Annotated in this window: 45 protein-coding genes (2 of these 45 running past the window's edge); 35 read left to right on the top strand and 10 right to left on the bottom strand. The window is 47.9% G+C overall.

What is annotated here, in order from left to right:
* The 12 genes from ACW9SV_RS13585 to recQ all read left to right on the top strand — a co-directional run.
* On the top strand, window positions 1–144 hold the 3' portion of the coding sequence (locus tag ACW9SV_RS13585) for a SixA phosphatase family protein (RefSeq protein WP_479557310.1). It extends 333 nt beyond the left edge of the window; the window shows 144 of its 477 coding nt (coding positions 334–477); the start codon falls outside the window, past its left edge; it ends in the stop codon at window positions 142–144.
* Window positions 145–264: 120 nt separating this feature from the next.
* On the top strand, window positions 265–1,014 hold the full coding sequence (locus tag ACW9SV_RS13580; RefSeq protein WP_479557309.1) for a ParA family protein: 750 nt from the start codon (window positions 265–267) through the stop codon (window positions 1,012–1,014).
* A 149-nt stretch (window positions 1,015–1,163) separates the two neighbouring features.
* A complete protein-coding gene (locus ACW9SV_RS13575; protein WP_479557308.1) occupies window positions 1,164–6,611 on the top strand; it encodes a HAMP domain-containing protein in 5,448 nt (1,815 codons plus the stop codon).
* Window positions 6,611–7,114 (top strand): chemotaxis protein CheW, encoded by a 504-nt coding sequence (locus ACW9SV_RS13570; protein ID WP_479557307.1) that lies wholly within the window; start codon window positions 6,611–6,613, stop codon window positions 7,112–7,114. Before ACW9SV_RS13575 ends, ACW9SV_RS13570 begins: the two co-directional genes overlap by 1 nt.
* A 25-nt stretch (window positions 7,115–7,139) precedes the next feature.
* Window positions 7,140–7,520: a response regulator gene (locus ACW9SV_RS13565; protein ID WP_479557306.1), complete on the top strand. Its 381-nt coding sequence runs from the start codon at window positions 7,140–7,142 to the stop codon at window positions 7,518–7,520.
* Window positions 7,521–7,626: 106 nt separating this feature from the next.
* Window positions 7,627–8,679 (top strand): CheB methylesterase domain-containing protein, encoded by a 1,053-nt coding sequence (locus tag ACW9SV_RS13560; RefSeq protein ID WP_479557305.1) that lies wholly within the window; start codon window positions 7,627–7,629, stop codon window positions 8,677–8,679.
* The gene (locus ACW9SV_RS13555) at window positions 8,676–10,307 is read left to right on the top strand and encodes a chemotaxis protein CheA (RefSeq protein WP_479557304.1); all 1,632 of its coding nucleotides are present in this window, start codon (window positions 8,676–8,678) and stop codon (window positions 10,305–10,307) included. The genes ACW9SV_RS13560 and ACW9SV_RS13555 overlap by 4 nt, the downstream gene beginning before the upstream one ends.
* Before the next feature lie 36 nt (window positions 10,308–10,343).
* The gene (locus tag ACW9SV_RS13550; RefSeq protein WP_479557303.1) at window positions 10,344–10,967 is read left to right on the top strand and encodes a chemotaxis protein CheC; all 624 of its coding nucleotides are present in this window, start codon (window positions 10,344–10,346) and stop codon (window positions 10,965–10,967) included.
* A gap of 195 nt (window positions 10,968–11,162) precedes the next feature.
* Window positions 11,163–12,446 (top strand): polyamine aminopropyltransferase, encoded by a 1,284-nt coding sequence (gene speE / locus ACW9SV_RS13545; RefSeq protein ID WP_479557302.1) that lies wholly within the window; start codon window positions 11,163–11,165, stop codon window positions 12,444–12,446.
* A gap of 4 nt (window positions 12,447–12,450) precedes the next feature.
* The gene (locus ACW9SV_RS13540; protein WP_479557301.1) at window positions 12,451–13,542 is read left to right on the top strand and encodes an agmatinase family protein; all 1,092 of its coding nucleotides are present in this window, start codon (window positions 12,451–12,453) and stop codon (window positions 13,540–13,542) included.
* Window positions 13,543–13,559: 17 nt separating this feature from the next.
* Entirely contained in the window at window positions 13,560–13,892 is a 333-nt protein-coding gene (locus ACW9SV_RS13535) for a phage holin family protein (RefSeq protein ID WP_479557300.1), read from the top strand.
* Between the two features lie 126 nt (window positions 13,893–14,018).
* The gene (gene recQ, locus ACW9SV_RS13530; protein WP_479557299.1) at window positions 14,019–16,151 is read left to right on the top strand and encodes a DNA helicase RecQ; all 2,133 of its coding nucleotides are present in this window, start codon (window positions 14,019–14,021) and stop codon (window positions 16,149–16,151) included.
* A gap of 173 nt (window positions 16,152–16,324) precedes the next feature.
* On the opposite strand, the gene ACW9SV_RS13525 is transcribed toward recQ, so the two are convergent.
* The gene (locus ACW9SV_RS13525; protein WP_479557298.1) at window positions 16,325–17,524 is read right to left on the bottom strand and encodes a S8 family serine peptidase; all 1,200 of its coding nucleotides are present in this window, start codon (window positions 17,522–17,524) and stop codon (window positions 16,325–16,327) included.
* A 339-nt stretch (window positions 17,525–17,863) separates the two neighbouring features.
* On the opposite strand from ACW9SV_RS13525, the gene ACW9SV_RS13520 reads away from it, so the two are divergent.
* The 4 genes from ACW9SV_RS13520 to ACW9SV_RS13505 all read left to right on the top strand — a co-directional run bounded on the left by ACW9SV_RS13520 (window position 17,864) and on the right by ACW9SV_RS13505 (window position 22,242).
* A complete protein-coding gene (locus tag ACW9SV_RS13520; RefSeq protein ID WP_479557297.1) occupies window positions 17,864–18,625 on the top strand; it encodes a helix-turn-helix domain-containing protein in 762 nt (253 codons plus the stop codon).
* 144 nt (window positions 18,626–18,769) lie between these two features.
* Window positions 18,770–19,486 carry a pirin family protein gene (locus tag ACW9SV_RS13515; protein WP_479557296.1) on the top strand — a complete coding sequence of 239 codons (717 nt, stop codon included), beginning with the start codon at window positions 18,770–18,772 and terminating at the stop codon, window positions 19,484–19,486.
* Between the two features lie 280 nt (window positions 19,487–19,766).
* Window positions 19,767–21,023 carry a zinc dependent phospholipase C family protein gene (locus ACW9SV_RS13510; protein WP_479557295.1) on the top strand — a complete coding sequence of 419 codons (1,257 nt, stop codon included), beginning with the start codon at window positions 19,767–19,769 and terminating at the stop codon, window positions 21,021–21,023.
* Window positions 21,024–21,504: 481 nt separating this feature from the next.
* Window positions 21,505–22,242 (top strand): hypothetical protein, encoded by a 738-nt coding sequence (locus ACW9SV_RS13505; RefSeq protein WP_479557294.1) that lies wholly within the window; start codon window positions 21,505–21,507, stop codon window positions 22,240–22,242.
* A gap of 117 nt (window positions 22,243–22,359) precedes the next feature.
* On the opposite strand, the gene ACW9SV_RS13500 is transcribed toward ACW9SV_RS13505, so the two are convergent.
* A complete protein-coding gene (locus ACW9SV_RS13500; protein ID WP_479557293.1) occupies window positions 22,360–23,727 on the bottom strand; it encodes a DNA recombination protein RmuC in 1,368 nt (455 codons plus the stop codon).
* Window positions 23,728–24,102: 375 nt separating this feature from the next.
* On the opposite strand from ACW9SV_RS13500, the gene ACW9SV_RS13495 reads away from it, so the two are divergent.
* From ACW9SV_RS13495 to ACW9SV_RS13480, 4 genes are all read left to right on the top strand, one after another.
* Window positions 24,103–24,597, top strand: a complete 495-nt coding sequence (locus ACW9SV_RS13495) for a DUF2062 domain-containing protein (protein WP_479557292.1) — start codon at window positions 24,103–24,105, stop codon at window positions 24,595–24,597.
* Window positions 24,598–24,836: 239 nt separating this feature from the next.
* Complete coding sequence (locus ACW9SV_RS13490) at window positions 24,837–26,141, top strand: cytochrome P450 (protein WP_479557291.1); 1,305 nt, start codon at window positions 24,837–24,839, stop codon at window positions 26,139–26,141.
* 396 nt (window positions 26,142–26,537) lie between these two features.
* Window positions 26,538–27,011 (top strand): DUF4920 domain-containing protein, encoded by a 474-nt coding sequence (locus tag ACW9SV_RS13485; RefSeq protein WP_479557290.1) that lies wholly within the window; start codon window positions 26,538–26,540, stop codon window positions 27,009–27,011.
* A 39-nt stretch (window positions 27,012–27,050) separates the two neighbouring features.
* Window positions 27,051–27,701 carry a hypothetical protein gene (locus tag ACW9SV_RS13480; RefSeq protein WP_479557289.1) on the top strand — a complete coding sequence of 217 codons (651 nt, stop codon included), beginning with the start codon at window positions 27,051–27,053 and terminating at the stop codon, window positions 27,699–27,701.
* A 12-nt stretch (window positions 27,702–27,713) separates the two neighbouring features.
* Here the strand turns inward: ACW9SV_RS13480 and ACW9SV_RS13475 are convergent, their stop codons facing one another.
* The gene (locus ACW9SV_RS13475; protein WP_479557288.1) at window positions 27,714–30,629 is read right to left on the bottom strand and encodes a PD-(D/E)XK nuclease family protein; all 2,916 of its coding nucleotides are present in this window, start codon (window positions 30,627–30,629) and stop codon (window positions 27,714–27,716) included.
* Window positions 30,630–30,806: 177 nt separating this feature from the next.
* Here ACW9SV_RS13475 and ACW9SV_RS13470 point away from each other — a divergent pair, with 177 nt between their 5' ends.
* The 3 genes from ACW9SV_RS13470 to ACW9SV_RS13460 all read left to right on the top strand — a co-directional run bounded on the left by ACW9SV_RS13470 (window position 30,807) and on the right by ACW9SV_RS13460 (window position 33,231).
* Entirely contained in the window at window positions 30,807–31,478 is a 672-nt protein-coding gene (locus ACW9SV_RS13470) for a metallophosphoesterase (RefSeq protein WP_479557287.1), read from the top strand.
* A 174-nt stretch (window positions 31,479–31,652) separates the two neighbouring features.
* Entirely contained in the window at window positions 31,653–32,324 is a 672-nt protein-coding gene (locus ACW9SV_RS13465; RefSeq protein WP_479557286.1) for a metallophosphoesterase family protein, read from the top strand.
* A 223-nt stretch (window positions 32,325–32,547) separates the two neighbouring features.
* Window positions 32,548–33,231, top strand: coding sequence for a metallophosphoesterase family protein (locus ACW9SV_RS13460; protein WP_479557285.1), 684 nt, complete (start codon window positions 32,548–32,550; stop codon window positions 33,229–33,231).
* A gap of 525 nt (window positions 33,232–33,756) precedes the next feature.
* Here ACW9SV_RS13460 and ACW9SV_RS13455 read toward each other — a convergent pair.
* Complete coding sequence (locus ACW9SV_RS13455; protein ID WP_479557284.1) at window positions 33,757–35,550, bottom strand: DUF885 domain-containing protein; 1,794 nt, start codon at window positions 35,548–35,550, stop codon at window positions 33,757–33,759.
* Window positions 35,551–36,012: 462 nt separating this feature from the next.
* Between ACW9SV_RS13455 and ACW9SV_RS13450 the strand changes: the two genes are divergently transcribed.
* The 8 genes from ACW9SV_RS13450 to ACW9SV_RS13415 all read left to right on the top strand — a co-directional run bounded on the left by ACW9SV_RS13450 (window position 36,013) and on the right by ACW9SV_RS13415 (window position 43,104).
* Window positions 36,013–36,807 carry a thymidylate synthase gene (locus ACW9SV_RS13450; RefSeq protein ID WP_479557283.1) on the top strand — a complete coding sequence of 265 codons (795 nt, stop codon included), beginning with the start codon at window positions 36,013–36,015 and terminating at the stop codon, window positions 36,805–36,807.
* A gap of 78 nt (window positions 36,808–36,885) precedes the next feature.
* Window positions 36,886–37,320, top strand: coding sequence for a DUF4304 domain-containing protein (locus ACW9SV_RS13445; protein ID WP_479557282.1), 435 nt, complete (start codon window positions 36,886–36,888; stop codon window positions 37,318–37,320).
* Window positions 37,321–37,412: 92 nt separating this feature from the next.
* The gene (locus ACW9SV_RS13440) at window positions 37,413–37,868 is read left to right on the top strand and encodes a hypothetical protein (protein WP_479557281.1); all 456 of its coding nucleotides are present in this window, start codon (window positions 37,413–37,415) and stop codon (window positions 37,866–37,868) included.
* Window positions 37,869–37,946: 78 nt separating this feature from the next.
* On the top strand, window positions 37,947–38,666 hold the full coding sequence (locus ACW9SV_RS13435) for a hypothetical protein (protein WP_479557280.1): 720 nt from the start codon (window positions 37,947–37,949) through the stop codon (window positions 38,664–38,666).
* Window positions 38,667–38,897: 231 nt separating this feature from the next.
* Window positions 38,898–39,185: a hypothetical protein gene (locus ACW9SV_RS13430; RefSeq protein WP_479557279.1), complete on the top strand. Its 288-nt coding sequence runs from the start codon at window positions 38,898–38,900 to the stop codon at window positions 39,183–39,185.
* Between the two features lie 241 nt (window positions 39,186–39,426).
* Window positions 39,427–39,816 (top strand): hypothetical protein, encoded by a 390-nt coding sequence (locus tag ACW9SV_RS13425; protein ID WP_479557278.1) that lies wholly within the window; start codon window positions 39,427–39,429, stop codon window positions 39,814–39,816.
* A gap of 176 nt (window positions 39,817–39,992) precedes the next feature.
* Window positions 39,993–41,195 (top strand): MFS transporter, encoded by a 1,203-nt coding sequence (locus ACW9SV_RS13420; RefSeq protein WP_479557277.1) that lies wholly within the window; start codon window positions 39,993–39,995, stop codon window positions 41,193–41,195.
* 496 nt (window positions 41,196–41,691) lie between these two features.
* Complete coding sequence (locus tag ACW9SV_RS13415; protein ID WP_479557276.1) at window positions 41,692–43,104, top strand: Gfo/Idh/MocA family protein; 1,413 nt, start codon at window positions 41,692–41,694, stop codon at window positions 43,102–43,104.
* 71 nt (window positions 43,105–43,175) lie between these two features.
* On the opposite strand, the gene ACW9SV_RS13410 is transcribed toward ACW9SV_RS13415, so the two are convergent.
* Both ACW9SV_RS13410 and ACW9SV_RS13405 read right to left on the bottom strand, forming a co-directional pair.
* Complete coding sequence (locus tag ACW9SV_RS13410) at window positions 43,176–44,528, bottom strand: sensor histidine kinase (protein WP_479557275.1); 1,353 nt, start codon at window positions 44,526–44,528, stop codon at window positions 43,176–43,178.
* Window positions 44,518–45,876 carry a sigma-54-dependent transcriptional regulator gene (locus ACW9SV_RS13405; protein WP_479557274.1) on the bottom strand — a complete coding sequence of 453 codons (1,359 nt, stop codon included), beginning with the start codon at window positions 45,874–45,876 and terminating at the stop codon, window positions 44,518–44,520. The genes ACW9SV_RS13410 and ACW9SV_RS13405 overlap by 11 nt, the downstream gene beginning before the upstream one ends.
* A 408-nt stretch (window positions 45,877–46,284) precedes the next feature.
* On the opposite strand from ACW9SV_RS13405, the gene ACW9SV_RS13400 reads away from it, so the two are divergent.
* From ACW9SV_RS13400 to ACW9SV_RS13390, 3 genes are all read left to right on the top strand, one after another.
* A complete protein-coding gene (locus ACW9SV_RS13400) occupies window positions 46,285–46,974 on the top strand; it encodes an ABC transporter ATP-binding protein (RefSeq protein ID WP_479557273.1) in 690 nt (229 codons plus the stop codon).
* 35 nt (window positions 46,975–47,009) lie between these two features.
* Window positions 47,010–49,436, top strand: a complete 2,427-nt coding sequence (locus ACW9SV_RS13395) for an ABC transporter permease (protein WP_479557272.1) — start codon at window positions 47,010–47,012, stop codon at window positions 49,434–49,436.
* A gap of 252 nt (window positions 49,437–49,688) precedes the next feature.
* Window positions 49,689–49,943 carry a hypothetical protein gene (locus ACW9SV_RS13390; protein ID WP_479557271.1) on the top strand — a complete coding sequence of 85 codons (255 nt, stop codon included), beginning with the start codon at window positions 49,689–49,691 and terminating at the stop codon, window positions 49,941–49,943.
* Window positions 49,944–50,031: 88 nt separating this feature from the next.
* Here the strand turns inward: ACW9SV_RS13390 and ACW9SV_RS13385 are convergent, their stop codons facing one another.
* From ACW9SV_RS13385 to ACW9SV_RS13370, 4 genes are all read right to left on the bottom strand, one after another.
* Entirely contained in the window at window positions 50,032–50,379 is a 348-nt protein-coding gene (locus ACW9SV_RS13385; RefSeq protein ID WP_479557270.1) for a hypothetical protein, read from the bottom strand.
* Window positions 50,380–50,720: 341 nt separating this feature from the next.
* Window positions 50,721–53,198, bottom strand: coding sequence for a TonB-dependent receptor domain-containing protein (locus ACW9SV_RS13380; protein WP_479557269.1), 2,478 nt, complete (start codon window positions 53,196–53,198; stop codon window positions 50,721–50,723).
* A 587-nt stretch (window positions 53,199–53,785) separates the two neighbouring features.
* Window positions 53,786–56,155, bottom strand: a complete 2,370-nt coding sequence (locus ACW9SV_RS13375; RefSeq protein ID WP_479557268.1) for a M56 family metallopeptidase — start codon at window positions 56,153–56,155, stop codon at window positions 53,786–53,788.
* A 12-nt stretch (window positions 56,156–56,167) separates the two neighbouring features.
* Complete coding sequence (locus tag ACW9SV_RS13370) at window positions 56,168–56,533, bottom strand: BlaI/MecI/CopY family transcriptional regulator (protein WP_479557267.1); 366 nt, start codon at window positions 56,531–56,533, stop codon at window positions 56,168–56,170.
* 422 nt (window positions 56,534–56,955) lie between these two features.
* On the opposite strand from ACW9SV_RS13370, the gene corA reads away from it, so the two are divergent.
* Window positions 56,956–57,671, top strand: the 5' portion of a protein-coding gene (corA, locus tag ACW9SV_RS13365) for a magnesium/cobalt transporter CorA (protein ID WP_479557266.1). The gene runs 235 nt beyond the window's last position; the window shows 716 of its 951 coding nt (coding positions 1–716); it begins with the start codon at window positions 56,956–56,958; the stop codon falls past the right edge of the window.

Below are 57,671 nucleotides of genomic sequence, written 5' to 3'. Positions count from 1 at the left end.
ACCATCGCCTTCTTTGCCTCGGCTTTAACGCATGAGGAGGTTTCCTTCAGCCCGGCTTCCATTGCCCACCTGCACTTTAACGGCTATTCCTGGGAAAACTTGCGGGCGGGCACCTGTAAGTTGCATTTCCTGTACCGCGAGTAATATCCGTATTAAGTCTGTTTTTCTTAAAAGGAGCCCAAAACAGGGGAGCAGGTTTATAATAATTTGTAGTTTAGCGGCTCGTTCCACCCTGAAAAATAATTTTCGTTTTTTCTGTAACCTATGGCAGCAACTATCGTATCGGTCATCAACCAAAAGGGAGGTACTGGTAAAACCACCACTACCATTAACTTAGGAAGCGCCCTCCAGAAACTGGGCAAACGCGTGTTGTTAATCGATCTAGATCCTCAAGCCAACCTTTCTTATTCATTAGGCATCACAGAGCCTGCCTGCACCTTGGCCGACGTTTTTTCTGGCAAGGATAAACTGGCCGACTGCCTCCAGGAACGGAACGAGTTGTTTGTGGCACCCGGTTCAAACGAATTGGTGGATGTGGAGATTTCGCTGGTGAACCATGAGGAGCGGGAGCGTTTCTTGCAGCATATGCTGGCTGAGGTGCCCGACTTTGACTACATTCTGATTGACTGTCCTCCTTCTTTGTCGTTGCTGACGGTGAACGCCCTGGCAGCCTCTGACGAAGTACTGATTCCCCTGCAGATGGAGGTGCTCACGTTACAAGGTTTAGGACAAATCCTGAACACAGTGCAGCAGATCAAAAAAAACCTGAATTCTAAACTCAAAGTGAAGGGCATTGTGGTGGTCATGTATGACAAGCGCCGCAAGCTGAGCACCGAGATAGAAGATTACCTCAAAGAGAACGTGGACGAGTATATCTTCCAGCAGCGCATCAGATTGAATGTGAAGCTGGCAGAGGCACCTTCCTTCGGGCAAAGCGTGATAGACTACGATGCGTCTTCCTATGGGGCCAAAGATTATTTGGGATTGGCTAAAGAATTTATCACTATTCCTTAGCAGAGGTATTTCCAGAAGTCTTGTAATATTAGTAAATTGCGAGGATGTCTGTATAAGTAGACATCAGAAATAGATATTTCGGCGAACTTTTTGCCGCAGAGGATAAAAACGCTCTTCAATACATAGATAAGATGGCTTTAGGTAAAAACTTGAAACTCAACAAGGATAAACTGATTGGGAAGACGGAGGCCAGTACGCCCGCTGAGACGCCTGCAGATGCCGTAGCGTCAACGCCGGCAGACGTGACGGAGACAGCCCCCCCAGCAGTGGAACAGCCCGAGGAAGCGCCGATTCAGGAAACAACCACCCCGGAGCCAAGCCCGGTGGCTGATATTCCGTTGGCAGAGTCAAATGGAAGGTCTACAGTTGCCAAAGCACGTGCAGGAGGAAAAACATTGGAGAAAAAAGACGACAAAGTAGAAATACTAATGTCTGAACCAGGGAGTGATCAGGCGCGGAAAAGCAACTCGCCCCGCCAGTCTGCCCAAACCCAAGATTCAGACTATATAAATGAGCAGCTGAACCGCGTGCTCTACGCCCTGGACGCTTTTAAAAAAGGAGACGTTTCTGTGCGCTTGACCAAGCAGAACAACGACATCTTCTCTGAAATCGCTGAAGCCTACAACTCCATGGTGGAGATGATTGGGGGCGTAGGAGGCGAGGTGTCGCGTATCTCTAAAGTTGCCGGGGTAGAGGGTAACCTGAAAGCCCGTGCCTCTGCTGAGAGCGCTTCAGGTTTCTGGAAAGACATGATCAACAATATCAACGGCTTGGTAGACTCCATCGCCGTTCCGGTATTGGAAGTAGGCAAGGTATTGAAGAACATCTCCCGGGGTAACTTGGATGAGACGTTCCAGATTCCGGTGTCTGGTGACTTCAAGGTCATGGCCGAAACCATCAACCGTACCATTGACAACCTGAACCTGTTTGCTGGTGAGGTAACCCGGGTAGCCTTGGAAGTAGGTACCGAAGGTAAACTAGGTGGTCAGGCTTCCGTGCCAAACGTAGCTGGTATCTGGAAAGAACTAACCGATAATGTAAATGCGATGGCGTCTAACCTGACTTCTCAGGTACGGGACATTGCGAAAGTAACAACCGCTGTTGCCCAGGGGAACCTGGACCAGAAAGTAACGGTGGACCTGAAAGGGGAAATGCTCCAGTTGAAAGAGAACATCAACCAAATGGTGGACTCTTTGAACATCTTCGGGGACGAGGTAACCCGAGTGGCCCGTGAAGTGGGTACTGAGGGTAAACTGGGTGGTCAGGCAAAAGTGCCGAACGTAGGAGGGGTTTGGAAAGACCTCACCGACAACGTGAACACCATGGCCTCTAACTTGACTAGCCAGCTCCGTGACATCGCTAATGTGGCCACCGCGGTAGCAAAAGGCGACTTGACTCAGAAGATCACGGTAAACGTGAAAGGTGAGTTAGCCGAGCTGAAGGACAACCTGAACCAGATGGTGGACTCCCTGAACATCTTCGCGGATGAGGTAACCCGGGTTGCTAGAGAGGTAGGAACCGAAGGTATCCTGGGTGGTCAAGCAAACGTGCCTAAAGTTGCGGGAGTTTGGAAAGAACTAACCGATAACGTGAATTCCATGGCGTCCAACCTGACGCTGCAAGTGCGCGACATTGCCAACGTGGCTACTGCGGTAGCGCGTGGCGAGCTGAGCCAGAAGATCACTGTAAATGTAAACGGAGAGCTTCTTCAACTGAAGGATTCATTAAACCAAATGGTGGACTCCTTGAACATCTTTGCGGGTGAAGTAACCCGCGTGGCGTTGGAGGTAGGTACCGAAGGGAAACTGGGTGGCCAAGCCACTGTACCAAATGTAGGTGGTGTTTGGAAGGACCTCACCGACAACGTGAACTACATGGCCTCCAACCTGACGCTGCAAGTGCGGGACATCGCCAATGTGGCGACTGCCGTAGCAAAAGGCGATTTGACTCAGAAAATCACTGTTGGGGTAAAAGGCGAGTTGGCAGAGTTGAAGGATAACCTTAACCAGATGGTGGACTCCCTCAATATCTTCGCGGGTGAGGTAACCCGGGTAGCCCGTGAAGTGGGTACTGAGGGTAAACTGGGAGGACAGGCCACTGTACCGAACGTAGGTGGTGTTTGGAAAGACCTTACCGACAATGTGAATTTCATGGCCGGTAACCTTACCTCTCAGGTACGGGACATCGCCAACGTAGCCACCGCAGTAGCAAGAGGCGATTTGAGCCAAAAAGTAACCGTTGGTGTAAAAGGGGAGTTGGCTGAGCTGAAGGACAACTTGAACCAAATGGTGGACTCGCTGAACATCTTCGCCGGTGAGGTAACTCGTGTTGCGTTGGAAGTGGGTACCGAAGGTAAACTTGGTGGCCAAGCAGCCGTGCCAAACGTGGCAGGTACCTGGAAAGCGTTGACCGACAACGTAAACTCCATGGCCTCTAACCTGACTTTGCAAGTACGCGATATCGCTAATGTGGCGACTGCCGTAGCACGCGGCGACCTAAGCCAGAAAATTACCGTGAACGTGAAAGGCGAACTCCTCCAACTGAAGGACAACCTAAACCAGATGGTGGACTCTCTGAACATCTTCGCCGGTGAGGTAACCCGGGTAGCGCGTGAAGTGGGTACTGAAGGAAAGCTGGGCGGACAGGCAGCTGTACCAAACGTGGCAGGCACTTGGAAAGCCTTAACCGATAATGTAAACTCCATGGCGTCTAATTTGACGCTGCAAGTAAGAGATATTGCGAACGTAGCTACTGCGGTTGCTCGTGGAGATTTAAGCCAAAAGATCACCGTTGACGTGAAAGGCGAACTCCTTCAGCTGAAGGACAACCTAAACCAAATGGTGGACTCCCTGAACATATTCGCCGGTGAGGTAACTCGCGTGGCGCGTGAAGTGGGTACCGAGGGTATCTTGGGTGGACAGGCAAATGTTCCAAATGTAGGTGGGGTATGGAAAGACCTGACCGAGAACGTGAACTTCATGGCCGGAAACCTGACCTCACAGGTACGGGACATTGCTAACGTAGCCACCGCGGTTGCAAGAGGTGACCTAAGCCAGAAAATCACAGTTGATGTGAAAGGTGAGCTCTTAGAGCTGAAAAACAACCTGAACCAGATGGTGGATTCCCTCAACATCTTTGCTGACGAGGTAACTCGGGTAGCAAGAGAAGTGGGAACTGAAGGGAAACTGGGTGGCCAGGCGAACGTGCCTAAAGTACGTGGTACCTGGAAGGAGTTGACCGACAATGTAAACTCCATGGCCTCCAACCTGACTTTGCAAGTACGTGACATCGCCAATGTGGCGACTGCAGTAGCAAAAGGTGACCTGACTCAGAAGATCTCGGTGAATGTAAACGGTGAACTCTTAGAGTTGAAGAACATCTTAAACCAGATGGTGGACTCCCTTAACGTTTTTGCCGGTGAGGTAACCCGCGTGGCGTTGGAGGTAGGTACCGAGGGTAAACTGGGCGGACAGGCTTCTGTGCCAAATGTGGCCGGCACCTGGAAGATGCTTACCGACAACGTGAACTCTATGGCGTCTAACCTGACCTCTCAGGTACGGGATATTGCCAACGTAGCGACCGCGGTAGCGAAGGGTGACCTGAGCCAGAAAATGACCGTGAATGTGAAGGGTGAAATCCTTCAACTGAAAGATATCCTGAACCAGATGGTGGACTCCCTCAACATCTTCGCGGGTGAAGTAACCCGGGTGGCGTTGGAGGTAGGTACCGAAGGAAGACTGGGCGGACAAGCTAAAGTGCCGAACGTTGCAGGGGTTTGGAAAGACCTTACCGACAATGTTAACACAATGGCCTCTAACCTGACGCTGCAAGTACGTGACATCGCAAATGTAGCGACTGCGGTAGCGAAAGGAGACTTGACCCAGAAGATCACCGTGAATGTGCGGGGTGAGTTAGCCGAGCTGAAGGACAACCTAAACCAGATGGTGGACTCGCTGAACATCTTTGCCGGTGAGGTAACCAGAGTGGCCTTGGAAGTGGGTACAGAAGGGCGCCTTGGTGGCCAAGCGTCTGTACCAAATGTGGCCGGTGTTTGGAAAGACTTGACGGACAACGTGAACATCATGGCTTCCAACCTGACGACTCAGGTACGCGGAATTGTGAAAGTAGTAACGGCGGTATCTAAGGGTGACTTAACTCAGAAACTGACCTTGCAAGCCAAAGGTGAATTAGCTGACCTGGCAGACACCATCAACAGCATGGTGGAAGACCTGAACCGCTTAGCGGGTGAGGTGAGCCGGGTGGCCAGAGTAGCCGGTGTGGAAGGCAAACTGACTGAGCGTGCCACGGTGCATGGTGTGTCTGGAAGCTGGAAAGAACTGGTAGATACCTTGAATGACCTGTTAGAGTCTATTGTAACGCCGGTTCTGGAAGTGTCCCGCGTAGTACGTTCTATCTCTGAGGGTGATTTAACCCAGAAAGTAGAAATCCATACTGCTGGTGATATTCTGGCCATGTCTAACGCCCTGAACCTGGCGGTAGATAACCTGAATGCCCTGTTAGGTGAAATCAACGATTCTTCTTTGATTGTAGGTTCGTCTTCTGAGGAGATGGCGGAAAAAGGATTGGAGATGAACCGGGTAACGGTAGACGTAGCCTTAGCCATGCAACAAATGGCAGAGGGTGCGCAGAACCAAGCTTTGAAAACAGACCAAGCCTTTAAACTGATTGAAGAAATCATGAAGGCCACCAAAGAAACCGCGAACAAAGCCGATGTGGTGAACCGTTCTGCGGTGATGGGAGAGGAAACTTCTCAGTTAGGTCTGAAAACAGTGGCCGAGGTGGTGCGCAACATGGAGGAAATTTCTTCTTCTGCGGCCTTGACAGCCAAAACCATTGAAGTACTAAGCACCCGCAGCCAGGAAATCTCAAAATCACTGGGTGTGATCACCGACATTGCAGCGCAAACGAACTTGCTGGCCTTGAACGCAGCCATTGAGGCGGCGAGAGCAGGTGAGGCGGGACGCGGTTTCGCGGTAGTAGCCGAGGAAATCCGGAAGCTGGCAGAAGGATCCCGCAAATCTGCGAGTGAAATCAGCACGCTTGTAGACGACGTGAAGAAAGATACTTCTTCTGCCGCCGCGGCGATTGCTACCATGGAAGGTCGGGTACTTAAAGGAAAGAATGCAACATTTGAAGCATCCGGTGCCTTTAAGAACATTGCTACCTCCAGTGGTGAAACGCTCCGCAGTGCCCAGGACATCCTGGTGTCTACCGAGGTGCAGAAAACCTCTATTGGAGACGTAGTGAAGTACGTGGAGGAAGTGGTAGCCATTGCCGAGCAAACTGCTTCTGGTACCCAACAAGTGGCAGGTACAGCTAAGCAATTATCTGGTTCCATGCAAGAGCTAACCACTTCCAGCCAACGTCTGAACGACATCGCTGATGACCTGCAGATAAGTATTTCAGCCTTCAAACTGGTAAATGGCAACCTAGTTTTCCCTAACCGGAATGGACGTAAGTTGTCAGCGGTACCTTCGGCCCGCAAGCGCACCTTCACCGGTGATGAGGTGAATGATGCAGACTTAAATAATCGATTTACCGGAAAAAAGACGCTTAAAAACAGAGGTCAGGAATAATGGAATCTCAGAACGTCCGGGATAAGAAGGATAAAGTAGTAGAGGAGAAGGTGCACCTGATTGTCTTCAAATTAGGCAGTGAGGAATATGGCGTCCGGATTGATCAGGTAAAGGAAGTAACCATTACCCCTGAGATCACCAGAATGCCTAAAACCCCTTCCTTTATCAAAGGAGTTTCTAATATTAGGGGAGACATCATAGCGATTATGAATCTGGAAGAGCGCTTCAGAATTGAGCGCCCTTCCGGAGTTGCCCCTTCTCAGCATACCTATACCCTGGTGATGGAAGCCAAGGATTATACCATGGGCTTTATTGTGTACGAGGTGCCCCAGTCTTTGACTTTGCCCGTATCCAGTATTGATAAAGCACCTTCCTTCATTCAGGATATTAACATAAATGAAAACTTCATTGAGGGAATAGGCAAGTATGAAGACCGGCTCATCATTGTGCTGGATATCTTCAAGATCCTTACCGCAGATGAAGTATCGCAATTGAAATCATAGTGCTCATTTTTTGACCTAATTACTTATGGAGATCACGGATAAAAAAAGAATCTTAATTGTAGATGATTCCTTCTACATGCGCACTATGTTGAAAAACATGCTGCTTGACGCCGGATATGATGTGGTAGGAGAAGCCCCGGATGGTAAAACTGCCCTTCAAATGGCCAAGGAGAAAATTCCGGATCTGGTAACCTTAGATGTGATCTTGCCAGACAACACTGGTTTAGATGTGCTGAAAGGCATTAAGCAGGATAACCCAGACATTAAAGTAGTAATTGTAAGTGCCGTGGGGCAGGAAGTGATTATGAACGAAGCTGCCGAGTATGGGGCTCTGCATTATATTATAAAACCCTTCTCTGAAGACAAAGTATTAGAGGCTTTGAACAACGCCTTCAAAGAAGAATAGAAATTAAACCAATAGACGAACGCCACTCCTTCACCCTGTGCAGAGATCTAAAATCAGAGTTTTAATTGGGGATACATCCGTACGCTCAAGGCTCGTGCTTTCTGGTATGATAGAAGCCGAACCTCAATTAGAGGTGGTAGATACTGCCCAGACGCAGGAAGAATTGCTGCATAAAGCGTTTTCTTCCAAGCCTGACCTGATCGTGACTCATTACGGCCTGACCATGAGCGGCAGAGTGCCTATGTTTAAACGCATCTATGGTGAGAAGTCTTCACTTCTGCTCATGGTTTCAAATGGGTTAGCAGAGAATGCGTCCGTCAGCAATACCTTAGATAGAGTTGGCTCTTTCCATCACTTATCTTACACGGTAAAAGCTTCCACAAAGGAGGCTAATAAAGCCGGCTTAATGGCCAAGCTTAGGGAATTGGTGACTTACTCCACGGATGGGCCTGTTCATGTATCCCCTAAAGTAAACGAAAAGTCCAAAGAGCGTTGGCTTAGGTATACCAGCACTTTAGTAGAAAAAAAACCTATGGCAAAAGCACCTCTTAACGTCATCGTTATAGGGGCTTCTACTGGGGGATCTGCGGCCATAGAGTACCTGATAAAGGACCTAAGCATTCAGCAGCCTACCGTTGTGTTAGTGGCCGTGCACATGCCAGAGAAATTCACCAAACGCTTCGCTAAAAGGTTACAGAAACTAACAGACTGGCGGGTAGAGGAAGGATATGAGGGCATGAATCTGACCGCCGGAACGGTCGTGATTGCGCCGGGTGGCCAGAACATGCGCGTCAAAGAAAAATCTTTGAGACCTAACCAACTCATCATCGAGTTGGAGCCCTCAACAGCAATGGATTCGCCCTCAGTAGATGCTTTAATGCATTCTGCCGCACAGTGTGCCCAAGAGCAGGTTTTAGGGATCATTCTGACAGGAATGGGCCATGATGGTACTGCCGGTGCCCAGGAGATTGTGAAAAGAGGTGGGATGGTGATTGCGCAGAACGAAGAAACATCAACCATTTTCGGGATGGCCAAATCGGCTATCGATAGTGGCGTAATAAGTGGAGTTTTCCCCTTAGGGCAGCTAAACTCCATCATGAACCGGTTTGTGGCGAACCGTTATATGGGCAAAGCGCTCCAACAGAAACTGGTAGGATGAAGTCGAGAGATCAGGAATATAAAGAGATTTTTATAGCCGAGGCTCTCGAGTACTATGATGCGCTAAACCGGCACATCAGTGATCTGGAGAAGAGCCCGGAAGATGAACAACTATTAGCGGAGGTTTTCAGGTTACTCCATAACCTGAAGGCTAACGCAAAAGCGATCGGGTACGAAAACATTGCTGATATTTCCCACAAGCTGGAAACTGCTTTTGGGTTGATCAGAAACAAAGAACTGAGCTTCAGTAATGAGGTGGTGACGGTTCTCTTTGATGGGATTGACCTGTTAGGGGAAATGATCACCGGTGTTGATGGGTCAAAGGAAGTGGAGCCAAGCCCAGACTTGCTCCGGAACCTGGACATCATCATCAATTCGCAGGCCGAGAATACTTCTGAGCTGTCAAGGGTTCAAAAATACTATACCTCTAAAAACCTTTCGCTTTCTGACCTGATTTATATTCAGATCAAGAAGCTGGACCATTTGCTGAACCTGGTAGGGGAGTTGATCATTGACCGTGACCGAATTTTCTCCATTAGTAAGGAGCTGGACCATGATGACCTGAAGAACGTAAGCGCGCACTTGTACCGCATCACTGAAGAGCTGCAGTACAGCGTCATGGATGCTCGCCTAGTAAATGTAGGTTCCTTGTTCAACAAGTTTCCGCGCATTGTGCGCGACATTGCCGTAGCTGAGAAAAAAGAAATAAACCTGGAGATATATGGGTCAGACATTCAGATTGACCGTAACATTCTGCAGATTATCACCGACTCGCTTTTGCACCTCATGCGGAATGCCATTTCGCACGGGATAGAAAAGGCCGATGTACGGAAAAAGGCAAAGAAAACGCCACAAGGCAACGTGACTCTTTCGGCTCAGAACGACCGCGACACGGTAATTCTAAAGCTGATAGATGACGGAAAAGGCATTGACCAACAGGAGGTAAGACGAGCCATTGTACAACGAGGCTTTCTTTCGGCCGATGCTGCGGGAGATTTACGGGATACCGAAGTACTGTCCTATTTGTTTGAGCCGGGTTTCTCCCTGGCTAAAGAAGTCACGGAAGTATCTGGTAGGGGAGTTGGACTGGATGTGGTGAAAAACGCCATTGATTCTATTGGCGGAAGAATACGCGTTGACTCTAAGAAAGGCGAAGGCACTACATTCACGCTTTTCCTGCCTACTTCCATTGCGGTAAAAGGAGCGTTGCTGTGCCAGGTGGAAGAGAATTTTTATGCCATTCCATTGATGCACACAGATTCGGTAGTGGCCCTGCCAACCGCTGAACTTCATGAAGTAGGAGAGTTGCTGGTAGCGGACATCAACGGCGAGACCATTACCATTGTTTCTCTGCGCGAACTGTTCAATACCGACATCAGCCAGTACAGCGTTAAGAAAAGCGATTTTCTGGACGATGTGCAAAACATCATCATTGTGACCTACAACAACCGGAAACTTGGTTTGATCGTGGACAAGCTGCTGCGTCAGCAAGACATCGTGATCAAAGCCTTGAGCAAGCCGGTCAATACTATTGAGATTTACGCGGGGGTAACCCTTTTAGGATCAGGCAAAGTGTGCCTGGTGCTGGATGTGGCCGCCATCACCCGTTACTTTATTGCCAGAAGATAAGAGCTGATGGATAATCACATTTTTATAGCCTGATTCATGGAGCTTCAAGTAAATGAACTAGAGCGGGATATTATTAAAGAAATCCTGAACATAGGACTGGCCAGGGCGGCTGACTCCTTTGCAGTCATCGCCAAGGATCGAGTATTGTTGAAAGTGCCAGACCTACAGCTGATGGAGGCCGAGGAGCTTCTGAAGATTGTGCGGGCCTATGAAAATTCGCATACCATCATTCAGTCAGACATCAAAGGCGAGTTGAATGGCTCTACCCTGATGCTTTTCTCTGAACTGCATGTAGAGCAGCTTTCAAAGGTGTGCCTGGGCATGACGGTGAAGGGAAGTGACCCGTTAACTGAAATGCAGGAATCCTTGTTGCTGGAGGTGAGTAACATCATAACCGGTGCCTTGGTGACGCAGCTGGCTAATATTCTCAAGTCTAACATTTACGGATCGCCGCCTGTGGCCCCTAAACACGACATTGCGGAATCACTGAAAGGTATTTTTACTGACCATCCTTTGTTTCAGCCGTTAGTGTTCACAGTTATTACCCAGTTCACGAACAACACCCAAATGGTGGAGTTGCCCCTGCTTCTTTTCTTTGACACCAACACCTTTATTAAAATACTGGAAATTATCCGTTCCTATAATTTCTTGACCAAATAACCTGGAACCAGATTTCTTTACAGCATAAGAGCCGCCCTGCGCGGCTCTTATGCTGTAAAAGGAAGGGGTAAGAGGAAATTTTGGGGCTGTTTTTTCAAAAACCGCTGCAAACCCCAATTCTTTCTAACTTTCCAATCCAGTATCTTTTTTGTTGTTTTGCGCGTCTCAACAAATAATTGAACTAGATAACCGCTTATGGACGCTTTAGGAAGACATATTCTGGTAGAGTTTTACAACTGCTCTCCAGAGTTGATGAACGATGTGGTACACATTGAAAACAGCATGGTCGCCGCCGCCGAAACGGCCGGTGCTACCGTCATCAACAGTACCTTTCACCACTTTTCTCCTTATGGCGTTTCAGGCGTGGTAGTAATTCAGGAAAGTCACCTGGCTATCCATACCTGGCCAGAGTTTGGCTATGCTGCCGTAGATTTATTTACCTGCGGCGACTCGGTGGACCCTTGGGTTTCCTATAATTACCTGATTGAGGCGTTCGAGGCCAGCCACGGCTCTTCCATGGAATGCCTCCGGGGTCAGCAGAGTCTCCTTAAGCGGACCGATTTTACCGTTGAGGCCCGCGATTCTGGTCAGCCCGTGGCCACCATCCCGCGCATTACTCGCGATGTGTGGTTCACCGAGCGGGACGAGAACATTGCCCTTTCCTTAAAACACTCTGGTACCCAATTATATAAAAAGCAGTCGCCATACCAGAAAGTTGAGGTGTTTGAGACTCTGGCCTACGGCAACATGCTCACCTTGGACGGCATGGTGATGTGTACCCAGAAAGACGAGTATGTGTACCACGAGATGATCACGCATGTGCCTTTTTTCAGCCATGGGAACGTGAAGCGAGCCTTGGTAATTGGCGGGGGCGACGGCGGAACCGTACGGGAACTGCTGCGCCACGACAGCATTGAAGAAGTAGTGTTGGTAGAGATTGACGAGCTGGTGATTGAGGCCTGTAAGTTACATTTGCCAGAAACCGCCAGTGCCTTCGGTCATCCTAAACTGAAGTTGCTGGTAGAAGACGGCATTAAATACATTCAGGATTGCGCCGATGCTGCTTTTGACCTCATCATAGTTGATTCTGCGGATCCTGTAGGTCCGGGGGAAGGCTTGTTTACCGCCGAGTTCTACTCAGAAGTGTACCGCTGCCTATCCGCTGACGGGGTGATGATCACGCAAAGTGAATCGCCTAGATTCAACACAAATGTGTTCGTAGAAATTTTTGATACCTACAAAGGTATTTTCGGGCAGGAAAACGTGCACTGCTATCTGGCAGCCATTCCTACGTACCCCACTGGTACCTGGAGCTTCTCTTTCTGCTCTAAAGGCAACATGCATCCTAAGAAATTTAACCAGGAAGCAGCCTCGGCATTCTCCCGGTCCCAGAATCTACGGTACTACAACGAAGACATTCATGTAGCCGCCTTTGCTTTGCCTAATTTCGTTAAAGATTTACTTTCTTCTAAATCCTAGTCATATGAGCATGAATATGCCCACCATGTGCGATTCAAAGCACAAAAAAATAACCTCTTTTGATCAGAATGGGGTTGGTGATGTAGGAAGCGGCCTGTTTGGCCTACCGTTCACCGAGGAAGAATCAGAGGTGGTAATTTTCCCGATCCCATGGGAAGTAACGGTTTCTTACAACGCCGGCACTGCAGAAGGGCCACTTGCCGTAAGAGACGCCTCTCCCCAGTTGGACCTCTTTGACCCTGAATTACCCAATGCTTGGCATCTTGGCATCCACATGCCCGCTTTGCCTGAAGAGTGGGCGCAAGAAAGCCAGCGCCTTCGGGAGAAAACCGAAGCATATATTGAATTCCTGGAAAACGGCAGCAAAGGCGATGCTTCTATACATGAGGCTACTTTGGAAGAAGTAAATCAGAAAGGCGAGGAGCTGTTGCAGTGGTCTAAAAGAGAAATCCTAGGGTATCTGGAAAAAGGCAAACTGGTGGGTGTTCTGGGGGGAGACCACAGCACCCCACTGGGCTTTATGCACGCTTTGGCCGAAAAGCACGAAGAATACGGCATCTTGCAGGTAGATGCTCATGCAGACCTACGTGATGCTTATGAAGGCTTCACCTACTCGCATGCTTCCATCATGTTCAATGCTCTCAAGTTGCCGCAGGTGAAAAAACTGGTGCAGGTTGGCATCAGAGACCTTTGCCAGGCCGAGGCTGAGTTGGTGGACCAGTCCAACGGGCGCATCACTACGTTCTATGACAGCAAGATCAAGACCAAGATGTACGAGGGTACTTCCTGGCGTAAGCAGTGCAAGAAGATTATTGCGCAACTGCCCCAGAAAGTGTACATCAGCTTTGACATTGATGGGTTAGACCCTAAGTTATGCCCAGCAACCGGTACGCCGGTACCTGGCGGGTTTGAGTTTGAAGAGGCGGTGTATCTCATCAAAGCCCTGGTAAAATCAGGCAGAGAGATCATCGGGTTTGACTTGTGTGAAGTGGCTCCGGGGGATAGCGAGTGGAACGGAAATGTGGGGGCCCGCCTTCTGTACAAACTCTGCAACTGGATGGCCGTATCCCAAAAAAGGTTAGAAACCTCTCTGTAAACCACAACTCTAAAACTATGGGATTTATCCTCAAGATTATCATCACCGGCATTGTGGCCTTGGTGCTGGCGCAGTTTTTCCCGGGTGTAACCATTGATGGCATTACCAGTGCCATCCTGCTGGCTTTGGTATTGGCTATCCTGAATGCGGTTGTTCGGCCCATTCTCGTTTTCCTTACCATCCCCATTACCTTCATGACCCTGGGGCTGTTTCTGTTGATCATCAACGCCATTATCCTATACATGGCAGATTACCTCCTGGACGGGTTTGATATCAGTGGCATCATCACTGCTATTTTGTTTAGTTTGGTGTTGTCCATCGTGACTGCCATTATAGATGCCATCTTATAAGTAAGTCCCTTTTTTGCTAATGAATTTAGATAGCCCGGAGGTTTTTCCGGGCTATTCTTGTTTATAGCCGCAAATGGCAAAGGAAAAGAGGTGATTTTGCGTTAATTTTGTCAAAACGATTAGAAAATGGGAGTAAGGGAAGCACGGGAAGCGCTGAAGCTGTATTTTGGCTATGATCAGTTCAGACCGGGACAGGAAGACATTATCACAAGCGTACTGGACAAGCGGGACACGGTAGTGCTCATGCCTACGGGCGGCGGTAAATCTGTGTGCTACCAGGTACCGGGTCTGGTAATGCCTGGTTTAAGCGTAGTGGTTTCCCCGTTAATTGCCTTGATGAAAGACCAGGTGGAAGCCCTGTTGGGCAACGGTGTTAATGCTGGGTACCTGAACAGCTCCCAATCGGCGAAGGAACAGCAGCTGATTGAGCAGCAGTGCTTTGATGGCCGCATGAAAATGCTGTACGTGTCTCCGGAAAAGCTGCTCTCGGCGGGTTTTTTTTCTTTCCTGAAGCGGCTGCAAATCAACCTGTTTGCCATTGATGAGGCGCACTGTATTTCAGCGTGGGGTCACGATTTCCGGCCGGAGTACCTCCAACTGAAGAACCTGAAACTGCAGTTCCCCGAGGTACCCATCATCGCGCTTACCGCCACTGCTGACCGGCTGACCCAACGCGATATCCTTACCCAACTATACCTAAAAGATCCCAAGGTATTTATCTCTTCATTTGACCGTCCCAACATCTATCTGCAGGTGCAGCCGGGTCAGAAACGAATGGAAGCCATCCTGGATTTCCTGGAGGAAAGACCTTTTCAGCCGGGCATCATTTATTGCCTCAGCCGAAAAGCAACCGAATCTTTGGCGGCTAAACTGAAAGAAAAAGGCTATAACGCTGATTATTACCACGCCGGGTTATCGGCTAGAGACCGGGAGAGTGTGCAGGAGAAATTCTTGCAAGACAACATCCAGATCATGTGTGCCACCATCGCCTTCGGGATGGGGATTGACAAATCCAACGTGCGTTGGGTGATCCATTACAACCTTCCCAAGAACCTGGAAAGCTACTACCAGGAAATTGGAAGGGGAGGTCGTGACGGAGCTCCTGCCGAGGCGCTCTTGTTCTACAGCTTGGCAGATGTGATGACGTTGCGGGATATTGTCACCAATGGCGAAAACAGCAAAGAGCAAGCCCTTTCCTTGGCTAAACTGGACCGGATGCAGCAGTTTGCCGAAAGCACCAGTTGCCGCCGCAAAACCCTGATGCACTACTTTGGGGAGGAGTATTCCAAAGACTGCGGCAACTGTGACATCTGCGACAATCCGCCAACTTCTTTTAACGGTACCGAATTGGCCCAGAAAATACTATCAGCTGTTGCCAGAACAAAGGAAACAGTGGCTTCGGCGCAAGTGGTGGACATTCTGCGGGGATCCAGAAACCAACTTACCTTAACCCGGGGCTATGATCAGCTGAAAACTTTCGGGGCGGGCCGTGATGTGCCATCCCAAGATTGGCAGCGGTACATTCACCAACTGATCAACCAGGGAATTCTGGAAGTGGCGTATGATGAGCATGGGGCTTTGAAGTTGACCAACGCCAGTCAGGAAGTGCTTTTTAAGGGCAAAAAAGTAGAACTGGTGAAATTTCAGGCACCGCTGCCCAAAGAAGAAAAAGAGAAACGCCAGAAGAAAGCCAGAAGCGGGGTGGAGACGGCCTTGTTTGAGCACTTGCGCCAACTCCGGAAGCAATTGGCCAATGAGCGCAACATTCCGCCTTATGTGGTCTTCACTGACAATACCCTGCAGGAGATTGTGGAACAACGGCCTACCAATCGGCCTGCTTTCCTGGCTATTTCGGGGGTGGCCCAAGCAAAGTATGAGCAGTATGGTGAAATTTTCATCAACGCAATTTTAAGTTTTCTGGCCCAACAAGCAGAGCAGCAGCAAGCGCGCATAAAGGGTACCACACATTTAGTGACCTACGAGCTGCTGCGCCAGGGGAAGACACCAGAAGAGATTTCAGAGCAGCGGCAAGTGCAGATTAATACGGTTTATTCGCACTTGGCCACCCTTTACCAGCAGGGCTATGACGTAGACCTGAAGCCCTATCTTTCTGACTGGGAGTACAGCCGGGTACGGGAAGCCATTCTGCAGACCAAGCAGACTGCCGCGTTGAAACCAATTTTTGAGTACCTGGAAGGTGAAATAGATTACCTGAAAATAAGGCTGGGAATAGGAAAGTTTAATAAAGAGAACAGCTGATAAATATATCGCTTTTATGCAGGGTTAATGGAAGAAGTAAATAGGTGTTTTAGGGCTCCTTTCACAAAATCACGCTTTAAATAGGTAACGATCATTCCTGTGAATAAATAAGAAAGGCCCGGCTATCAGCCGGGCCTTTCTTCTGGGGTACTATGGGTATTACCTATGAAAAATTATTTTAAAGCAATTGGATCCGGTTTGCCATCTGGGTCACTGGTCACCAAGCCTTGAGAGTTCACTCTTCCGCCGGTTAAAGCCAGGATTCCAGCCACGTGCGGAGCGGCATAAGAAGTTCCGTTACCAGTGGCATAACCGCTGCCTTTCCAGGTGGTTTGGATGTTGGTGCCTGGGGCTGCGTATTTAACCGATGCTCCAAAGTTAGAGGTTGGGTTAAACTTACCATACGCGTCCATGTTGGAAACCACGAAAACATTGGGTGCAATGACACGGGCCGGAGAATCTACATTACAATCAATGTAGCTATTACCAGAAGCTACTGCGATAAAGATACCCCGGGCGGCTGTTTTCTTTACTAAGTCATCTAACATAGAGGAGGCATTCACGCGCAAGCTCATGTTCACCACATCTCCGGGTTTCCCATTTTGGTATACGTGGTTTAAGGCAGAGTAAATGCGGGTAAGAGTTCCATAGCCGGTATTGTCAAATACGCGCAAAGCCACGATGGTGGCATTGGCTGCTACTCCCACAACGCCAACATTGTTGTTTTTAGCTCCAATGATACCCGCAACGCCCGTACCGTGGCCGTATCCATCTTCATAAGAGGCATCTCCGGAAATAAAAGATTTGCTGCGGGTTTTGTCTACGTTCAGGTCTGGGTGGCTGGATTGGACCCCTGAGTCTATCACCCAAACGGTTTTTCCGGTGCCGTCTCCGTACCCTACGCGGGCTACGCCCCAAGGAATGGTTTGAGTAGAAGTAGTAGTAGAAGTAGTAGAGAGTGTTCCGCTAGGAGAGGTGGTTTTAGTGGTGGTTGTTTCTTTGCTTTTACCCAGCATCACTGCTTGTTCAGGCTCCACAAAGGCTACGTTCTGGTCTGCTCTAAGAAGGTCAATCTCTTCTTTGCTGAAAGAACCCGAGAAACCGTTAATGGCTCCCTGAAACGTTTCACGGGCTCTGCTGGGTTCAAAACCATTTCTGCCCAATACTTTTTCCCGCAGGTCTTTCGCAGTTTGCAGTTTGCTGTCTTTTAAGACTACAATGTACTTTCCGTCAATGGTAGTTGAAGAAGTAGAAGGAGTGGCAGGTTGGGTTGTCACCTCTTCCATCAGTTCATCTTGTTGGCACCCAGACATTGAAAAAACTGACGCCAAAGCAAAAAAGGACACTGCTTTCTTAAACGTAGCTGAATTCATAGAATATTTGGTTAGTAGAAAATTCCCATAAATAGTAAAATTGGTTTCCTTCCAAAGTGCTATAAACCTGTGGTCGGTTTTCAAATGTAGTAAAAAATACAACTTTAAACCAAGCCTTTTGTGGAATAAACCGCTGTTATTGAATACTTTGTATATAGTTATATAGTGCTATATATATGTATATTCTTCTACTTCTGTTATTCTGAGATGGTTTTTGACCTGGTTTTTGGACATCAGCAGTAAAGACTCAAATAAAATAAAAAAAACAGATGCCAATATTTTTAGTTGTTTGCTAAAGAATTAGTACTTTTACTTTGAAATAAATCTACACCCCTTCATATGCTTAGCACTAACCTGAAATATCTTAGAAAGCAACTTAATCTGACCCAAGTGCAGCTCGCAGAAAAGCTGGAGATTAAGCGATCCCTGATTGGTGCCTATGAAGAAGGACGGGCAGAACCTAAACTGGCTACCCTGATGAAAATGGCACAGGTGTTTCAACTGTCAGTAGATGAGTTGATCAACCCAGATCTGCCTAATGTTTTCAAATCTGGTTCTGCTAAGCGCAATTCCAATGTAAAGGTGCTTTCCATCACAGTAGATGCGCAAGACCGGGAGAATATTGAATTGGTGCCTTACAAAGCCAGCGCTGGTTACCTGAATGGCTACTCTGACCCTGAATTCATGGAAGAACTTCCAAAGTTCAGGTTGCCTATGATCCAGAGCCCCGGCACCTACCGTGCCTTCGAGATAAAAGGGGACTCTATGCTTCCTATCCCTTCCGGTACGGTGATTGTAGGCCGTTACGTAGAGCAGTGGCAGGAGATCAAAGACGGCACCCCGTGCATTGTGGTGAGTTTGCAGGAAGGAATTGTCTTCAAGCGCATTTACCACCAGCAGAAACAAACCTCCTTACGCCTGCACTCAGACAACCCTAGCTATGAACCATATGATGTTTCTTTGGAGGACATTGTAGAGCTATGGGAAGCAAAAGCCTATATCAGTACCACGTTCCCGATGGCAGAGATCTCATTAGATAAACTCACCTCCCTGGTACTTGATCTGCAGCAGGAAGTAAAAAAGCTCAAGACTTCTAAATAACACTAGTTTAAATCTTGTCGGGCCGCTTAGGGGCTGTTTTCACGAAAACAGCCCCTAAGCGGCCCAATTTGTTATATAGAAAACCCATAATAAACCTCCGAGGCGTGGGTACGTACTTATCTGTGAACATCAACTTCCTATCTCATGATCAAAGTGATTTCCGCCTCAGAAAGACACCATGCCTCCCACGGATGGCTGGATTCCTACTTTCTTTTCTCCTTTTCAGATTATTATGACTTGAATAACGTGCAATGGGGACCTCTGCGGGTTTTCAATGACGACTACATCAAAGCGAAAAGCGGTTTTCCGGAGCATTCGCACTCTGAGATGGAGATTGTGACCATTGTGCTGGAAGGGGAGGTCACCCATAAAGACAGTCTGGGCAATGACACAGTGATTAGGGCGGGCGAGGTGCAACGCATGACTACTGGTACAGGGGTGAGTCATTCAGAACACAACCATTCAGACCAGGATCTGCACCTGTACCAACTATGGTTTATACCTAACAAAAAAGGTCTGGCTCCTAGCTACGAGCAAAAAGCTATTGATTTCACTGATGAGAAGAATGAGTTAATTCCATTAGTAACAGGTCAGAAGGTGTTAGAAGACGTGGTGTATATTAATTCCAACTCTACCATCTATTACGCCAACCTGAAAGAAGGAAAAGAAATTGACTTCAAAACCTTCCCCATCAGGAAGGGCCTTATTTATGTGACTACTGGCGAGTTGTTTGTGAACGGTATACAGGTTCAGAAAAATGACCAAGTCCGTTCAGCGGATGTGGATGCCTTAAGAATCAAAGCCTCTGCTGACAGTACGTTTATTTTGATTGATTTACCTGGGGTGGAAGCTAACTACTAAATTTTAAACAATTTTATAGGGAGGCGCATCAGTTTTGGTGCGCCTTTTTTATTGGTTAACCTAATACAAAACGCATTTCTCCTTGTTATAATAGAAGTTCGTGAAAAAGGATATTCTAAGATCACGTTGAAAGTCAACAGCTTGTATAATTTATTCTCCGTTTTAACTTATTATCCTCTAGTACTCAAGAGTCCATTTCAAAATAATCTATTATCCGTATTTACCGTAATTAGTTAAAGTAAGCCTGTGTTTTATAAATGAAACTTTAGGCCATCTAACTATGGTAATTAAGCGGGTAATTTCTTGTTTTGCGGCTATTTTACTTTTTCTATGTATAAATCCAATAGAAAGTAAAGCTTACGGCGTACTCACGCACCAAGCCATCATTGATGTAGCCTGGGAGCCCTCCATCCTGCCGCTGCTCCGTAGAAAATACCCAAATGCCACACCAGAAGAACTGATCAAAGCCCATGCCCATGCTTATGGCGGGGCCATTATTCAAGACATGGGGTATTATCCTTTCGGAAATACTTTTTTCACGGATTTGACCCATTACGTAAGAAGCGGGGATTTTACCATCGCGTTGCTGGAAGAGGCCAAAACATTGAACGAGTATGCCTTTGGGCTAGGTGCTTTGGCCCATTACTATGCTGATAATTACGGACATCCTTTAGGTACCAACCGAGCTGTTCCATTGGTGTACCCTGAGGTAAAGGCAGAACATGGAACCACTGTCACCTATGAGGAAAATCCCTTAGCTCACATAAAAATGGAGTTTGGGTTTGATGTATTGCAGGTGGCCAGAGGCAATTATGCCCCAGAGGCTTACCATGACTTTATTGGTTTTGAGGTAAGCCAGGAATCACTGGAGCGGGCCTTCAAAAAGACGTATGGACTTGAATTGAGCAGTTTATTTGTTAGCCTGAAACTCACCATAGGTACTTTTAGACGGTCAGTAAGCACTTTAATTCCGAGCTTGACCAAAGCCGCCTGGAATTTAAAAGCAAGCGAAATCAAAGCCGCCAAACCAAGCATAACCCGTAGGGAATACCTGTACCATATCAAGAAAACTTCTTACCACCAAAAATGGGGTAGGGAGTACCAGAGACCAAACCTTTTCCAGAAGTTCCTGAGTTGGCTATTGCGTGTTTTGCCAAAAGTAGGGCCAAATCGTACCCTTGCTTTCAAACCACCTACGCCTGAGGCAGAAAAATTTTTCATGGAGAGTTTCAATGTCACCTCCCAAAAATATGGAGCCGGGATGCGCGATCTACCCTCTACTATTGCTTCGTTGTCCAATACTGATTTAGATACCGGTGACCGGACTAAAAGGGGTAATTACGGCAAGGCAGATGAAACCTATGCTGAATGGCTTGTAAGGTTAGAAAAAGAAGATTTTGCCTCACTTACACTTGAGCTTAAAAAAGACCTCCTAAGATTTTACGCGAATGCGGCCGCACCTACATCTAAAGATAAAAAGGAATTAGAGGAATGGGAGAAAACGCAATCTCTGCTCATTAAATTAAAAAGCCGCTAAAATCACAATTACTGGAAGTCTTTATTTCAGCATAAAGCCTATTACAAAAGCATAAAGCCCCTACTTAATCTTTACTGGTAAGTAAGGGTTTTATGCTTTTGTAATTTTTAGATGTTGTGGAAATTGGTTTTTTTGTGGTTAATTAATTGTTAAATTATTAGTGTTAATTATCTAAAAATTATTTGTGATTAATTTGGTTCAATACTTTATTTATAATAATTATGTTGCTTTTAAGTAATTGTAATTTACAGTAAGTAATTGTAAGGTGTTGAAAATAAGTGAAATGTATATAAGGTAATTTATTGTATTTAAGTAAATATTCATTATTTAACTTATTTTAATATTGAACTATATGAATATTTATGTTTAGGTAAATACGTATAAAAAACCGTATAAATTTTAGTCTGAATAACCATATTTAATATTTTAAGCTCGTATAACCTGACAGTTACACATTTTAAAATATTAATTTTAAAAGACTATGAAGAAAAAATGGATATCGCTTCTAGCGGCTCCGATGTTTGTAGCAGGTCTTTCATTAGCTACATCGTGCGACGATGATGATGATGCACAGGCCGGACCATCAGGAACGACAGGAACTACTACGGGTACCACTACCGGAACAACGGGTACGACCACAGGCACTACTACCGGAACAACAACTGGAACCACTACAGGTAACACCACTGGTACGACGACAGGAACTACAGGAACCACCACTGGTACCACTACAGGCACAACCACTGGTACTACTACTGGAACAACCACTGGTACTACTACTGGTACTACTACTGGTACTACCGGCACGACTACTGGTACTACCGGCACGACCACTGGTACTACTGGCACGACCACTGGTACGACGACTGGAACAACAGGCACTACTACCGGAACAACCGGTACCACTACGGGCACTACCGGAACTACGACTGGTACAACTACCGGAACCACTGGCACCACAACCGGAACTACCGGTACAACCACTGGAACAACCGGTACCACTACTGGTACCACTGGAACAACAACCGGAACCACTGGTGGAACTACAACTGGTACCACTGGAACAACAACTGGTACAACTACCGGAACCACAACTGGTACAACTACTGGTACAACCGGTACCACCACTGGAACAACTGGTACCACCACTGGAACAACCGGTACTACTACTGGTTCAACAACTGGTTCAACAACTGGTGGTACAACTGGAACTACCTGATAGATTTAGTAGTAAATACCTATAAAAAAGAGGCCGCTAAAAATATAGCTGCCTCTTTTTATATTAAGGATATTGCAGTTAGAAATGAGAAGCAAGTTTGAACTGGTTATAAGTTTCTTAAACTTCCTCTAAATTCTCTTCCTCCAGTGACGTTCCTTCAAACAACTCTTTTGGTATGGCCGGGTTATTTTGCAGCCATTGGGTTTCCATGGTTTTGCTGGTGCGGGCCCCTAATTTCTTAAGCAGTTCTACTTTCTTCAACAGGTTGCCATTGCCTTCAGAAAGTTTATTCATGGCGGCATGATACTTCTGTTGGCTTCGATCAAGGTTTACCCCAATGTCTTTAAGGTCTTCCAGGAAGTTGGCAAATTTATCGTAAAGCTTGCCGCTTTCCTCGGCAATACGCAATACGTTTCTTTTCTGGCTTTCTTGTTTCCAGACGCTGGCCACGGTTCTGAGGGTTGCCAATAGGGTAGAAGTGGTCACAAAGACTATGTTCCGGTCAAGAGCCTCCAGGAAAAGATCCCGATCCTGTTGGATGGCCAGGTTAAAAGCGGGCTCAATGGGAATGTACATCAGCACGAAGTCTGGGGAGTGAATGCCGTGCAGGAACTGGTAATTTTTGCGGCTAAGGTCAGTAAAGTGGGTTCTGATGGCTTGCACGTGGCTTTTCAGGTGAATCTGCTGCTGTATTTCATCTTCGCAGTTGCAATACGCATCGTAGGCAACTAAACTAACCTTAGAGTCTATGATGAGGTGTTTATTATCCGGGAGGTCTACAATCACGTCTGGCCGGAAGATCTTAGCGTCATCATGCTGCAGTACTTGTTCCCGGCGGTAGTGCACGTTCCGTTCCAGGCCAGATTTCTCCAGAAGGTTCTCCAGCAGGTATTCCCCCCAGTTGCCCTGGGCTTTCTTTTCGCCCCGAAGCGCTTTTGTAAGGTTCAAAGCATCCTGGCTCATTTGTTGGTTCAGGCTGGCCATGTAGGTGATCTGCTCTTTCAAAGAAGTGCTGTCTTTCAGGGTCTTTTCATACGTCTGCTCTACCTTGTTCTCAAATTCCTTGATGCGCTCCTTCAAAGGAGACAAAACCTGTTCCAGGTTCTCGGCAGAGGTTTTCCGGAAGTGCTCGGCGTTATTCACTAGCACTTGGTTGGAGACTTGCGTGAATTGCTGCATAAACGTCTCGCGCAAGTGGGCGAGCTCGGCGCGTTCATCAGACAGTTTCTGCTTAAGGTGGTAAATGTCGTTCTCGGCGCGGGTTACCTCAGCGTGTAGTTCCATGACCTTGCTGTTCTCGCGGCGTAACTGCTCCTGTACCTTCTGCATTTCGGTTTGGTTGGCTTCCTGTTGTTTCAGGGCGAAAGCCCGATCCGCCTCCTGGTTTTGCAAGGATGTCCGGAGGGCAGAAAGCTTGGACTGCACCAGAAAATAAGTTAAGATGCCCCCCAACAGGAAGGCCAGAAGCGCGAGCGTAATATCCATGGCGGTACGGTAAGTCAGGAGGATGAACACCTAAAGATAACGCAAAAGTGCCCTTTCCTAAAATTTTTCGCAAATAGTAATAGGGTTAGCAAAGGGTTTGCCTGTCTTTAGGGGAGCAGCTCGGAATAAACTTTCCTTTAAGCTGTGATAGAGTGGTTACTTCCGGAGGTTTCCGGTATTAACGAATGTACTGGTTCCTCTTCCGGTAAGTGGAGCGCCGCCAGGCTAACCCTCGGCGCAAACCTTCATCGGGAGAGGAAACTGGTATCTAAAAAGAAACTGGTTTAAATTCCTGATGATGGGATAATTACCCAACTTTTGGCGTTACCTCTGTAAGGCAGATGTACCCCAAAAGTTGATTTATATTTGAAGAACGTGTTACTATTAAAAAGAGGAGGGCTCAAGCATTTTGTGCGGCGCAAGCTGTGGGAACCTGTGCTGGAGCTGGTTAAACAAGGCATCACTCCGCATCAACTGGCCTTGACCATTACATTGGGTGCTGGTTTTGGGATGATCCCTTTTTTGGGGCTCACCACGGTGCTTTGTACCTTCTGGGCTATCCGGTTGCGCCTGAATGTGGCGTTCACCATTCTCATTGGGTATCTGATGCAGCCGGTCCAGATAGCTTTGTATGTTCCATTTGTGGACCTGGGCCAGCATATTTTCCCAATCACCCCCATTCCTTTCACCTTGGACAAACTGACCAGTATGTTCAGAGCCGATTGGCTGAACGCTTTACAGCAACTGTGGCTGGCTAATTTGGCCGGTATCATGGCCTGGCTCCTGTGCTTTATCCCGTTTGGGTTTGTACTGTATTTCTCCAGCCGCAAGGTCCTGCACCGGGTGTTGCCCACTCCGCAGGTAGCTTAAGGCTTTGGGTCTATTCTCCTAAAAAGAACCCTAAAACCTAACTACACCCTTTATTCACCACAAAACCAGCCTTGCGGGGAAGGGTTGTGGTTTATACCCTTTTTCGCCTCAGCGCCTGCCAGACAGGAACACCACGGCATCCTTTGCGTACCCTTTAACGAAGATTTTACCTCGGCCAGAAGAAAGCCTGCAGAAGGTTTAGGCCGTGGAGCATTCGTCTATCCCCTAAACGCAAGTTCATGAGCGCCATTCCCGAAGAAAAAGTACTTGACAATTCCTTTCGTCTGCTGCTGGAAGGCTTCCCGTTCATCCAGAACCGGGTTGAGCGGTTTAACTCCAACATCTTCAAGACTAGAATCATGTTTCAGAACGTGATCTGTTTGCATGGAGAAGAAGCCACCAAGATCTTTTATGACCCTGAGAAGTTCATGCGGTACCAGGCCATTCCTAACCGAATACAAAGAACCCTCATGGGCAAAGATGCCATCCAAACCATGGATGGGGAAGGGCACCGGCACCGCAAGGCCATGTTTATGTCGTTAATGACGCCCGACAGCCTGTACAAACTAAACCGGCTCCTGACCCAACAATGGCAGGCGTACATTAGAAAATGGGAGCAGATGGACGAGGTGGTGCTCTTTGAGGAAACTCAGGACCTGCTTTGCCGGGTGGCTTGCGCCTGGACAGGTGTACCGTTGAAGGAAGAGGAGGTAAGGCTAAGAGCCCAAGACTTCGCTGCCATGGTAGATGCCTTTGGCGCAGTAGGTCCCCGGCACATGCGCGGCAGAAAAGCCCGCAAAAGAGCCGAGAAATGGGTAGGGAAAATCATCAAGAACATCCGAAAGGGGAAACTGATGGTCAAGGAAGGATCACCGGCCCACGTCATTGCCTTCCACCGCGACATGGAAGATGACCTACTGGATGTGCACATGGCTGCCGTGGAGTTAATTAACCTGTTACGGCCTATCGTGGCCATTGCCTGGTACATCACATTCGGCGCAGTAGCTTTGCACGAGCATCCGGTAGCCCGCCGTAAGATTGCCGAGGGCGAGGAAGGATACGTGGAGATGTTTGTGCAGGAAGTCCGGCGGTATTATCCTTTCGGGCCGTTTTTAGGAAACAGGGTGAAAAACGATTTTGAATGGGGCGGCCATCATTTCAAAAAAGGCACCCTGGTGTTCCTGGACATGTACGGCACCCTGCATAACCCTTACATCTGGGAGCACCCAGACGAATTCTATCCTTACCGTTTCAGGAACTGGGATGGAAGTGCTTACAACTTTATTCCGCAGGGGGGAGGCGACCACTTTACCGGGCACCGCTGCGCGGGCGAGTGGGTAACCATTGAGGCCATGAAAGTATCTATGGTGTTCCTTTCCAAATACATGGAGTATGACGTGCCGCCTCAGGATTTAAGCTTCAGCCTGGTACGGATGCCTACCTACCCCAACAGTAAGTTTGTCATGCAGAATGTGCGGGGCAAAGGGCAAGCCGCCGAAGGGGATGTGAACCGCCTCTCTAAATGTCCTTTCCACCACGGATAAACGACTGTTTTATGTTATAAAAGCCTCAGACAAAAGCAGGTGTCCGCTTTCGTCTGAGGCTTTTATTTTAGGTTGATTTTACAAAAAGGCACCATAATCCTCTCAACACAGCCAGCTTCTCTACAGCCATATGTCAGCATTTAAGAAGTAAATAGGAGGGCTAATCTGGTATGGAAAGCTTCTTGTTCTTTATAGTCAGAGGGTAGGACTCCTTTCTTTATAGTGGTTTGGAGTCCATTAATCCAGAAAACGCCGAAAACTATTTATTTTATCTTCATAGGGTAAAGTAATGGTTGCTTTGTCTAAATTTAAGAACCCAATGGAGGAAGGTTTTCGCTCTTTTGGTAACCCCGACCAACTGTCTTGTTTCTCATTTAGCGCTACTTAGATCTACTTATGAAATTCCCCTTATTATTTTCCATCCTCCTGCTTACTTCCTCCCCCGATTTTATTCAAAGTGACATTCCTTCTGCCAAGCCCGGCGTCACCTATGGCAAAAAAATCAAAGCAGATAAAGCCATTCAGGTTTCTGAGCTTCAGGCCAAATTAGCCAACCAACCCGCCTTTACCGGCAAAGTAGAGGGTACCGTGGTGCAGGTGTGTAAGAAGAAGGGCTGCTTCATGAAATTGGTAAGAGAGAACGGCGAGCCGATCATGGTTACCTTTAAAGATTATGCGCTTTTCATGCCGCAGGACATCATGGGCAAAACCGTGGTGGTAGAAGGAACCGCGGTAAAGAAAGAAACCTCGGTGGAGCAATTGCGGCATTACGCCCAGGACGCCGGCAAAACCCCGGAAGAGATTGCCAAAATCACCAGAGCGAAACATGATATTGAGATTACCGCTAACGGAGTGTTAGTAGTGAAGTGACGAATAAGAAGTGTACGTAAATATGTAATGGTTAAGTAAATGCAAGTGCAACAGTCAAGATTGTCACCGGTCATTCCCATGTTTGCCCTGCTAGGCGGACTATTGTTAGTGACCCACTATGCTCTTCACCTGGTTTATGGAATCCAGACCGGAAAAATCCTCTGGGATGCCATGAATACCACCTTAGGCAAAATTGATGGGACGGTCTTTTCATTTTCTTTTGCCTTATTTGACTTAGCCCTGATCTCTATAGTCATTGCATACGCCGGTTTCCTGAAACCCTTGAAGTATGTGGCCTTGTTCTTTGGGGTATTGGCTTTTTTAGCGGCGGTAGCGGGCTCCTTTTCCTTTACCGTTTTGGGGCAGATGATTCCTTATGCCATGCCGGTGGCTTGCCTGACCATGTTTATCAGCGCCATTCTGCTAGGCATCACCTGTTTTCAATCAAAGGTTTTTCCGGTTTGGGTGAGGGCCGCCTTCCTGATCTTTGGGATTTGCACAGCGCCGTTGGGATTTGTGCTGCCAAAGCTGGAAGGTTTTTTCCCGATGTACGCTTTGTTTGAGCTGCACTTTCTGCCCATGGGCTTTCTGTGGCTGGTGATCGGGTTCTTCCTGACCCGGCAGAGAAAACCAAACCAGGAAAACAACAACCGGATTGAAGCCCTTCATCCTAAAACGGTCACAAAATAACTCAACCACTCACTACCCGCGGGCGCAGATACTTTTGTAAGCGCAGTACTGGCAGGTTTCCAGATCATTGGTCTTCCGGATGGGCTCCTCAGGGTTGAGCATCCGGATCACCAGGTCTTTCATAAGGCGTTCTGAAGTGGCCATGAAATCTGCGGGATTGCCCTGTTCGTCCACAAAAGGAAGCTCAGAGGTAAGCACCCCGGCCCCCAGGTTCCGGAATGAGATGATGCCCGCCTCAAAATCATAGCTGGCCTTTGGCAGATTCAGGACCTTGCTTTCCAGCAGACTGCCTTTCTGGATCTCCTTGGCCAGAATGTAGCGGTACATCCACAGCTGCCGCACCTTGTCTAAGTGCCGGTCCTGCAGCAGGGTAGTCTCCAATTCTTCGGGGTTCACTTTCAGGTTGCGGGCCTCCACTTTGCCGGTTTTGTAGTCAATCACCCGTAGGGTGTGGCCACTTAAGTCAATGCGGTCGGCCTTGCCGGCAATGCGCACGGGTACTTTCTCCCCGGACGGCAGTTTCACCTCCAGGTCAGTGAGCAGGGTTTCCTCTAATTGCAGAATGTAAAGGGGCAGTTCTTCTGAGGCACGCAAGCCTTCCAGGTAGCGAGTGAGGAGCTGCACGGCTACCTGGTACAAGATCAGGTTCATGCCTTGTTCTGGTAAATTGCCCAGGGTACCGCGCTTAAACTCAAGCTGCACCTTCTTGGGTAAGTTCGCCAGCATCACGTCCACATCGGCTTTCTGGATGGGTTTGGCTTCCTCGGCGAACGGCCTGAAATAGTCTTCCAGCACCTGGTGCACAATCGTCCCGAAGGTGTCTGCGCCCACCAATTCATCTATCTCGTCCACTTCCTCCAGCTTGGCAATGCGGCTGAAATAGTACTGCAAAGAACAGTTGACAAATTGGTTTAGATGCGACGGATACAACCCGCGCCTAAGCTGTTCTTTCAGCTTGCCAAGCACCACCTCATCTTTCTGGATGATGATGTCTGGCTCGTATTCCTTCGTGTCTAGTTGCTCCACCACGGCAGTCAACTCCCGGAAGGTGATGTTGGGGTTACGTAAGGCCAGGTCATGCTGCAGCTGCAGAATAAACCGGCTCTTTTCGCCGGAACCGTACGTGTCTGAAGGCAGCACATACAGCAAGTTTACGCGTTTGGCCCGCTGCAATAAACGGTAGAAGTAATAAGAGGTAATGCTCTCTTGTTCAGCGTAGGTTGGCAACCCGAAGGTGCGCAGTACATCATACGGGAAAAGCGAATGCTGCTTCTTAGGCTGAGGCAATACGTTCTCGTTGACACTCAAGATAATGAGGTTCTCAAAGTCCAGGGCGCGGGTTTCCAGCATCCCCATAACCTGGGTAGGAGAGATGGGCTCGCCGCTGAACGGAAGCTTGGTGTTGCCAATCTGCTCGTACAAAAACTTTTTGAAACTGCGCACCGAGATTTTGTGCTCGCGGCAGTCAAAGAGAGTGTCCAGCCGTTTGACTATGGTGTAGAGGATGTACAGGTACTCAGTTTCAATAGGGTTTTCAGATTCTACCCGGTAAATGCGGCCCAGGGCATCTACCAACTGGTACAACGTGTCAATGAGGTCGGTGCAGTCGTTCCAAGTCCGGAAGAGGGTGATGAACATGGGGTGTTCCCGCCCCAGTTTGATGATCTCCTGGGCGGTCAAAAGCACGCTGTTCCGCTGAACCATCTCGTCCAGCACGTGCTGGAACAAATCCAGGTCGGTTTCCCGCTCGGCAATGCTGTTGAGGTATTGTTCATAGCGGCGCAGAAAGGGGTGCTGCAGCAATTTAGTGACCGCCAGGTGGTGGTAACGGTTGACCTTGTAGCCAGTATCAGTGGGTTGTACCACGCCCGTCAAATGCACCTCAAACAGCAGGTCTACCAGGTTGAACAGGGGAGTGCCCTTAAAGGAAAGCCCCATGGTCACGTTGTAATCAACCACCTCGTCTGAGATGGAGTGCAGCACCGGCAGGAGCAGGGTTTCATCAGGCAACACGATGGCGATCTCGGCTTTAGGGTCCTTTTGGCGGATCTCCCTGAGCAACTGCCCCGCAATCTTACCCTGCATGCTGGCATTGGCTACCCCAATGGCGTTGATCTCTTTGGTGTCTTGCAGCAGCAGATTTTGTTGCCAGTTCCACTTAGGCAGCGGCCATTTGGCTTTGTAGCGTTTCAGGAAATGGCCGGCCCGCTTGTCAGACTCGGTGGCCATGTAGTAATCATCAGAGTCAAAGAAGACCTCGGCTTTGCCCGCCTCCAGCAAGGTTTGGATGATTTTCTGCTCGGCTTTGGAGAGGGCGTTCAACCCCACAAAGATGTACCGGTAACACCCTTTGTCACTTTGGGCGATGTCTTTGATGCGGTTGGCTACCATCCTGAATGCCATGCCGGTATACGCCTGCTTTTCCTTCGTCAGCTTCTCCTGCAAGGCATGGTAGGTGCGTTCCAGGTTGGCCCACAACTGGAAGTATTGCTTCACGTTTGGGGTAGGCACACTGCTGCCCGGTTTGGCAGGATCCCAGCGTTCCAGGGCCTTTGCTTCGCTTACGTAATCAAACACTTCATTAGCGTTTACCAGCTCCATGTCTATGCGCGAGAAATCTTCCAGCAGCGTTGCCGACCAACCTACAAACTGGTCAAAATCCAGGTGCGGGTCAAACTGCAGCATGAGGTCGTACAGGTCCAGTTGCAGGTGCAGTGGTTCCAACACCTCCACGTTAGCCATGTTGCACACAAACTCTTCCATGGAATAGATCTGCGGCGACCAAATTCCGGTGGGGGCGGCCTCGGCTAAGGCGTTCTTGAAATACAGGGTGGCCCGACGGGTAGGAAGCACAATGCACAGATCACTTAGTTGATCGGTGTAGGTCTGGTAAATATGTTCAGCGGTTTGCCGCAGGAAAGATTGCATGAGGTTGAAGCTGGTAGCTTGAAAGGACTAGCAAGATACTACGTTTTAAGGCCTCTTTCCTTAAAAATGCCTTAAAAAGCCCCGAAGGGTGAATAAAGCGCTGAAAATCTGTTCATAGGATTAGTTTTAAGTTTTTCAGAGCCGTAAAAGAAAACCATCAACAATCAGCTGTGGGGTATGGGCCGATACGCAATTTCAGATATACACGGGTGCTGCAAAACTTTCCGGTATCTGGTAGAGGAGGAGATCAAACTAAAAACATCAGACACGCTGTATTTACTGGGCGATTACATTGACCGTGGCCCTGATTCTAAAGGCGTTATTGATTTTATTCTGGAGCTTCGGGACAAAGGCTTTCAGGTGGTCACCCTTATTGGCAACCACGAAGACATGCTGTTGGATGCCCGTGCCAACCCTGAATACCCCGAGCTCTGGCTGTGCAACGGCGGGATAGAGGCCCTCCATAGTTTCAAAACTTTGTCCCTGGAGGAAATACCCCGCAAATACTGGCAGTTCATAGAGGACCTGGAGTTCTATGTGGACCTGGACGATTACCTGCTGGTACACGCCGGCTTCGACTTTGCAGGTGGCGCTCCGTTTGATGACACCTATGCCATGCTTTGGACCCGGGACTTTGAGGTAGACAAAGCTATCCTAGGCAATAGACGAATTGTACACGGCCATACTCCCATTTACCTGGATGAGATAGAGGATTCTTTAAAATCCCCGGTAGGTGACGTCATCAACATAGACGGTGGCTGTGTCTTCACCAAGCAATTAGGAAATTTAACCGCCTTGAACCTGGACACGCTAAAGCTCCACGTGGTCAAGAACCGGGAAAATCTTTAGTTTCTTTTGGCCTATCTAGTCACTTTAGCACCTTCCATTCCATAGACATTTCAAAGAAGTCAATGACCGGTTTAGTCCTTGTTTTACAAAAACGAAGTTAAAATAAAATCTTACCTGACCTTATAAGGAAGATTTAGGTCACAAGCTTTAATTAACTACTTAATAGATATTTACATGAGGCGATTCGCTATCTCGGACATACACGGATGCTGCAAAACGTTCAAGTATCTGGTACAAAAAGAAATCCAATTAGATATAAAAGACCAGCTGTATTTGCTGGGCGATTACATAGACCGGGGGCCTGACTCTAAAGGGGTGATGGACTACATCTTTGAGCTGAAAGAGAAAGGGTATCAGGTAAGGACCTTGTGCGGCAACCACGAAGACCTGTTACTGACCGCTCGTGACAATTCTGGGTACCTGGACAATTGGCTTCTGAACGGCGGAATCAAGGCCCTTGCCAGTTTTAACGCTCGTAGCCTGTTTGATATCCCGGCCAAGTACTGGAAGTTCCTGGATGAGCTTGAACTGTACATAGAACTAGACGATTACCTGCTGGTGCACGCCGGTTTCGACTTTAGCCATCCAAAACCCTTCACCGACCGGGAATCGATGCTTTGGATAAGGGATTTTAAAGTAGATAAACAAGTTTTAGGCGGAAAACGGATTGTCCACGGACATACCCCCATATCCCTGGAGCTAATGGCTTCCGCCCTCAGAAAACCTGCTTCTCACGTCATCAACATTGATGGCGGTTGTGTTTTCACTAAGCAGTTAGGCTATTTAACCGCCCTTAACCTAGACACTTTAGAGTTGCATGCCTTGAAGAACCGGGAAGACTATTAGCCTTCTGTTTTATTCCGAGTGTCTGATACTTAATTTGTAGGTGGAAATAGCTAAATAATTATCAGGCAAGTTTCTATAAACATCAATTATAGTCTAAGATTTAAAAAAATGTTCTGGTTTATAATTCCATTTTCTTAGGTAAGCCGAAACTAAAAACAGCCATATTACTCAGTTGAATTAGCCTTACTTCCGTAAAACCGTCCTAAAAACAAATGCCTTGTTTATGAGCCGTTACGCCATTTCAGACATCCACGGATGCTTAAAGACCTTCCGATATATGGTGGAGGAAGTTATCAAGCTGAAATACCGCGACAGACTTTATTTACTGGGCGACTACATTGACCGGGGACCTAATTCAAAAGGGGTGCTGGATTACATCATGAAGTTGCAAGATCAGAGTTATCGGGTGTATGCGCTCTGCGGAAACCACGAGGACATGCTAATGAAAGCCCGGCAAACTTCCATCTATCATACCTCCTGGATGTTCAACGGGGGCAAAGAAACCCTTAAAAGCTTCAGGGCCGAGAAGATAGAAGACATCCGGTTCACCTATTGGGAGTTCATGGAGCAACTAGAGCTGTACTTTGACTTAGACGACTACCTACTGGTGCACGCCGGCTTCAACTTCGCCATCCCAGACCCCAAAGAAGACCGGCATACCCTTATGTGGGCGAGAGATTTTGAAATAGATAAACGGAAACTAGGCAACCGCAAGATTGTCCACGGGCACACCCCAATCCCCTTAGACCAGATCCAATTTTCCCTGCAAAAGCCCGTGCCCAATGTCATCAATATTGACGGCGGATGTGTCTTCAAAAACAAATTGGGCTATCTCACCGCTTTAAACCTCGACACCCTGGAACTGCATGCCGTAGAAAACAGGGAAGATGTACCTAGTTTCTGGTAAGTACGTTAGGTGAGCTAGGTTTAACTTTTAGAGTTGGTTCATTTTTTTGAATTGGTATAAAATGGTCTTTATCAACCCTGCAAACTTTTGGCCAGTTCATGAAACTTTAGGTAGTTCCCTTTCTGAGTCTGTCCCCTCACTGCAGTTGCAAACTGCAGTGAGGGGTAGGTCCAAGTCACAGACTTGAACCATGGAATGGGAACTTGAACCATAGATAGAGGAGAGGTGGACTGCAAGGTGGCTATGCAACGCAAAAGGTAGAAGAACCCTATTCCAGTCTTTCGTCAGAGCGCCTTTGTTTTAGACCTGGTGCCGCGCATGCGGCAGGCCTACTGGCCAAGGCTAAAACAACAGCGCGAAGTCGGAAGACGAGGCCCCGCGGCCTTGAGCGCACCAAAGCCAAGTTGCAACAACTCAGCCAACACCCAAAAACCACCACCCTCAAACCACCACCCTTGCCACCAAAAAAAAGCCTGTAGCTACAAACTACAGGCTTTCTCAAAAAAATATATCAAACAGCAATCCTTACTTCTTCAGCCGCTTCGCCCAATCCTCCATCTTCTTCTCCATCACACTCAGCGGCATGGTGCCGTCCTTCAAAAACTCATCATGGAAAGCAGCTAACTTAAACTGTTCCCCTAGGTCTTTCTCGTACTTCTCCCGAAGCTCCTTAATCTTCAACTGCCCGGTTTTGTAAGAAAGGGCCTGGCCCGGAATAGCCATGTAGCGTTCAATCTCGGCAATGGCGCCTTCTTCAGAAATGGCTTCGTTGGCCATCATGTACTGGATGGCTTCATCGCGGGTCATGCCTTTGGTATGCATGCCCACATCCACCACCAGGCGAATGGCCCGGTGCATCTCATCCCCTAAAGCACCCATGTATTGATATGGGTCAGAGTACAGGCCTAGTTCCTTGCCCAAAGACTCAGTGTACAAGGCCCAGCCTTCGCCGTAGGCTCCGTACCAGCTAAACCGACGGAACTTAGGTAGGCTTTCGTTTTCCTGCTGAAGCGAGATCTGGTAATGGTGGCCCGGGATGGCTTCATGCAAAAACAGCGACTCCATGCCAGAGGTGGTGTTGAACTTGGTAGCGTCTAAGATGGGCACGTAGAAAATGCCGGGTCGGGAGCCATCCGGGGAGCCTTGGTTGTACTCAGCAGACGCGGAAGCGGCCCGGAAAGCCTCGGTTTGGCGGATCTCAAACGGGGTTTTAGGCGTGCGGCCAAACATCTTGGAGAGGTTAGGCTCAATCTTGGTCTGGATGGCCCGGAAAGCGTTTAACACTTCCTCGGGGGTTCTATAGGGGGTGAACTTAGGATCGTTGCGAAGGTAAGTGAAAAACTGCTCCATGTTTCCTTTGAAACCAACCTGCTCTTTTACCTTCACCATCTCGCCATTTATGCGCTTTACCTCCTGCTGACCGGTTTTGTAAATCTCATCCGGCGATTGGTCGGTGGTGGTCCAGTACTTCACGTAGTACTTGTACAGGTCTTTTCCGCCCGGAATGTCCTGGATACCGGTAGTGGTACGTGCTTTGGGCAGGTATTCCTGCTGCAGAAAAGTCGCCAGTTTTTGGTAAGCGGGCACTAACTGGGTGCTGATGGCTTGTTTGTAGGCCTGGGTCAGACGCTGCCGGTCAGCGGCAGGAACCTCGGCCGGAAAGTTCTGGATAGGTCCGTAGAAAAGGCTTTTGGTGGGATCTGTTACCACCATGCTCTGCATCTGGGGAATCATTTTAGAGACCAGCGGTTTAGGGAGCACCACGCCCGCCGCCATTCCTTGCCTGAAATTAGCAATAGCGCTATCGGCCCAAACCGTAAAGCCCTGCACCCGGCCTAGCCAGTTTTCATAGTCCTTGGTGGTTTTGAAAGGTTGGTTTCCGGTACCCGAGCCCAGTTGGCCCATGGTCAAAGGCAATCCCCAGAATTGCTGGAAAGGGATCATCCAGGTATTGAGTTTCAGGCCTTCTAAGCGGGTTTTGGTCTCGTACTCAAAGATGTCGTAGCTGATCTGGTCGTTGGCGTTCAGGTCTTTGCGCTCAAATTGGTGCAACTTGTCCTGGTACTGCTGGTAGAACGCCTGCAGGCTGTCTCTAAATGACTTGGTGTTGTCATTGGGCAGCAGGTGGTTGTACCGGTTATCGCCCTGCGCCGTGGCCTCCAGAGGGAAGAACCGGGCGTTTTGCTCCTGAAAGCTTTCAAACAAGGTAGATAACTGGGAGTTGTTTGCCACATTGGCGGCTGCGCTGGTCTCTGCTTTTTTCTGGCAGGACGTCAGAATTGCCCCGGCCAGGAAAGCCGTCAGCATCAATTTCTTCATAGGTGTGGGTATGCTAAGTTTCGGGCCGACAATATATCCAGAAAAAAGTTAGCCCGTAGCACCTACTCAACGAGCCTAAGCAAAATGGGTTGAAGGTGTAAATACTGGTTTTAAGGGTGTTTCTTCGAAATCAAGCGTAAAGCGGGAGTTGAAAAGCCTTTTCACTTGGCTAAAAGAAAAGGTGAAAACAATTTCAGGGCTACTCTCTTTTGGGTTGGGGAACCTGGTTGGGGGTACTTCCTAATAGTGAAACCTAGTAAATCAGTCTCTCTACAGAGCTGCTTTACAACACTGCCCTAAGAAATGGATAAAACATAAATGTTTTAAATACAGGGTGTTGTAATCATAATCGCATTTCGCCTGCGCAAAGGGTAAGAGCAGTGGCCACTTTTTTCCTATCTTCAAGCTTCTGTCAGAAGACAGGCACTTCTAATTTCTAATTCTAAATTTCTACTCATAAAGATGAAGGCTTACCTTGATTTAATGCGCCACATTCTGGATAACGGCGTGAAGAAAGAAGACCGTACCGGCACCGGTACGCTAAGTGTGTTTGGTTACCAGATGCGGTTTAATCTGCAAGAAGGCTTCCCGTTGGTGACCACCAAGAAAGTGCATTTGAAGTCAATCATCTACGAGCTGCTGTGGTTTCTGCGCGGCGAAACCAACGTGCGCTGGTTGCAGGAGCGGGGTGTAAGCATCTGGAACGAGTGGGCCGACGAAAACGGTGACCTAGGTCCGGTGTACGGCTCACAATGGCGGTCATGGCCTACACCTGACGGCGGCCACATTGACCAGATTCAACAGGTCATAGACCAGATCAAACGCAACCCAGACTCAAGACGCTTGATTGTGAGTGCCTGGAACGTGGCCGAGGTTAACAACATGAAGTTGCCACCCTGCCATGCTTTCTTCCAGTTCTACGTAGCCGAGGGCAAACTAAGCTGCCAACTGTACCAACGCAGTGCGGACGTGTTCTTAGGCGTGCCCTTCAACATTGCCTCCTATGCGTTGCTCACCATGATGGTAGCCCAAGTCTGCAACCTGGAACCCGGCGAATTCATCTGGACCGGCGGCGACACGCACCTCTACACAAACCACTTGGAGCAAACCGACCTTCAACTTACCCGCGAGCCACGCCCGCTGCCTAAGATGAAGATTAACTCTGAGGTGAAAGATATTTTCGGGTTTAAATTTGAGGATTTTACACTGGAAGAGTACCAGCCATGGCCGGGGATTAAGGCGCCAGTGGCGGTGTGATCTTGTTTATAAACCTTCTTACAAATTGCAGATAACCGTATGTTTTGGTTTATACGGTAGTTGTGCATCATTTAAAAAATGGACAGGAAAGAAAGTAGACAAAAAATTGACCAAGCCCTCAAGGAGATTACAATCCCATTTTTAAAAGAAAAAGGATTTAAAGGGTCGCTTCCACATTTTAGACGATTCGCTCCTGACGGAATTAACCTTTTGACTTTCCAGCATAGCCTTTATGATTCAAAATTTGTCATTGAAATAGCGAACTGTCCCTCAGATGGCATCACAACTTCATGGGGAAAGGAAATACCAAAGAACAAGGTGACAGCTCACGATTTGGGCTATAGACTTAGATTGGGAAGCGAAAAGCACAAAACTGATTATTGGTTTGACTATGGAAAGAAGTCCTTGTTTTCGAATACTTATAAAAGAATAGCTAATGAAATTATTGAGCTTTGGGAAGAAGCTGAAATTTGGTGGGAGAAAGACCCGTGTAAACAGAAAGAACTAAAATAAAAACGTTACACAACAAGGTGCATAAGCCATGCTACGGCCGATGGCCTTGCACGTCTCATGCACTAGACGTTGGGCTGCATATCAATTAAAGAATGCTATTCGAAAATAAGAAAAAAGTAGAGTTTAAATTAGGTGGATACGGATCATTAAAATTAAACCACCAAAGGAGCGGAAATGAATGGTTTGGAGATGTTGAGAATATCTCCAAATCTAATAAGGTGGAATTGACGATTGAAGTTGAGGAAGAATCTACACCATCGAATGCACATATTGCTTTAATCAGACAACTATCAGAAAACATCCAAAACGTAGAACAAACTATTTTCGATTATATGCATTCCTGCTTTATGGGTACTAAGTGGCAATTGGAGAAGGAGGAGTTAAAAAAAATGTATTTTTTGATAGCAGTAATACTTAAGAGAAATGGTGATGATGTATGGATAACACTTGAACCTAATGTAGATGTACCATCCATATTCAACTTCTTTCCCAGGTTTACCTTGAGAAACAATAAAATCGTGTGGAGTAACCTAGAAATAAATTCGTAGCCCAACAAGGCATAGTAGTCAAACTTCGGCTGCGCCTCGTTCGCCTTCTATACAAGCCGTTATGCACAAGCTAAAAATATGAAGTACTATCTTGGGGCATACTATTTTATGAAATTAAGCAGTGCAAATTTCGGCTCTTGGATGGGAGCTAAAATTTGCACTTGCAGTACTTGTATTAATGACTCCTACTTCGACGCATGGTCAATATCTTGGAGTTCTAGCGGGAAAAGCGGACTTAAAGAAGCTAAAAAAGAATTTAATTTGACTTCACTACAAATTAAGAAAATTCAATCTTGGGCCGATCAGAAATTTGAGGAAAAGAAGATTGGCTGGATATGTACTTTCTCCGATTTTGCGACATTAAGCGAGTATAAATCAAATTTCTTTAACACCGCTGAGGACTATCATATATTCAGCATAAACTTCCCTGAAACAGAAAAGGACGAACTTATAGAGGAATTTTTAATTAAGGAAAAAGAAATTGGGGCTATTGGACTCTGTGATAATTTACAAAGGCAAATCCCAGAAGTAACGGATGGTTCAGAAAAGGTCATCGGCTATGATTTAATAGGAATAGAGCAAAGTGGCGACTTTCATTCATTTCATTGCCATGACCTCTCAAGTAGTTTAGCAGAGAAGTTTAACTTTCAGATAAATCACTACGGACTTATTGACAATGACCATAGTTGGGAAAGCCTAGTAAGATACATGAATGATGAAGAAAATGGCTTTGAACCTGTTCCGTGGTTCTTTGTCAAGGTTAAAATGGTTGAAGAAAAGAAAAAAGCCAATGCATAACATTGTATAAAAATCATGCTTCGGCCGACGGCCTTGCAGGTTTTTTATAATAACCGTTGTGACAAATTGATGATATGAATAATGGGTTAAAGATTTTGTTGGTCTTATTGCTTCTACTATCAGCAAATAATTTATTTGCCTGTATATGTTCAGAGCCTTCTTATGAAGAGGAATACAAAAAGTCAGAAGCTGTCGTGCTGGGAAAAATCATAAGCAGGAAGAACAAAAAAGTTGCCTATTACCGTGAAGGAAAGATATATATTGAAGTATGTTGAAAATTCTATTAGAGTTGAAAGAAGCTATAAAGGCGATTCAACAAAAGTCCTAAAAGTAGCGACAGTTTGGAAAGGGACATCCTGTGGCTTCCGCTTCAAGGGAAACAAAAAATATATAGTATTTGCCTTTCAAGACGAACGCTACGGTTTAACGACGGGGCCTTGCAGCAGAACCTTCCCAAAGGGCAATGACAAGTATGGGTTAGTCCTAAGGGAAATAGAAGCACTCGAAGGTGGAAAGTAATAAACAAGGCTAGTACAATACTCTCAAACTTCCTTTACGTAAGACTTGAGCACCTATAAAATACAGGGTCGGTGGAAGAAGCAACTTGCCACAACCACGTGTAAACGCCAGCATCGGCCGACGGCCTCCGACGTCGCTTAGCCAAACCGTTGAATTGAATATTTAATATTAAATATTATTCAAGTTGAGAAAACTGATACAGCTCTACTTATTGATAATCTTAGCACTTCCATGCTTGGCGATGAATTCCGAGGTTATAGCTGTTTCAGGAATTAAATCTGCCTACCTCAAAGGGGAACCGATTAAAATTACAATCATCAACAAGACTAACCAGGACAGATTCTTTTCTCTGGGCCTTTCAACTTTAGTTAAGGAAGAATCTGAATGGGTTGAGCAGGTACCAGACTTGGCAAACTACAATTGCAATCCACGGGAAAAGCTAGGGATTACCTACCGATTGCTAAAAGCAAATGATTCTACAATTGTTAAATGGTACCCGAAAAAGGCAAATAATAAACTTTGTTTTAATTGGCAGGCAAATAGTGGGAGATATAGAATTGAGGTGCGTGTAGCGTCAGATAACGATAGTAAACCAGTAAATTTTCTCTCCTCAATCTTTATTATAAATTAAAAAACGCCATACAATAAGGTATAAACACCACGCTTCGCCCGTGGTTAAACCAGTACGTTGGGGAATGATCAGATTACATGTTTTAAAAATTTGACAACCATCTTATAGTTTTCCTTATTTTACCACCTCTTCAAGTTTAAAGCCAACAATCCAGGAAATCAATCACCAATTTTCAATTGGAACCAACCTCTTATTCAATTTCCAAACACATTCTCCCCACCATTGTCCTGGCCCAGTTTGCCTGCACCTCTTTGTGGTTTGCGGGCAATGCCGTGCTGCCTGAGTTGATTCCGCAGTTTCACTTAGAGGCCAGTTCTTTGAGCCATCTCACCTCGGCGGTGCAGTTGGGCTTTATTCTCGGTTCCTTGGTGTTTGCCGTGTTCACTATTTCAGACCGTTTCTCGCCGTCAAAGGTGTTTCTGGTGTGCGCGTTGGTGGGAGCGGGGTTTAACTTGAGCTTGCTTTGGGCCGAGGGGCTTTCCACTTTGCTGCTATCCCGGTTTCTCACGGGCTTTTGCCTGGCTGGGATTTACCCGGTAGGCATGAAAATCGCCGCTGATTACCACCAGAAAGGCCTGGGCAAGGCGCTGGGGTTTCTGGTAGGAGCCCTGGTGTTGGGTACGGCGTTTCCGCACTTACTCAAGAGCCTCACCGAAGGACTTCCGTGGCGCTATGTGATTTGGGCTACTTCGGGTTTGGCCGTATTGGGCGGAATTAGCTTGTTTGGACTGGTACCCGATGGGCCGTTCAGAAGCCGCAGCAGCCAACCAGATTTTAAGGCCTTTTTCCAGATATTCAAGCAAAAACAGTTCAGAGCTGCCGCCTTCGGGTACTTCGGGCACATGTGGGAACTATACACCTTCTGGGCCTTTGTGCCCGTGATCCTAGCCTTGTACGCCGAGGCACACCCCGAAACTCCGTTTAACAATCCGCTATTGTCCTTTACCATCATTGCGGTAGGAGCAGTGGCGTGCGTTGCAGGCGGGTACCTTTCCGGTAGTATTGGGAGCGGCAGAACGGCGTTTGGGGCTTTGGCAGTTTCCATGGGGTGCTGCCTGCTATCACCGTGGCTGTTTCTACTGCCTTTTGCGTTGTTTCTGGGTTTGTTGTTGGTGTGGGGCCTGGCCGTGGTCATGGACTCGCCGCAGTTCTCCACGTTGGTGGCGCAGAATGCCCCAGCCCAGGCCAAAGGCACCGCGCTAACCATTGTCAATTCTCTCGGCTTTGCCATCACCATCGTGAGTATTCAGTTTCTGCGCAGTTTGCAAGGTGCGGTGGCACCTGCTTATTGGTTTCTGTTTTTGGCTATCGGACCGTTATTGGGGTTGCTAGCTATGCGGCGATTGGTAAGAAAAGAAGGCGTGGCGGAGCAAAAGTAAGTCAATCTCACGAACACCAGTTTTTCATTTCAAGGCTGTTTTTGCAAAAAGTAGCCTAAAACTTCAATGCCTTTCATTCAAAATCTCCTCCTCACTCGGCTTTACTTCACTTTAAGTTTGAAGAGGTACTTTTTCTTGTTGTCCCCCTTTGAAGGGGGTAGGGGGATGATGACGTTAGCTGATCATGGCATTCCCTATAACTTAGGCAGTCTTCTTGGCCTAGACCAATGTCTGTTGCTTCTTCCGCTGCCCTTGTAATCCCCCAACCTCCTTTAAAGGGGGACGGAATGCGTGGGGTAGGATGCGCTCAAGGGAATGTCACTTAATGAATGAGAAGGGCTTAATAGTTTGCTGTTGGTCTGGGAGCCTTCTTGTTACCGCTATGTTACCTATGCTTATTCTGGGAAGATTCGGTAAACATTTCTGAAACAGGAGGGTTTAAAAAAGAAGTCTGTCAGAAAGGCAGGCGTTTTCTGTTTCATTTAAACAACATGGTATGTTCCCCCTAGACAGACTGTTGACCCTGGTGCCCGATGAATTCACCCAGCCGGTAAGCCGGAAAAGTTTTCTACACATGGCTGGTAAAGGCGTGGCCGCCGGCATCGTAGGAGGGCTGGTAGCCTCCTGTAAATCCACCGAAGCGGCTTCCGGCTCATCTACCGCTGCCACTTCCTCCAGCGGAAGTATGACAGCCCCCAACGGGCAGACCGTTCCCAAGCTGCCCGCGGTTTCGCCCCCGGCGCAGGTACCTTCTGGCCAGCAGGAGCCCATCAAACTGGAAGCTTGGAAATCTGACGCCGACCGCCAGTCGGGACCCACACCCACGCCACTGCCCCCAGACCAACGGGTGGGCTATGCCCTGGTAGGATTAGGGCACTTGACCCTGGAGGAACTGCTACCTGCTTTTGGCGAGTGCAAGAAATCCAAACCTGTGGCACTGGTGAGCGGCAGCCCCGAGAAGATGCGCAAAGTGGCCCAGCAGTACGGTATCAAGCCCGAAAACTGCTACAGCTACCAGACCTACGACCAGCTTAAAGACAATCCTGAGGTGCAGGTGATTTACATTGTGCTGCCCAACGCTTTGCACGCTGAATATACCATCAGGGGTGCCCAGGCCGGGAAGCATATTCTCTGCGAAAAGCCCATGGCCAATTCCTCAGCTGAATGTCAGGCCATGATTGATGCCTGCCGCAAAGCCAACAAGAAACTCATGGTGGCTTACCGCATTCAGTATGAGCCCTACAACCGGCACGTGCGCGAGCTGGTGCGCGACAAGAAGTTTGGCGATGTCAAATTCATAGAAGCATTTAACACCCAAAGCTCGGCCAACCCTGAGCACTGGCGGCACAAGAAAGCCTTGGCCGGAGGCGGCGCCCTGCCCGATATTGGCTTGTATTGTCTCAACACCCTTCGGTTTTTGCTGGGCGAAGAACCCACCGAGGTATTTGGCTACCAATACAGCACCCCGGGAGATCCCTTGTTCAAAGAGGTGGAGGAGATGCTGTCCTGGCAGATGCGGTTCCCCAACGGCATTGTGGCCAACTGCGGCACCCATTATGACACCCACGAAAGCCGCCGCTACCGGGTGCTCTGCGAACGCGGCTGGATCAACATGGACCCCGCGTTCTCCTACACTGGCCAGCAAATGAAGACCTCCCGCGCTGACGGAAAGATTGTCCGGAAAGAAGACGTAGACATCGCGCACAAAAACCAGTTCGCCACCGAAATGGACCACTTTTCAGAATGTGTGCTGAAAGACCTTCAGCCCTTTACGCCCGGCGAAGAAGGCCTACAGGACCATCGCATCATGGAAGCCATCTACCAATCCGCCAAAGAAGGTCGCCCGGTGAAGTTGCCTGCGGTGGCCAAGAAGGATGCGTTTAGAGGCCCAGAGCCGAAGTTAGAGTAGGTATAAGAGTAACGTAAATCCAAAATGACTCTCCCCTCAAAGAGAGAGTCATTTTCTGTTTTCTCCCCCTTTTACCGAAAGAACAGGAAAAACGAAGTGCCTTTTCCTTCTTCAGATTGGACCTGAATGGTGCCTTTGTGGAGCATGATGATCTGCTTGCATAAACTCAGGCCAATGCCGCTGCCGTTTTTCTTGCTACTGAAGAACGGGATGAAGATTTTTTCCTGCACTTCCTTAGACATCCCGGTTCCGTTATCTGAAATTTTGAGAACCACTTTGCCTTCGGCAGAAGAATAGGCGGACAAAGTAATTTCAGGGTCAGGTTGTTCTTTGACGGCGTCTACGGCATTCACCAAGAGGTTGATCAGGACCTGGTCTAGCAAGTTGGCATCGGCTTCCAGGGTGAGATCAGGGTCACTGAGGAGGATGTTCAGGTGAATGTTTTTCTGAGCCAGAGAAGGAAGCATGAGCCGACGTAGGTTCATGAAAATGTCTTGCAGGAAGATCTTTTCTTTGTTCAGGTGGGTGATCTTGCTCAGGTTGCGGTACGTCTGGGCAAACTTAAGCAAGCCTTGGCTGCGGTACTTGATGGTACTAATGCCTTCTTCCAGATCTTCCAGATCAGCGGAAGAAACCCCGGTGGGCACCGTTTCCTGCAATCGGTTCTTCAGGGTGTCTGCCAGCGATGAGATTGGGGCAATGGAGTTCATGATCTCGTGGGTCATGACATTCAGAAGCTTCTGCCAGGCATTGGATTCAGTTTCCTCTAAGGCATCGTTCACGTTCTGGAACGCCACCAGTTTGTACCGTTTGCCCTCGTTTTGGAAAACCGTGGCCGAAAGCATGAACTTATAGGTGCTTCGTTCCAGGCTAGGCGTCTGGATGAGGGCAATCTTAGGGTGACCCGGGGGAAGGCTGTTTATTTCGGCGTACAGGCTGGGGTCTCTTCTCTCCAGGGCGTGCACCGTTTTCAGGAAGGGCATCTGCAAGAGCTTTTTCAAAGACTCGTTCATGAGCACCACCTCGCCGCTGTCCAGGTCATAGGACATGATGCCCGTATCCACCAACTCCAGAATGCGCTGCAAATGTTGGTGCTGCGTTTCTTTTTCATGGTTGATGGTCTTGAAGGTGGAATTGATCTGGTTGAACCCTTTGCGCAAGTGCAGCAGCTGGGGCGAGTTAGATTTCTCACTGAAGTAGCGCGAGAAATCGCGGTTCTGGATGGCCTCAATAAACAGGTTCAGTTCTTCCTGGGCTTTTTTCAGGAAATGGTACAGTTCGTACACCTGGTACAACAGCAGCGGCACCAGAAACACCAGCAGCTCGGCCCAGCCCTGCATAATAACGACCGAAGGCGTGCTCAAGGTGAGCAAGAGCAAAAAGACCCGCAGCAGGAGCTTTCCCTCAAAGTTCTTAAAGCTCATACTTTCCTAATCTGCGGTACAAGGCGGTACGCGTAATGCCTAGTTCTTTAGCTGCTTTGGTCATGACCCCATTGTGTTTCTCCAACACCCGAATGATGGTGGCTTTTTCCAGTTCTTCCAGGTTGGTGGCGGTGTTCTGGCTGGCCTGCACGCCAGACGTTTCAATAGGAGAGAAGATAATGTCCTTCGCATCCAAGGCATGGTCATCGGCCATGATCACGGCGCGTTCAATGGCGTATTGCAGTTCCCGTACATTACCCGGAAACGAGTAACTTTTCAGTTTCTCTATGGCCCTGTTGGTGAGGTCCAGCGGGGGCTTCAGGTACTTTTCTGAATACAGTTGAATGTAGTGTCGGGCCAGCAGAATTACATCGTTGCCCCGTTGGCGCAACGGTGGCACCACAATCTCCACGGTGTTGATGCGATAAATTAAATCTTTCCGGAAACGGGCATCGCTGGCCAGATCCGTAAGCGAGACGTTGGTGGCGCACAGCAACCGTACGTTGACGTTGATGGGTTCATTTGACCCCACCCGAATGACTTGCCGGTTTTGCAGCACGCTCAGCAGTTTGGCCTGCTGTTGCAGCGAGATGTTCCCGATCTCATCCAGGAAGATGGTACCCTTATCCGCGGCCTCAAACCGGCCCGCCCGTTCTTCCCGGGCATCGGTGAAGGCGCCTTTTTTGTGCCCGAACAGCTCACTTTCAAACAACGATTCGGTCAGGGCGCCCACATCTACTTTGATGAAAGGCTGGTTGGCCCGTAAGGAAAGCTGGTGTAGGGCTTTGGCGATGAGCTCTTTCCCGGTGCCGTTTTCGCCCAGGATCAGGATGTTGGCATCAGTGGGGGCTACTTTCTTGATCTTATAGAAAATGTCCTGCATGGCCTCAGATTCGCCCAGCAGTTCCATTCCCATACCTGCCGTCTTGGTGCCGTTACCAGCAGGTTGGGCACTTTTCTCTTTGCCGCTCACCGCCTCCTGCAACGTAGCCATGAGTTTCTCGTTGTGCCAAGGCTTCACCACAAAGTCATAGGCGCCTTCCTTCAAAGACCGGATGGCCAGGTCAATGTCGCCGTAAGCCGTGATCATGATCACCGCGGCCGTGGACTTGAGGCGCTTGATTTCTTTAAGCCAGAAAATACCCTCGTTGCCCGTGTTAATGGAAGACACGAAGTTCATGTCCAGCAAGATCACGTCAAAGGTGTGCTGCTTTAACAGAGTCGGAATGTTCTCGGGGTTTTTGTCTACCACAATTTCTTTCACCTGCGGCCTGAGCAGTAACCGGACGGCGGTCAGCACATCGGGGTCATCATCAATCACCAAAACGGTAGCCTTCTTCAATTGCATGGTATTCTGTTATAAAGGGTAGATAGGGTGTTACTTTAAAGACCAGCGCTGTTTCCAGTTTCCAGCTTTGTGCAGATTACCGCCTGTTTCATAAGTGCTTTTTAGAAAGTAGCCCTGAAACAAAGCGGGCCATGGCTAGGGGACAATTTGCCTGCCGCAAAAGCCTTCTGGTGGAGAAAGTCTTCTGCCAAACGAAAAAACGATAATTATGCCATTCTTACAACTGCCTGAAAACGAATGTTTTTACATCTACCACCGGGTACAACACGTGCGAAAACGCACACATGAGGTGCGAATTTGCACGTGGTTTTACGCTTGTTTTAGGGTAAGTGATTGAAAAACAAGAAGAAGCAGTTTTGGCATTAGGTGTGCACTTCCGGTACAGGATACAAAGCTAACCCTACCTGTATGATACAGATCAAGAACCTTGAGAAAGTGTACCGCACCGAGGAGGTCCACACCACTGCCCTGAACAAAGTAAGCCTGGAGATAAAGAAGGGTGAGTTTGTGGCGGTTATGGGGCCATCGGGCTGCGGCAAATCTACCTTGTTGAACCTGCTGGGATTGTTAGACGACCCAGATGCAGGCAGCCTGGTTTTTGACGGCACAGAAGTAGCCCGTTTCTCGGAACGCCAACGCGCCGAATTGCGCAAACGCCACATTGGATTTGTGTTCCAAAGCTTTAATTTGATTGATGAATTGACGGTTTACGAGAACGTGGAATTGCCTTTGCTGTACCTGGGCATGAAACCCGCACAGCGCAAGCAGCGGGTAGAGGAGGTGCTGGAGAAAGTACAGGTCTCGCACCGGGCAAACCATTACCCGCAACAGCTCTCGGGTGGGCAGCAGCAGCGGGTGGCGGTAGCCAGGGCGGTGGTCAACAGCCCCAATCTGTTGCTGGCCGATGAGCCTACCGGAAATCTGGATTCCTCCAACGGCAATGAAGTGATGGACCTGTTGTCTGAACTGAACGCCCAGGGCACCACCATTGTCATGGTCACCCACTCAGAGCACGATGCTAAGTTCAGCCACCGCATCATCCGGATGCTGGACGGCCAGACCATCCTGACCGAGGAAATGGCTTCGCAAACCGCTTAAACCTACTCAATTCAAAGCATCTAAGAACCAATAATATGTTCCAGAATTACTTTAAGATAGCCTACCGCAACCTGCTACGGCACAAAGGCTTCAGCTTTATTAATATTGCAGGTTTGGCCCTAGGCTTAACTGCCTGCTTACTGATTGGCTTGTTTGTCTACGATGAGTTGCAATACGACAAGTTCCTGCCCGACGGTGACCGGGTGTACCGCGTCTACAACGATCAGTCTGCCGAGGAAGGCGGCGGCATTATGACGAGCGTTCCGCCTATGTTTGGGACCAGTTTACAGGAAAGTATCCCCGAAGTAGAAAAGATGGCGCGCATTCTGATGATCCAGTTTGACGGCAACAGCCTGGTAGAAGCAGGGGATAAGAAGATTTATGAAAAAGGGTGCTTCTTCACCGATCCGACCTTTTTTGAGGTCTTCCAGATTCCTTTTGTGTATGGTTCCGCTGAAAAGGCCCTGGATGATCCTACCTCCATCGTGATCTCAGACAAATTTTCAGAGCGCGTGTTTGGGAACATAGATCCGGTGGGCAAAAAACTGGAAGTAAACCAATTTTCCTGCATCGTGAAAGGGGTATTCAGCACAAAAGGTCGGTTCCACTTGCCCGTAAATTTCGTGTTCCCGCTGGCATCTGCGGAACTACCTGCTGAGCGGATGAAAAGCTGGGGTTGGCAACAGTTTTATACTTATGTTAAATTGAAAGAAGGAGCCGATGCCAAAGCAGCCCAAACCAAGTTGCATAACATCATCAAAAAGCAGATTGATGATGAAAAAAACGAGCCTTACAAGTACGTTCCGGTGCTGCAACCCTTACGTGAGGTGTACCTGTACTCAGCAGGCTTCAAGTTTGACCAATCCATCAAAGGCAACATCACCTATGTAAAGGCATTGGGCATCATTGCGGTCTTCATCCTGCTTATTGCTTGTTTCAACTTTGTGAACTTGGCCACGGCCAAGTCTATGCAGCGGGCGAAAGAGGTAGGGGTACGCAAAGCCATTGGCGCAAGCAAAGGCCAGTTGATGCTGCAGTTCCTGAGTGAAACCGTGTTGCTCACACTCATCAGTGTCATCTTTGCCGCGGCCTTAACGTCTTTGTTGCTGCCTTCGCTTAATGCCTTTACTAACAAGCAGATGACCTTCAATGTGTTTACCAACCCTTCACTGCTGCTGCTGTTGCTGGTGCTGACGTTGGTGGTAGGTATTCTGGCAGGATTGTACCCGGCCATGGTGCTGTCGGGGTTCCGGCCTGTGAAAGTGTTGAAGAGCGCGGTGGTAGTAGATAGCAAAGTAGGCAAGATCCAATGGCTGCGGCACGGGCTTATTGTCGTGCAGTTTGCCTTGTCTATTTTCCTTATCATCAGTGCCATCATCGTGTACAAGCAGGTGGGCTATTTGCACAACAAAGACCTGGGATTTAACAAAGAGCAGGTCCTGTTCTTCCAGATGAGGGGCGATAACATGTTTCAAAACCATGAGACCTTCAAAACCGAGTTACTCAAAGGTCCCGGCATCAAGAATGTGTCCATCGGGTACGGCTTTCCGGGTGATGCCACCGCCGGGGACCGCATCATAGTGCCTAAAAACGGGCAGAACCAGCACCATGGGGTTAGTATGCTGATGGTGGATTTCAATTACCTAAGCACGCTGGATGTAAAAGTCATTGCCGGAAGGGCATTCTCAAAAGAGTACGAGACTGATGCCGACCATGCCTTCATGATCAATGAGACGGCCCTTAAGGAATTGGGCTACGGTACCCCTGAGAAAGCCATTGGGCAACCCTTGCTGTGGCCCACCTGGAACGAAGCCAACCCAGATTCCATGAAAGAAGGGAAGATCATTGGGGTGGTGAAAGACTTCCACTTCAAGAGCCTCTATGATAAAGTAGACCCCACGGTGCTCCAGATTTACCCCGATGCTTACGTGAAAGTAGCCGTAAAACTAGAGGCCGCTAATCTGGCCAGCTCCATCAACCATGTCAAAACGGTTTGGGACAAGTTCTCGCCTGATTATCCGGTGGAGTACAAGTTCATGAATGACAACTTTGAGAAGATGTACACCTCAGAAGATAAGCTTAAGTCTCTGCTCACCATCTTCACGGGCATCGCCATCTTTATCGGTAGTCTGGGTTTGTTTGGCTTGGCCGCTTTTGCCGCCGAACGCCGGAAAAAGGAAATCGGTATCCGGAAGATTCTGGGTGCAGAGACTTCTTCCATCGTGACCTTGCTGTCCAAAGACTTCCTTAAGCTGGTCCTGTTTGCCGCTCTTATTGCCATGCCGCTGGCCTGGTACGCCATGCGGAAATGGCTGGAGGACTTTGCCTACCGTATTGACATTCCTTACTGGGTCTTTGCCGCCGCCGTTTTGATGGCGTGCATAGTAGCTTTTCTGACAGTGAGTTACCAAGCCTTGAAAGCAGCAACACTTAACCCCGTGAAGAATCTAAGAATGGAGTAACACAAAGGGCTTACTCTATCTACTGAAAGGATGCTTATCTGGTTTTTACCGGATAAGCATCCTTTTTTTTGTGGTTGAACGAGTTGGACTCTAAGGAATTTCTATGCTTTCCTATTTACTTTTAAGTTACCTCATATGTAGGATGACCAAAGTAAATCACAATCCTCCTTGTCTGGCTTGCGTACATTCAGGAGAGAAGGAGGTGCGCCTTCTTTAAGAACCATCTTGGAACCCAAAGTTAAAATAAAGAATATGGCCAAAGAGAGCAGAATACTGAAAGCAATGTATGCCGTTGTGCAAGACCAGGAAGATAAAACCAGTTGGCCTATAGATGCCGCTGCTATCTCAGAGAAAACACCCGGTTTGTCTTTGGGTGAAATTGAACAGGAAATGAGGGATCTCAGCTTAAAGAAGTTGGTGGAGCTGGATCAGTCACCTGAAATGAACCTGTTTTGCCGTTTAACCCAGGAAGGGGTACAAAGGGCGGAGGTGGCCGCAAATTATTAATTTGAGAAGAAAAGCGTTGATGGTATTAGCTTCGTTTTGGGTCCGTTTTTTCTAAAATGGCCCTAAACGAAGTACTCCTTCAAGTGGATTATTGGAATTTCTCCAGCGGGAGGGTTAACTCTGCGCCGGTCATAACAAAAAAGAAGTTCTGCAGTTGGTGCACAAATTCTACCGGGGCACTGGTGGCAATGTACCCACCGTTAAAAACAATCTCTTTGTACTCGGGGTCCAAGGCCCATTGGCTTAGTTCCTGAAACGTGAATTCATGTTCCAGTGCATTGTAGGAGGCACCCGACAGCCACTCCTCGGTTAGTGGCATTGGGGCATAGGTGGCTTCGTCGCCGCTTAGTATAGAAATCAGTTTAGGCGCATCTAAGGCTACCGGTTTCCCGGCTTCCAAAACGATGTTTCCCAACCGTAGTTCATTTGCAAACATTCCGCAATATAAGATTAATCTCTCGTTTGCTTCCTTTGTGTCTTGCTCTGCCTGGAATTGAATAACTGGTTCATTTCACAAGCCTTAAGAACCTTCAGCGCACCCAATTATTTATATGGGCTAACTTCAAGGCTCAGCATAAGGCAAACGCGTCTTTGTCACAAACGGCAGAAAGCTGTGAAAGGGTATGCTAAAGGTTAAATCTATCGGCCTTGGTTTCGCACCTGGTTTTTGGGGCAGGTTTTGTAAAAACAGGCTGATTTCAGTTTAAAAGAAATTGCCTGCCCCAACTAATGGAGCAGGCAATTTCACTTTGAAGTAGGGTTGGCCATTGATTTTACCTAGGTACGGTTCAGCTCATCCAGGCTGTTATTCCGTCGTTTAGGGTCAAACTTTGCGCCTCTACTGAAATTGTAGCGCAGGTTTATGCCAATGCTTCGGGCTCTGAAATACTGGTCAAACTCATTGATGTTCCGGCCAATGGTGCCTACTTTGATGCGTTGGCCTTTGAAGATGTCGTTCACGTTAAAGCTAAGGTCCAGTTTGTCATCCAACAGGCTTTTCTTCAGGCCTACGTTCACCCACCATTGGCTGTACACTTCATACAAGCCATAAGCACCAGGTCCGCGGTAAGAGGCATTTATCTCCATTTTCACCTTGTAAGGCAGCAGGATGTTGTGGTTTGTCTGGAGGGAGTAAAACACCTGGTCGTTGGTGGCCAAGCTTTCGTTTACCATGGTCATGTATTTGTTGTAAGACACCAGCACCGTATTTTGGGTGTCCCAGTTCTTCATGATTTTTACCGGCACGTTGGCGGTAACGCTCAGGTTGTGGCCATCGTCTACGTTGCCTATGGTATACACCGTCAAGGCTCTTTCTACATCCAACAGCGGGATCTCGGCCATCACATCCTGGATCAACTGGTAATTCAGAATCAGAGAGTAATCTTTTTTGAAGGTCTGGGTGATGCCAAAGGCGTGGGTAAACTGCGGCCGCAAATAGGGGTTGCCTTGCCAATAGGTGTAAGGGTCCCTATAGGAGATGAAGGGGTTCAGGTTTCCGTAATTAGGGCGCTGCAGCCGGCGGCTATAACTGTAATTTACCTGGTAGTTCTCGCTTACCTTTTGCTGCACAAACACGCTAGGGAAGAAGCTCAGGTAATCGCGTTTGTTCACCGCCCCGGTGGTAAGCGATTCGCCCCGGGAGATGGTTTCCTCTGCCCGCAATCCGGCCTGCAGGGTATAGCGTTCCCCAAACTTACTGCTCCAGTTCACATAAGCGGCGTAGATGTCTTCGTCATAGATAAAATGGTTTGTGCGGTTTAAGTCTAAAACTAGTTCTTCGGAGTTGTTGAAATAAAAGCGTGAGTCATTGTCAGAGGCAACTCGGCTGGCCTTTGCCCCGAACTCTATTTTTTTCCCCTTTGCATACGGGTGGGAGTAATCAATTTTAGCTGCGTAAATATTATATCCATTGGGTGTACTGGTGTAAAGAAAATCCTGGGTATTTGATCCGGACTCGGTTAAATCATTGTAGTAGTTATAGAAGTTGGCGTCTCCGCGGTTGGTAATTCTTACAAAGTCCAAATCTGCGGATAGCGTGGTGCCCGAGGTGTCTAGTTTGCCCAGGTAATGCACATTGGTGGTGAAGTTGGTAAACCGGTTGGTATTGTAATTATTGGCATCAATGTATTGGTCGTACGTACGAGGGGCTCCGCCAATATAGGTGTCGGTCAGGAAATCGGCGTGGAGTTTATTGGTGTTAAAGTAGGCCATCACCCCCACGCTGTGCTTGTCATTAAGGTTGTAATCGGTACCGGCTCTGACGGCGGGCGGACCTTGCACCTCAAAATTTCCGGTAGCTACCTGGTCAAAATAGGTGGTCTTTTCCTCGCCGTAGAACACCCGGGTAAAGGTGGCTTCCCGGCCTCCCACGCGGCGGGCCACATCCAGGTTCAGAAATGAATTCCAGGGACCTGATTTATAGTTGAAAGTGCTACCGGCTGTAAAGCCCACTTGCTTGAAATTGTAGGTAGAACCTCCATAGATACTTCCATTGATACCCTGTAATTCATTCTTCATCAGGTTGATGTTCAGGATACCCGAGGCGCCTTCGGCATCAAACTTAGCGGAGGGATTGGTGATAATCTCGATGTTCTTCAGGTTTTCAGCGGGCATTCCCTCCAAAAGCGAACGCAGGTCTCTGGCCGATAAATAGGTGAGTTTGCCATCCAACATCACGGTTACCCCAGACCGGCCGTTCAACTGAATATTCCCTTCCTGGTCAATGAACACTCCAGGGGCTCTGGTCAATACATCATAGGCGGTACGGCCGGCGGCCAAAGCAGTCCCCTGTACGCTGACCACCATTTTGTCTGCTTCCTGAGTAATGGTAGGCCTTAAACCTTGTACTGTCACCTCTTTCAACTTGGTGGCGGCGGCGTTTAGTTTGATCGTACCCACTGATGCTTCGGGGTTTTGGCTTGTGATGACAATGTTGTGCCGGCTTTTGGATTCATACCCGATGAAGCTGAACGTAAGGCTGTATTCCCCCGGCTGTACCCCCCTGAACGTGAAATTACCCCGGGCATCGGTCAAGGTTCCATCAATGGATTTGGCAGATCCTTTCTGCAGCAAAGAAACCGTGGTGTATTCAACGGGCTTACCGGTAAGGGAATCGGTGACCGTCCCAGAAATCTTGCCTATGCCCTGGGGAGCAGTTGCTGCAGGCGGGGCAGAAGTGACCTGCGCCCATACCTCTCCCGAAAAATACAGGCATAGGCATAGCTGTCCCAGCAAAAAGAGGGTTCTTTTTTTCATAGAGGGAAATTTAAAGTGAATTAGGTTTTGTTAGGATCGGGGTATTGTATTCTAAAGACACAGGTTTGAACCGACCGTTGCACGAGGAGCCAGAATTATTTTAAAATTTTTGCGGTAATCTTGGTGGTAAGAGTCAGGTTGTATTCTGAGGCGTTGATTCCTTAATTTTCTTTTAGTAATAGGCATTTTGGCTCACCCATTCAAAGGCTGTTTTGGGACTCTTTTCTAAGGTTTTGCCTTAAAACAGAAAAGCTTCCGGTGAAATCAAAGGCCATGTACTTAATTGTTTATAGGCTTAATACTTCTTCTTACTGTATGAAAATGCTATGGGTGAATTATAACCAAAAATTGTATTGAGGCTCAGGCAAGTGTAGAGTTTGAGAGGAGTTATATCCTTGACAATTGTGTTGAGGTACATTTATCAAGACAATGAGATTCTGCTTTCTTTATCCTATATGGGTTTAAGTGAAGTTTTAGGCAAAATATTCTAATAGGTTTTGTAACAATAGAATGCTAAAAACAAAGGTGACCAACTGCATTCTTGAAAGAAGGGCAATCAATCACCTTTGTTTAGTAGAATATATATGTTAGTCCTTTTTAGCTCTGCGGGCCATGCCCATGATTTTCACGTTGATGTATTCATCCAGGGTTTTCAGGTTGTAACCTTCCTCACGGGCCTTGGCGATGAAGGCTGCATTCACCCCATGGATTTTGGCTTCAATGGCTTTGTCAATGTCCAGGTTTTTAAACCCAGCTTTGCCTAGATCTTCCAAATAACTGCCGTTTACCCCGTGAATTTTTGCTTCCATGATCTTGTCCAACGTCAGGCCTTTGAAGCCATAACTTTTTATTTCTTCCACGGTCTTGGCGGTAACCCCATGAATCTTGGCATCTAGAATTTTGTCCAGGCTGAGGTTGGCAAATCCGGCCGATTTAAGGTTCTGGATGTAGTCGGTATTCACCCCGTGAATCTTCAACTGAATAGATTTATCGAGGGAGAGGTCACCAAAACCCAGCTTCTTCACCTCAGACAGGTACGTCGGGCTGATCCCGTGGATTTTCGCCTCAATGACTTTGTCAATGGACAGGTTGTCGAACCCGGCTTTGCGCAGCCCATCCACAAAGGCAGGGGTAACCCCATGGATTTTGGCTTCCATCATCTTGTCTAAGGGCAGGTTTTTGTAGCCCATGTCCTGCAACTGCTGCACATATTCCTGTGTGATGCCATGGATTCTGGCATTCACCACATCTTCAATGGCAGGCTTTTTATCGTCGTATTTCTTAAACAATCCCAGGTACCCTTGGAAAGCGTCCATGGTCACGCCATGAATAGCCAAATCGCGGAGCTGGTCTTCATCTACCTGTTTATAGCTTCCTTTCAGGAAATCGACATATTTCTTATTGACGTCGGCTAGAAAAAGATGGAAGAGAAAATTATCTTCCACGTTGGCGATGCCTTGTTTAGAGAGGTAATCTTTGAAGGAAGCATCCTGCACGAATTTGTATTTGCCCTGGCTTACTTCCTGGGTGAGGTTGCCGGTTAACTGCAGGGTTCCGGTTTCGCGGGTTAATACGAAGACATTGTCTCCCTGGCGGGTAAAGGCGTTTTTAGGATAGCACCGGTTAATGTTCCAGTTAGAAGAGGCATCGTTGCCTTTCAATTCTATGCAGTAGTCGGTTTGGGTGGCGTGGCTGTACCAGAAACCCTGTGACATATCCGCTGGAGGGCCCATAAAGTGCATGCTGTTGCGGGGATGAGGCGGATTGCTCAAACCACCCGCCATAGGATTTAGAGGGAGAGGAGCGCCTGGTTCCTGAGATAGTTGAGGAATCTCCACTACCGGTGTATGGAGCGTTGGCTCTGGCGAAGGGGAAACTGGGTCTGGCAACTCAGGGTTCATCTGGGGAATGCTGGATTTCACCGCCGAGTACGTTTGGGACACGTCCTTCAGAATGGCCTGGCTCGTGGCGGGTTTGTTTAACAGCAGGAGCGTTCCAAAGAAAAGGGGGGCCAGGAAGGTGTATTTCCAGAAAGCGTGCGGGGTAGATTTTTTAGCGTTCATCATAAATATCCTTTGTTTGAGAAGTGACTGGTTATAGTTGGTGGTGATAGATAAGGGCTTGTTGGGGCAGGCAATCTGCAGCAGGTTAAACTGGTACTGGGTTTTACTTACCTGCTCCTGCTCCAGCAACAGGGCATCGGTCTGGTACTCCAGGTTCTTTTCCACCTCCTTTTTGAAATACCACATCAAAGGGTTGAACCACAGTAGTATAACGGCCATCTCTGCAAGTAGTAAATCAAGGGTGTGGCCCTGCCGAACGTGTATTTTCTCATGCGCGATGATCTGCTCATAGGTGTCAAAATCATACTCATCCGGGTGGATGAAGATATACTTAAAGAAGGAGCAGGGGGCTTGTTTGGTAGAGACATTGACGATCACGTAATCACCGTCTTCTATCTTGTCCTCGGTCTTATAAGCTTTCCACAGCGTTCCTCCAATCTGGAAGAGCAGGTTCAGAAAGCAGACCACTACCCCAAACAGATATAGCAGTACCAACCAAAAGAGCCAAGTTGTAGGGGTGGAGGCATCTTGGTATGCGTTGTCAGTGGTTAGAGTTCCTGTGGCCGCCTCTTGGGTAACCGTCGAGGGTTGTTCTGTAACGGAATTGGTTTCCAATGTCCCGGAATTCCTCCTTTGTAGGCTTGACGTCTGCGGCAGGAGAACCTGGGTTGCCTTGTCCTCAGCCGCTAGAGGTACCTTAAAAGCTTCGGAAATAAACCCCTGGTTCTGGACCAAAGGGGGTAAGGTGACAAACGGCAGGGCAAAGGCCAGGGCCATGCCTACCAACAGGTACAACCGGTTTATGGTGAAAAAGCTTTCCTGTTGCAGTACAAATTTGTAGAACAGGAAAACCACCCCCATCACGAAAGAAACTTTCAGCAGGTATTCTATCATGGCTCTTGTTGGTTAAGAAGACTTTTTAGCTTTTATAATTTGGATAAGCTCATCTAATTCTGCGTCTGATAGGTTTTCTTCCTTGGCAAAGTGGGTGATCATCTTGGAGAAGGAGTTGCCAAAATATTTCTTCTTGATGCTGGCCACATCCTGCGTCCGGTACTCGGCTAAGGGTACCAGAGGCGTGTACTGCAGTGTGTTGCCTACTTTCTCTGAGCTCAGGAACCCTTTCTCGTTCAGGATCTTAACCATGGTAGCCACGGTGTTGTAGTGCGGTTTAGGCTCTGGCATTTCATCAATGATATCCTTGATGAAGGCTTTCTCCAGTCGCCAGATGATCTGCATGATCTGCTCTTCCCTTTTCCCTAATTTCTGCATAATGGTAAATGTTTAACCAATACTACTAATAAGTTAGGAGTAATCCTAATCAATTAGGAAAAAAACTATTGAATTAGGAGTAAAGCTCCATTTTTTGGGGATTTTAAGCTTGGTATAAGATAATTAAAGCCAAAACTGCTTGCATTAACTTCTGATTTCAAGATAGAAACTAGTCCGTGGAGAGAGTACGCCTGATAGGGCAAGGGGCGGAGTAAGAAGGTGGTTTAGGTAACTAATCCCTTCCATCTCAAGTTAAGAACGTACCACCTAACTTCCATCATTTTCTGCTTATAAAAAGCGGGCAAGTATAGCGGGAGGAGGATACAAATAGTCAGCATGCAAACAATATTCTATATGTTTGCAGAAGCAGCGGCCCGGGGCTACGTGCCTATAAGGTGGCCGCATTTTTTAGGAGAGCAGAGATGATTAGAGGCTTCTATATCAAAGGAGGAGAGATCCATTGGGAGAAAAACCCAGAGAACTTCCAGGCAGCGGAGAAAGGACGTATTATCTGGATTGACCTGCAATCCCCCACCGACCATGAACAGCGGCTGGTGGAGGAGGAGTTTGGGATTGAGTTTTTTACCCAGCAGGAAGCCGCCGAGATTGAGAGTTCCTCCAGGTACTTTGAAGATGACAACATCTTTGAGGCCAATACCGCCTTTGTGATGCACCAGGAAGGGGCATACATCACCCGCCAGGTCTCCTTTATTCTGAAAAACGAAATCCTGTTCACCTTGCGCCGCACGGAATTGAAGTCTTTTGCCGAAACCGTGCGCAAAATGAAAACCTTCCGGAGCACTTCTACCAAGGCCTTCCAGATCTGGCTTCTGCTCCTGGAAACCCAGATTGACTACGACGCCGACTTCATTGAGCTCCTTACCCGTACCACCAACGTGGTCAGTAAGCGCCTGGTGAAAGAACAGTCCATTGAAGAGGAAATCCTGATCAGGATCACTGAGCTGCAGGAAAACACCATTTTGATCAGGGAAAGCATTGTAGATAAACAGCGACTGGTGTCTTCGCTGCTGAGGAGCTACGCCGTGGAGGAACCCGAAAAGGAGCGGCTGCGCACCATCATCAAAGACATCAACTCGTTGCTGCAGCACACCCAGTTCAGCTTCGAGCGTCTGGAATA

This window comes from Rufibacter sp. JT20002, from assembly GCF_056491185.1.
The sequence above is the reverse complement of the archived record's forward strand: the minus strand, read 5'-3'. Positions and strand labels throughout refer to the sequence as shown.

Excerpts from the sequence above, each read along its gene's own strand:
- ACW9SV_RS13580 (WP_479557309.1), top strand. The coding sequence starts at position 265 with ATGGCAGCAACTATCGTATCGGTCATCAACCAAAAGGGAGGTACTGGT.
- ACW9SV_RS13570 (WP_479557307.1), top strand. The coding sequence starts at position 6,611 with ATGGAATCTCAGAACGTCCGGGATAAGAAGGATAAAGTAGTAGAGGAG.
- ACW9SV_RS13565 (WP_479557306.1), top strand. The coding sequence starts at position 7,140 with ATGGAGATCACGGATAAAAAAAGAATCTTAATTGTAGATGATTCCTTC.
- ACW9SV_RS13560 (WP_479557305.1), top strand. The coding sequence starts at position 7,627 with ATGATAGAAGCCGAACCTCAATTAGAGGTGGTAGATACTGCCCAGACG.
- ACW9SV_RS13555 (WP_479557304.1), top strand. The coding sequence starts at position 8,676 with ATGAAGTCGAGAGATCAGGAATATAAAGAGATTTTTATAGCCGAGGCT.
- ACW9SV_RS13550 (WP_479557303.1), top strand. The coding sequence starts at position 10,344 with ATGGAGCTTCAAGTAAATGAACTAGAGCGGGATATTATTAAAGAAATC.
- speE (WP_479557302.1), top strand. The coding sequence starts at position 11,163 with ATGGACGCTTTAGGAAGACATATTCTGGTAGAGTTTTACAACTGCTCT.
- ACW9SV_RS13540 (WP_479557301.1), top strand. The coding sequence starts at position 12,451 with ATGAGCATGAATATGCCCACCATGTGCGATTCAAAGCACAAAAAAATA.
- ACW9SV_RS13535 (WP_479557300.1), top strand. The coding sequence starts at position 13,560 with ATGGGATTTATCCTCAAGATTATCATCACCGGCATTGTGGCCTTGGTG.
- recQ (WP_479557299.1), top strand. The coding sequence starts at position 14,019 with ATGGGAGTAAGGGAAGCACGGGAAGCGCTGAAGCTGTATTTTGGCTAT.
- ACW9SV_RS13525 (WP_479557298.1), bottom strand. The coding sequence starts at position 17,524 with ATGAATTCAGCTACGTTTAAGAAAGCAGTGTCCTTTTTTGCTTTGGCG.
- ACW9SV_RS13520 (WP_479557297.1), top strand. The coding sequence starts at position 17,864 with ATGCTTAGCACTAACCTGAAATATCTTAGAAAGCAACTTAATCTGACC.
- ACW9SV_RS13515 (WP_479557296.1), top strand. The coding sequence starts at position 18,770 with ATGATCAAAGTGATTTCCGCCTCAGAAAGACACCATGCCTCCCACGGA.
- ACW9SV_RS13510 (WP_479557295.1), top strand. The coding sequence starts at position 19,767 with ATGGTAATTAAGCGGGTAATTTCTTGTTTTGCGGCTATTTTACTTTTT.
- ACW9SV_RS13505 (WP_479557294.1), top strand. The coding sequence starts at position 21,505 with ATGAAGAAAAAATGGATATCGCTTCTAGCGGCTCCGATGTTTGTAGCA.
- ACW9SV_RS13500 (WP_479557293.1), bottom strand. The coding sequence starts at position 23,727 with ATGGATATTACGCTCGCGCTTCTGGCCTTCCTGTTGGGGGGCATCTTA.
- ACW9SV_RS13490 (WP_479557291.1), top strand. The coding sequence starts at position 24,837 with ATGAGCGCCATTCCCGAAGAAAAAGTACTTGACAATTCCTTTCGTCTG.
- ACW9SV_RS13485 (WP_479557290.1), top strand. The coding sequence starts at position 26,538 with ATGAAATTCCCCTTATTATTTTCCATCCTCCTGCTTACTTCCTCCCCC.
- ACW9SV_RS13480 (WP_479557289.1), top strand. The coding sequence starts at position 27,051 with ATGCAAGTGCAACAGTCAAGATTGTCACCGGTCATTCCCATGTTTGCC.
- ACW9SV_RS13475 (WP_479557288.1), bottom strand. The coding sequence starts at position 30,629 with ATGCAATCTTTCCTGCGGCAAACCGCTGAACATATTTACCAGACCTAC.
- ACW9SV_RS13470 (WP_479557287.1), top strand. The coding sequence starts at position 30,807 with ATGGGCCGATACGCAATTTCAGATATACACGGGTGCTGCAAAACTTTC.
- ACW9SV_RS13465 (WP_479557286.1), top strand. The coding sequence starts at position 31,653 with ATGAGGCGATTCGCTATCTCGGACATACACGGATGCTGCAAAACGTTC.
- ACW9SV_RS13460 (WP_479557285.1), top strand. The coding sequence starts at position 32,548 with ATGAGCCGTTACGCCATTTCAGACATCCACGGATGCTTAAAGACCTTC.
- ACW9SV_RS13455 (WP_479557284.1), bottom strand. The coding sequence starts at position 35,550 with ATGAAGAAATTGATGCTGACGGCTTTCCTGGCCGGGGCAATTCTGACG.
- ACW9SV_RS13450 (WP_479557283.1), top strand. The coding sequence starts at position 36,013 with ATGAAGGCTTACCTTGATTTAATGCGCCACATTCTGGATAACGGCGTG.
- ACW9SV_RS13445 (WP_479557282.1), top strand. The coding sequence starts at position 36,886 with ATGGACAGGAAAGAAAGTAGACAAAAAATTGACCAAGCCCTCAAGGAG.
- ACW9SV_RS13440 (WP_479557281.1), top strand. The coding sequence starts at position 37,413 with ATGCTATTCGAAAATAAGAAAAAAGTAGAGTTTAAATTAGGTGGATAC.
- ACW9SV_RS13435 (WP_479557280.1), top strand. The coding sequence starts at position 37,947 with ATGAAGTACTATCTTGGGGCATACTATTTTATGAAATTAAGCAGTGCA.
- ACW9SV_RS13425 (WP_479557278.1), top strand. The coding sequence starts at position 39,427 with ATGAATTCCGAGGTTATAGCTGTTTCAGGAATTAAATCTGCCTACCTC.
- ACW9SV_RS13415 (WP_479557276.1), top strand. The coding sequence starts at position 41,692 with ATGTTCCCCCTAGACAGACTGTTGACCCTGGTGCCCGATGAATTCACC.
- ACW9SV_RS13410 (WP_479557275.1), bottom strand. The coding sequence starts at position 44,528 with ATGAGCTTTAAGAACTTTGAGGGAAAGCTCCTGCTGCGGGTCTTTTTG.
- ACW9SV_RS13405 (WP_479557274.1), bottom strand. The coding sequence starts at position 45,876 with ATGCAATTGAAGAAGGCTACCGTTTTGGTGATTGATGATGACCCCGAT.
- ACW9SV_RS13400 (WP_479557273.1), top strand. The coding sequence starts at position 46,285 with ATGATACAGATCAAGAACCTTGAGAAAGTGTACCGCACCGAGGAGGTC.
- ACW9SV_RS13395 (WP_479557272.1), top strand. The coding sequence starts at position 47,010 with ATGTTCCAGAATTACTTTAAGATAGCCTACCGCAACCTGCTACGGCAC.
- ACW9SV_RS13390 (WP_479557271.1), top strand. The coding sequence starts at position 49,689 with ATGGCCAAAGAGAGCAGAATACTGAAAGCAATGTATGCCGTTGTGCAA.
- ACW9SV_RS13385 (WP_479557270.1), bottom strand. The coding sequence starts at position 50,379 with ATGTTTGCAAATGAACTACGGTTGGGAAACATCGTTTTGGAAGCCGGG.
- ACW9SV_RS13380 (WP_479557269.1), bottom strand. The coding sequence starts at position 53,198 with ATGAAAAAAAGAACCCTCTTTTTGCTGGGACAGCTATGCCTATGCCTG.
- ACW9SV_RS13375 (WP_479557268.1), bottom strand. The coding sequence starts at position 56,155 with ATGATAGAATACCTGCTGAAAGTTTCTTTCGTGATGGGGGTGGTTTTC.
- ACW9SV_RS13370 (WP_479557267.1), bottom strand. The coding sequence starts at position 56,533 with ATGCAGAAATTAGGGAAAAGGGAAGAGCAGATCATGCAGATCATCTGG.